This window comes from Methylobacterium sp. NPDC080182 (assembly GCF_050281105.1).
GTDB lineage: Bacteria > Pseudomonadota > Alphaproteobacteria > Rhizobiales > Beijerinckiaceae > Methylobacterium.
In genome coordinates this window covers 1-55,066 of the sequence record NZ_JBNNWO010000026.1, presented here as the reverse complement: position 1 = coordinate 55,066, position 55,066 = coordinate 1, and the positions used below count along the sequence as shown (strand labels likewise).

The 55,066-nt window shown below is 72.2% G+C and carries 50 protein-coding genes and 1 tRNA gene; 18 read left to right on the top strand and 33 right to left on the bottom strand.

Going from position 1 to position 55,066, the window contains the following annotated elements:
- Positions 1–126: 126 nt before the first annotated feature.
- From ychF to pth, 3 genes are read right to left on the bottom strand one after another with little or no spacing between them, the layout of a single operon-like run.
- Positions 127–1,224, bottom strand: coding sequence for a redox-regulated ATPase YchF (gene ychF / locus ACQKQD_RS30395; RefSeq protein ID WP_427510473.1), 1,098 nt, complete (start codon positions 1,222–1,224; stop codon positions 127–129).
- A 3-nt stretch (positions 1,225–1,227) separates the two neighbouring features.
- Positions 1,228–1,407, bottom strand: a complete 180-nt coding sequence (locus tag ACQKQD_RS30390; protein ID WP_056533559.1) for a hypothetical protein — start codon at positions 1,405–1,407, stop codon at positions 1,228–1,230.
- Between the two features lie 45 nt (positions 1,408–1,452).
- Positions 1,453–2,061: an aminoacyl-tRNA hydrolase gene (pth, locus tag ACQKQD_RS30385; RefSeq protein ID WP_091682753.1), complete on the bottom strand. Its 609-nt coding sequence runs from the start codon at positions 2,059–2,061 to the stop codon at positions 1,453–1,455.
- 295 nt (positions 2,062–2,356) lie between these two features.
- Here pth and ACQKQD_RS30380 point away from each other — a divergent pair, with 295 nt between their 5' ends.
- Positions 2,357–2,587: a hypothetical protein gene (locus tag ACQKQD_RS30380; protein WP_020094261.1), complete on the top strand. Its 231-nt coding sequence runs from the start codon at positions 2,357–2,359 to the stop codon at positions 2,585–2,587.
- Positions 2,588–2,640: 53 nt separating this feature from the next.
- Here ACQKQD_RS30380 and ACQKQD_RS30375 read toward each other — a convergent pair whose 3' ends face one another.
- The gene (locus ACQKQD_RS30375) at positions 2,641–4,866 is read right to left on the bottom strand and encodes an FUSC family protein (protein WP_427510472.1); all 2,226 of its coding nucleotides are present in this window, start codon (positions 4,864–4,866) and stop codon (positions 2,641–2,643) included.
- 199 nt (positions 4,867–5,065) lie between these two features.
- Between ACQKQD_RS30375 and ACQKQD_RS30370 the strand changes: the two genes are divergently transcribed.
- A tRNA-Arg gene (locus ACQKQD_RS30370) sits at positions 5,066–5,142 on the top strand.
- Positions 5,143–5,172: 30 nt separating this feature from the next.
- On the opposite strand, the gene ACQKQD_RS30365 is transcribed toward ACQKQD_RS30370, so the two are convergent.
- The gene (locus ACQKQD_RS30365) at positions 5,173–5,892 is read right to left on the bottom strand and encodes a helix-turn-helix transcriptional regulator (protein WP_427510471.1); all 720 of its coding nucleotides are present in this window, start codon (positions 5,890–5,892) and stop codon (positions 5,173–5,175) included.
- 96 nt (positions 5,893–5,988) lie between these two features.
- On the opposite strand from ACQKQD_RS30365, the gene ACQKQD_RS30360 reads away from it, so the two are divergent.
- Entirely contained in the window at positions 5,989–6,597 is a 609-nt protein-coding gene (locus ACQKQD_RS30360; protein ID WP_427510470.1) for a glutathione S-transferase family protein, read from the top strand.
- Between the two features lie 710 nt (positions 6,598–7,307).
- On the opposite strand, the gene ACQKQD_RS30355 is transcribed toward ACQKQD_RS30360, so the two are convergent.
- Positions 7,308–7,469: a YqaE/Pmp3 family membrane protein gene (locus ACQKQD_RS30355; protein ID WP_007567273.1), complete on the bottom strand. Its 162-nt coding sequence runs from the start codon at positions 7,467–7,469 to the stop codon at positions 7,308–7,310.
- Between the two features lie 84 nt (positions 7,470–7,553).
- Complete coding sequence (locus ACQKQD_RS30350) at positions 7,554–9,074, bottom strand: glucosamine inositolphosphorylceramide transferase family protein (RefSeq protein ID WP_427510469.1); 1,521 nt, start codon at positions 9,072–9,074, stop codon at positions 7,554–7,556.
- Positions 9,075–9,566: 492 nt separating this feature from the next.
- Between ACQKQD_RS30350 and ACQKQD_RS30345 the strand changes: the two genes are divergently transcribed.
- A complete protein-coding gene (locus ACQKQD_RS30345; RefSeq protein ID WP_427510468.1) occupies positions 9,567–10,400 on the top strand; it encodes an outer membrane protein in 834 nt (277 codons plus the stop codon).
- 539 nt (positions 10,401–10,939) lie between these two features.
- Here ACQKQD_RS30345 and ACQKQD_RS30340 read toward each other — a convergent pair.
- The gene (locus ACQKQD_RS30340) at positions 10,940–13,051 is read right to left on the bottom strand and encodes a putative bifunctional diguanylate cyclase/phosphodiesterase (RefSeq protein WP_427510467.1); all 2,112 of its coding nucleotides are present in this window, start codon (positions 13,049–13,051) and stop codon (positions 10,940–10,942) included.
- Between the two features lie 246 nt (positions 13,052–13,297).
- Between ACQKQD_RS30340 and ACQKQD_RS30335 the strand changes: the two genes are divergently transcribed.
- On the top strand, positions 13,298–13,654 hold the full coding sequence (locus ACQKQD_RS30335; RefSeq protein WP_056529812.1) for a VOC family protein: 357 nt from the start codon (positions 13,298–13,300) through the stop codon (positions 13,652–13,654).
- 39 nt (positions 13,655–13,693) lie between these two features.
- On the opposite strand, the gene ACQKQD_RS30330 is transcribed toward ACQKQD_RS30335, so the two are convergent.
- On the bottom strand, positions 13,694–13,990 hold the full coding sequence (locus ACQKQD_RS30330) for a hypothetical protein (protein WP_234081578.1): 297 nt from the start codon (positions 13,988–13,990) through the stop codon (positions 13,694–13,696).
- A 95-nt stretch (positions 13,991–14,085) separates the two neighbouring features.
- Here ACQKQD_RS30330 and ACQKQD_RS30325 point away from each other — a divergent pair, with 95 nt between their 5' ends.
- A complete protein-coding gene (locus tag ACQKQD_RS30325) occupies positions 14,086–14,520 on the top strand; it encodes a hypothetical protein (protein ID WP_427510466.1) in 435 nt (144 codons plus the stop codon).
- Positions 14,521–14,546: 26 nt separating this feature from the next.
- On the opposite strand, the gene ACQKQD_RS30320 is transcribed toward ACQKQD_RS30325, so the two are convergent.
- The 14 genes from ACQKQD_RS30320 to ACQKQD_RS30255 all read right to left on the bottom strand — a co-directional run bounded on the left by ACQKQD_RS30320 (position 14,547) and on the right by ACQKQD_RS30255 (position 27,032).
- Positions 14,547–15,239 carry a response regulator transcription factor gene (locus tag ACQKQD_RS30320; RefSeq protein WP_020096040.1) on the bottom strand — a complete coding sequence of 231 codons (693 nt, stop codon included), beginning with the start codon at positions 15,237–15,239 and terminating at the stop codon, positions 14,547–14,549.
- Entirely contained in the window at positions 15,236–15,769 is a 534-nt protein-coding gene (locus ACQKQD_RS30315) for an MxaH protein (RefSeq protein ID WP_234081580.1), read from the bottom strand. Before ACQKQD_RS30315 ends, ACQKQD_RS30320 begins: the two co-directional genes overlap by 4 nt.
- Positions 15,766–16,716, bottom strand: coding sequence for a cytochrome D1 domain-containing protein (locus ACQKQD_RS30310; protein WP_427510465.1), 951 nt, complete (start codon positions 16,714–16,716; stop codon positions 15,766–15,768). The genes ACQKQD_RS30315 and ACQKQD_RS30310 overlap by 4 nt, the downstream gene beginning before the upstream one ends.
- Before the next feature lie 8 nt (positions 16,717–16,724).
- Positions 16,725–17,279 carry an SRPBCC family protein gene (locus tag ACQKQD_RS30305; RefSeq protein WP_427510464.1) on the bottom strand — a complete coding sequence of 185 codons (555 nt, stop codon included), beginning with the start codon at positions 17,277–17,279 and terminating at the stop codon, positions 16,725–16,727.
- Positions 17,280–17,281: 2 nt separating this feature from the next.
- Complete coding sequence (locus ACQKQD_RS30300) at positions 17,282–18,385, bottom strand: vWA domain-containing protein (protein WP_427510463.1); 1,104 nt, start codon at positions 18,383–18,385, stop codon at positions 17,282–17,284.
- A complete protein-coding gene (locus ACQKQD_RS30295) occupies positions 18,382–19,011 on the bottom strand; it encodes a hypothetical protein (RefSeq protein ID WP_056529792.1) in 630 nt (209 codons plus the stop codon). Before ACQKQD_RS30295 ends, ACQKQD_RS30300 begins: the two co-directional genes overlap by 4 nt.
- Entirely contained in the window at positions 19,008–20,072 is a 1,065-nt protein-coding gene (locus tag ACQKQD_RS30290; RefSeq protein WP_427510462.1) for a vWA domain-containing protein, read from the bottom strand. The genes ACQKQD_RS30295 and ACQKQD_RS30290 overlap by 4 nt, the downstream gene beginning before the upstream one ends.
- A 4-nt stretch (positions 20,073–20,076) precedes the next feature.
- Complete coding sequence (locus ACQKQD_RS30285) at positions 20,077–21,057, bottom strand: nonribosomal peptide synthetase MxaA (RefSeq protein ID WP_427510461.1); 981 nt, start codon at positions 21,055–21,057, stop codon at positions 20,077–20,079.
- 2 nt (positions 21,058–21,059) lie between these two features.
- Positions 21,060–21,914 (bottom strand): DUF58 domain-containing protein, encoded by an 855-nt coding sequence (locus ACQKQD_RS30280; RefSeq protein ID WP_091928531.1) that lies wholly within the window; start codon positions 21,912–21,914, stop codon positions 21,060–21,062.
- Positions 21,911–22,942 (bottom strand): AAA family ATPase, encoded by a 1,032-nt coding sequence (locus tag ACQKQD_RS30275; RefSeq protein ID WP_427510460.1) that lies wholly within the window; start codon positions 22,940–22,942, stop codon positions 21,911–21,913. Before ACQKQD_RS30275 ends, ACQKQD_RS30280 begins: the two co-directional genes overlap by 4 nt.
- Before the next feature lie 102 nt (positions 22,943–23,044).
- Complete coding sequence (locus tag ACQKQD_RS30270; RefSeq protein WP_012321128.1) at positions 23,045–23,335, bottom strand: methanol dehydrogenase [cytochrome c] subunit; 291 nt, start codon at positions 23,333–23,335, stop codon at positions 23,045–23,047.
- 86 nt (positions 23,336–23,421) lie between these two features.
- Positions 23,422–24,009: a cytochrome c(L), periplasmic gene (gene moxG / locus ACQKQD_RS30265; RefSeq protein WP_020096029.1), complete on the bottom strand. Its 588-nt coding sequence runs from the start codon at positions 24,007–24,009 to the stop codon at positions 23,422–23,424.
- A 68-nt stretch (positions 24,010–24,077) separates the two neighbouring features.
- Positions 24,078–24,986, bottom strand: a complete 909-nt coding sequence (gene moxJ / locus ACQKQD_RS30260; protein ID WP_427510459.1) for a methanol oxidation system protein MoxJ — start codon at positions 24,984–24,986, stop codon at positions 24,078–24,080.
- Positions 24,987–25,148: 162 nt separating this feature from the next.
- Positions 25,149–27,032, bottom strand: coding sequence for a methanol/ethanol family PQQ-dependent dehydrogenase (locus ACQKQD_RS30255; RefSeq protein ID WP_427510458.1), 1,884 nt, complete (start codon positions 27,030–27,032; stop codon positions 25,149–25,151).
- 381 nt (positions 27,033–27,413) lie between these two features.
- On the opposite strand from ACQKQD_RS30255, the gene ACQKQD_RS30250 reads away from it, so the two are divergent.
- From ACQKQD_RS30250 to ACQKQD_RS30235, 4 genes are all read left to right on the top strand, one after another.
- Positions 27,414–28,277, top strand: a complete 864-nt coding sequence (locus tag ACQKQD_RS30250; RefSeq protein ID WP_427510457.1) for a S1 family peptidase — start codon at positions 27,414–27,416, stop codon at positions 28,275–28,277.
- Positions 28,278–28,446: 169 nt separating this feature from the next.
- Positions 28,447–29,904, top strand: a complete 1,458-nt coding sequence (locus tag ACQKQD_RS30245) for a cytochrome P450 (RefSeq protein WP_427510456.1) — start codon at positions 28,447–28,449, stop codon at positions 29,902–29,904.
- Positions 29,894–32,377, top strand: a complete 2,484-nt coding sequence (locus ACQKQD_RS30240) for a putative bifunctional diguanylate cyclase/phosphodiesterase (protein WP_427510455.1) — start codon at positions 29,894–29,896, stop codon at positions 32,375–32,377. Before ACQKQD_RS30245 ends, ACQKQD_RS30240 begins: the two co-directional genes overlap by 11 nt.
- An 88-nt stretch (positions 32,378–32,465) precedes the next feature.
- Positions 32,466–33,407 (top strand): hydroxyacid dehydrogenase, encoded by a 942-nt coding sequence (locus ACQKQD_RS30235; RefSeq protein WP_427510454.1) that lies wholly within the window; start codon positions 32,466–32,468, stop codon positions 33,405–33,407.
- Positions 33,408–33,490: 83 nt separating this feature from the next.
- Here the strand turns inward: ACQKQD_RS30235 and ACQKQD_RS30230 are convergent, their stop codons facing one another.
- Entirely contained in the window at positions 33,491–33,730 is a 240-nt protein-coding gene (locus ACQKQD_RS30230) for a hypothetical protein (RefSeq protein WP_020096021.1), read from the bottom strand.
- A gap of 112 nt (positions 33,731–33,842) precedes the next feature.
- Positions 33,843–34,436, bottom strand: coding sequence for an adenylate/guanylate cyclase domain-containing protein (locus ACQKQD_RS30225; protein WP_427510453.1), 594 nt, complete (start codon positions 34,434–34,436; stop codon positions 33,843–33,845).
- Between the two features lie 243 nt (positions 34,437–34,679).
- On the opposite strand from ACQKQD_RS30225, the gene ACQKQD_RS30220 reads away from it, so the two are divergent.
- Positions 34,680–35,906: a hypothetical protein gene (locus tag ACQKQD_RS30220; RefSeq protein WP_427510452.1), complete on the top strand. Its 1,227-nt coding sequence runs from the start codon at positions 34,680–34,682 to the stop codon at positions 35,904–35,906.
- 387 nt (positions 35,907–36,293) lie between these two features.
- Here ACQKQD_RS30220 and ACQKQD_RS30215 read toward each other — a convergent pair whose 3' ends face one another.
- The 6 genes from ACQKQD_RS30215 to ACQKQD_RS30190 form a co-directional block, all read right to left on the bottom strand.
- A complete protein-coding gene (locus ACQKQD_RS30215; protein ID WP_427510451.1) occupies positions 36,294–37,154 on the bottom strand; it encodes a CHASE3 domain-containing protein in 861 nt (286 codons plus the stop codon).
- 1 nt (position 37,155) lies between these two features.
- Positions 37,156–38,553, bottom strand: coding sequence for a TAXI family TRAP transporter solute-binding subunit (locus ACQKQD_RS30210; RefSeq protein WP_091928591.1), 1,398 nt, complete (start codon positions 38,551–38,553; stop codon positions 37,156–37,158).
- A gap of 12 nt (positions 38,554–38,565) precedes the next feature.
- Positions 38,566–39,486: a DMT family transporter gene (locus tag ACQKQD_RS30205; RefSeq protein ID WP_427510450.1), complete on the bottom strand. Its 921-nt coding sequence runs from the start codon at positions 39,484–39,486 to the stop codon at positions 38,566–38,568.
- Positions 39,487–39,517: 31 nt separating this feature from the next.
- The gene (locus ACQKQD_RS30200) at positions 39,518–40,786 is read right to left on the bottom strand and encodes an arsenic transporter (RefSeq protein ID WP_427510449.1); all 1,269 of its coding nucleotides are present in this window, start codon (positions 40,784–40,786) and stop codon (positions 39,518–39,520) included.
- A 67-nt stretch (positions 40,787–40,853) separates the two neighbouring features.
- The gene (locus ACQKQD_RS30195) at positions 40,854–42,077 is read right to left on the bottom strand and encodes a metallophosphoesterase family protein (protein ID WP_427510447.1); all 1,224 of its coding nucleotides are present in this window, start codon (positions 42,075–42,077) and stop codon (positions 40,854–40,856) included.
- 334 nt (positions 42,078–42,411) lie between these two features.
- Positions 42,412–42,654 (bottom strand): hypothetical protein, encoded by a 243-nt coding sequence (locus tag ACQKQD_RS30190; RefSeq protein ID WP_427510446.1) that lies wholly within the window; start codon positions 42,652–42,654, stop codon positions 42,412–42,414.
- A 498-nt stretch (positions 42,655–43,152) separates the two neighbouring features.
- Between ACQKQD_RS30190 and ACQKQD_RS30185 the strand changes: the two genes are divergently transcribed.
- The 6 genes from ACQKQD_RS30185 (at position 43,153) to ACQKQD_RS30160 (ending at position 49,955) form a co-directional block, all read left to right on the top strand.
- A complete protein-coding gene (locus tag ACQKQD_RS30185) occupies positions 43,153–43,980 on the top strand; it encodes a MetQ/NlpA family ABC transporter substrate-binding protein (protein ID WP_427510445.1) in 828 nt (275 codons plus the stop codon).
- Complete coding sequence (locus tag ACQKQD_RS30180) at positions 43,980–45,146, top strand: ATP-binding cassette domain-containing protein (protein WP_132369236.1); 1,167 nt, start codon at positions 43,980–43,982, stop codon at positions 45,144–45,146. The genes ACQKQD_RS30185 and ACQKQD_RS30180 overlap by 1 nt, the downstream gene beginning before the upstream one ends.
- Before the next feature lie 78 nt (positions 45,147–45,224).
- Complete coding sequence (locus ACQKQD_RS30175) at positions 45,225–45,878, top strand: methionine ABC transporter permease (protein ID WP_020096012.1); 654 nt, start codon at positions 45,225–45,227, stop codon at positions 45,876–45,878.
- Between the two features lie 207 nt (positions 45,879–46,085).
- Entirely contained in the window at positions 46,086–47,333 is a 1,248-nt protein-coding gene (locus tag ACQKQD_RS30170; protein WP_427510444.1) for an SfnB family sulfur acquisition oxidoreductase, read from the top strand.
- 10 nt (positions 47,334–47,343) lie between these two features.
- Complete coding sequence (locus ACQKQD_RS30165) at positions 47,344–48,582, top strand: SfnB family sulfur acquisition oxidoreductase (protein WP_427510443.1); 1,239 nt, start codon at positions 47,344–47,346, stop codon at positions 48,580–48,582.
- A complete protein-coding gene (locus ACQKQD_RS30160) occupies positions 48,582–49,955 on the top strand; it encodes an LLM class flavin-dependent oxidoreductase (RefSeq protein WP_427510442.1) in 1,374 nt (457 codons plus the stop codon). Before ACQKQD_RS30165 ends, ACQKQD_RS30160 begins: the two co-directional genes overlap by 1 nt.
- 13 nt (positions 49,956–49,968) lie before the next feature.
- Here ACQKQD_RS30160 and ACQKQD_RS30155 read toward each other — a convergent pair whose 3' ends face one another.
- Positions 49,969–51,156, bottom strand: a complete 1,188-nt coding sequence (locus ACQKQD_RS30155) for a transporter substrate-binding domain-containing protein (RefSeq protein ID WP_427510441.1) — start codon at positions 51,154–51,156, stop codon at positions 49,969–49,971.
- Between the two features lies 1 nt (position 51,157).
- Positions 51,158–52,213 carry a helix-turn-helix domain-containing protein gene (locus ACQKQD_RS30150; protein WP_427510440.1) on the bottom strand — a complete coding sequence of 352 codons (1,056 nt, stop codon included), beginning with the start codon at positions 52,211–52,213 and terminating at the stop codon, positions 51,158–51,160.
- Between the two features lie 379 nt (positions 52,214–52,592).
- On the opposite strand from ACQKQD_RS30150, the gene ACQKQD_RS30145 reads away from it, so the two are divergent.
- Positions 52,593–55,066 (top strand): S8 family serine peptidase (locus ACQKQD_RS30145; RefSeq protein ID WP_427510439.1); only part of this gene is annotated, 2,474 nt, incomplete at its 3' end.

The window sequence follows — 55,066 nt, the reverse complement described above, 5'->3', positions numbered from 1 at the left end:
GGGGCAGGCGATCGGGATCGCCGTCTTTGCGAGCGGAGCGAAGCGATCCAGGCGGCGCCGCGCTCACCGGGGTCGCGCTGCCCTGGGTCGCGTCGCTGCGCGCGCGATGACGGGGTGGGGCCGACCTCAGTTGGCGAAGCGGAAGTGCAGCACGTCGCCGTCCTGCACCACGTAATCCTTGCCTTCCAGCCGGAGCTTGCCGGCATCCCGGGCCCCGGACTCGCCGTTGAGCGCCGTGTAGTCCTTGAACGCGATGGTCTCGGCCCGGATGAAGCCCTTCTCGAAATCCGAGTGGATCACCCCGGCCGCCCCGGGGGCGCGGGTGCCCTTGGTGATCGTCCAGGCGCGGGCCTCCTTGGGGCCGACCGTGAAGTAGGTGACGAGGCCGAGCAGGTCGTAGCCGGCGCGGATCACCCGGTTCAGGCCCGGCTCGGCGAGGCCCACCGCCTCCAGGAACTCGGCCTGGTCGGCCTCCGGCATCACGGCGATCTCGCTCTCGATCTTGGCCGAGACCACCACCGCCACGGCGCCCTCCGCCTTGGCGCGGGCGAAGACCGCGTCCGAGTAGGCGTTGCCCTTGTCGGCATCGCCCTCGTCGACGTTGCAGACGTAGAGCACGGGCTTGGCGGTCATCAGGCCGAGCGACTGGAACAGCTTCTCCTCGTCGGGTTTGCGCTCCACGAGTCGGGCGGGCTTGCCCTCGCGCAGCAGCGGCAGGGCGCGGTTTACGAGGTCGAGGGTTTCCTTGGCCTCCTTGTCGGCGCCCTTGGCCTTCTTCTCCAGCGACTGGGCGCGGCGCTCCAGGCTGTCGAGGTCGGCGAGCATCAGCTCGGTCTCGATGGTCTCGATGTCGGCGGCCGGATCGACCTTGCCCTCCACGTGGGTGACGTCGCCGTCCGTGAAGCAGCGGACCACGTGGGCGATCGCGTCGACCTCGCGGATATTGGCCAGGAACTGGTTGCCCAGGCCCTCGCCCTTGGAGGCGCCGCGCACGAGGCCGGCGATGTCCACGAAGGTCAGCCGCGTCGGGATGATCTCCTTCGAGGAGGCGATCCGGGCGAGGTCATTCAGCCGCGGATCCGGCACCGCCACCTCGCCGACATTCGGCTCGATGGTGCAGAACGGGTAGTTCGCCGCCTGGGCGGCCGCCGTCTGCGTCAGCGCGTTGAAGAGGGTCGACTTGCCGACGTTCGGCAGGCCGACGATGCCGCATTTGAAGCCCATGGGTCAGTTCCGTCGCAGCGCGTCGTCGGGCGACGCGCGGAATGGGTTGATGAGAATCGGGCCCGCGAACACGACGCCGCGCGCCCCGTCCTCGGTCGAGCGCGCGGCACCGACGCGCCGGGCCGCGGCCGCCGGGAGGCAATCGAACCGCCGACAGCCGGGCGCGACGCGCACCGCCTTCATCGGACCCTCTCGCCCGCCCCGATATCCCGTCCCCGTGTGGGCGTGTCAATTTCTGGCGCCCAGCGTCTTCACGTCGTCCCAGCCGCGGCCGGCCATGGCGAGGTGGACCTTGTTCTGGAAGCTCGCGTCCTCGCCGGCGGCGAGCAGGGCGGCGTGGTCGGCCACCGCCCGGCAGAGATCCTCGACCCAGGGCAGCTCGGCCTTGCCGAAATCGTTGAGCACGTAGGCATGGACCAGCGCCTTGTCGCCGGGATGGCCGATGCCGAGCCGCACCCGGCGGTAATCGTTGCCGCACTGCGCGGTGATCGAGCGCAGGCCGTTATGGCCGGCATTGCCGCCGCCGAGCTTCACCCGGAGCTTGGCGGGCGCGAGGTCGAGCTCGTCGTGCAGCACGATCACGTCGGCCAGCGGGATCTTGTAGAAGCGCTGCGCCTCCGAGACCGCGCGGCCGGACTCGTTCATGAAGGTCGAGGGCTTCAGCAGGATCGCCCGCTCGGTGCCCAGCACAACCTCGGCGGCCTCGCCCTGGAACCGGTGGCGGAACGGGCTCGCCCGGTGCTGGCGGGCGATCGCGTCGACGGCGAGGAAGCCGATATTGTGGCGGTTGCCCGCGTAGCGCGCGCCCGGGTTTCCGAGGCCGACGATCAGCCGCATGGTCTGCATCCCTCTCAGGACGCGGTCTGTGCCACGCTTCGGCGCGGGACGCATCCCCGGCCGTGCCCGGACTCGTCGCGCGCCTTCCGGCCCGCGCCGCGTCTCCCCGTGCGCCAGCGCACGGCGGCGGTCGAACCTGGGGCAGAGTATCTCCGTTGAGAGGTCACATTCGGCCAAGCAAAGCCGGAGCGATCAAGACCGCCGCCCAGCGCATCGCGACGACGATCTTCCTCACTCGACACGGTTGACCGGATGACTTCCCGTCGAAGTCATACGAAGACACTCGGAGATCATCATGACCGTTCGCATGCTCGCCGCCGCCGCCCTGGTCGCCGCGGTCGCCACGCCCGCCCTCGCGCAGGGCCTGGACTCGAAGCACTCGCCCTACCCGGCCTCGGCCTATTCGGGCTGGGTCGGCAACGCTCCCGTCCTGTACCGGGACGCCGCCGGCCCGGCCCGGCCGGCCGCCTACCGCTACAGCGGCCCGCATGCCGGCGGCCCGGCCAACGCCCTGCCGCGGTTCTGACGGGAGGCCGTCCGTCAGGACGGCCGCGGGACCGGCCGCCGGGATGCCGTCCGTCAGGACGGTAGGATGGGCTGACCGGCATGCGCCTCGGTCCCGTCGCTCGAAGCCGGGGCCCCGCCATCGACCCCCGTCGCGGCCCGGATCTCCCCGGGCCGCAGGGTCCCGACCAGAAGATCGACCTGACTGACGAGGCGCACGAGCGACTGTCCGCGATCCAGCGCCGGCCGCTCGGGCATGGGCCTGTCGGCGCCCAGGGCCGCCAGCGTCGCGGTGATCCAGGCCCGCCAGGGCTCCGCCTCGGGGGCGGCCGCCTCCGGGGCGTGCCGCAGGACGATCAGCCGGGCGCTGATCCGGCGCAGAGTCGCGTCGGCCACCAGGGCGGATTCCACCTCCGGGTGGCTGCCGGCCCGGGGCTGCTGCAGGGCGCGGGAGAGCGCCGCCTCCAGATCGTTGAGGGCGAGGCCGGCCTCGCGGCTCTGCGCCGCGATCGCGGCCTCGCGGCCCTCGCCGGGCGGCGCGCGCAGCACCGCCTCGGCGAGCCCGGCCTGGGCCTTCAGCGCCCGGCGCAGCTCCTGCCGGACCTGATCGGGCTCCCAGATCGGCCAGAGCACGAGGCAGCTCGCCACCGCGATCACGCCGCCCAGCACCGTGAAGCCGCCCCGCATGGCGACGATTTCCCAGGAGCTGTGGCCGGGCTCCAGCAACTCGACGAGCAGCACCACGAGGGGCGTCAGGCAGGTGACGAAGAACCCGTACGAGATCTGGCGCGCCGCGAAGCCGACGATGCTGAGCACGAGGATGAGCCCGGCCTCCGCCAGCGGGCTCGTGGCGTAGTAGGCGAGCCCGGCCCCCACGAGGCCGCCCAGCACCGTGCCGCCGATCCGCTCCAGGGCCCGCTGCCACGTCGCCGCGTAGAAGGGCTGCATGGTGAGCACCACGGTCATCACCAGCCAGTGCGTGAAGGCGCCCGCGTAGGTCAGGGTGGCCGCGAGCGCCGGCGCCGCGACCGCGCTCGCCCGCAGGGCGTGCCGCAGGTTGGGCGAGGCCAGGGTGAAGTTCTGCGCCAGCGGCCCGACGTAGCGGGTCCAGCGGTCGAGGCTGCCGCCCTCCGTGATCGTGCCGCCGGGCCGGTAGCCCTCCGGCGTCGACAGCTTGGCGCCGAGCCGCACGCGCCCGGCGATCCGGTCGGCGAGGCGGGCCAGGGTCGGGTCCTCCGACAGGCCGTCGGCCACCCGGGCGATGGAGTGCTCCAGGCGGCCGAGGTCGAGGTTGACGTCGTCGCGGATCGCCCGGGCGATGGTCACCAGCAGGGGGCGCAGGCGCCGCAGGAAGACCTTGGCGAGCGCCCGGCGGCGCGCGTCGGGCCGGCTGTCGATCAACTCGCCCACGGCGATCAGCGCGGCGAAGATCTGCTCGGCGCTCTCCAGGCGCAGCAGGGCCTGGGCGGTGCGGTCCGAGACCCGCTCGCGGGAGCGGGCAAGGTCGAGGATCATGGTCCGCGCGGTCTCGATGCTCGCCCGCACGCCGCGGCGGTGGCCCCGCGCGTGGCCGTCGAAGGCGGCCGTGTCGGGCTCCGGCAGGGCGACGAGCCGCTCGAGGTCGCCGCAGAGCCGGGCTAGATTGTGCCAGACCTCCGCCACCGCCCGGTGGGCCGGGCGGTACGGGTGCAGCCGCCAGATGACCAGGGCCAGGAAGGTCGCCCAGAGACCGCCGGCCGCGAACATCGCCGCGGTGACGGCCGCCTGCGCGACGTCGAGCGGCCGGTCGAGGGCGATGCACAGCACCACCACGAGCACGTTGCCGGCCGACTGGGCCTGCACGCTCCAGACGCGCGCGTACGAGCAGGCGAAGATCAGCGCGCAGGCGACCGGGACGACCACCGGCAGGCCGAGGGGCTGGATCAGGCCGAGGCCGGCCCAGAGCAGGCCGCCGAGGAACGAGAAGGCGGTGAGGACGCGCAGGCGCGCCCGCATCGGGCCGCCGTTGTCGCAGAAGCAGGCGAGGTTGGCGGCGAGCGCCATGGTCAGCAGCGGCGACCACTGGATCCAGATGTTGAGGAGGATGACGACGCCGAACGCGAAGGCGGCGCGCACGCCCTCCACGAGCCGCACGTTCCGGAGGTCGAGGCCCGTGGGCAGGCGCCGCAGATCGCCGCCCGGCCGGCTCAGGCTGCCCCGGCCGGCGGCGAGGCGGCGGCGCCGGACATGTCCGGGGGGCGAGGCTGTGGGACTCGGCGCGGTCAAGCTCGGTCTCCCGACGGGGGCGCGGCGCCCCGGCATGAACCGCGCTCCGGCCTGACCGGATCCGCGGCGGCGCGCAACCCCGGCCCGCTCCCGGCGCCGGATCGCGAAGGCGCGTCCGGCGCATCGCCGCGGGGCAGTCTCTCCATCCTCGGCCCGATCCGGGACGCCGCGCCGGTCCTCGCCCCGCGCGCTTGACCCTCGGGCGAGCCCGTGGCTTCTGGGGCCGCCTGGCCCCGACTCCGTAGCTCAGCTGGATAGAGCAGCCGCCTTCTAAGCGGCAGGTCGTAGGTTCGAGCCCTACCGGGGTCGCCAGGTCATTCCGCGTGGCCCTGTCATCCGGCCCTACGGCGCGGCCGGCGCGGCGGGGTTCGCCGCCTCCTGCCGGTCCGGCAGGCTCCGCTTCCAGCGCGCCCGCAGGACGGCGGGCCGGAGGCCGTGCCGCTCCTCCAGGAACTCGGCGTCCGTGATCCGGTCCGTGCGGAAGTGCCGGAACGCCCCGCGCAGCTCGCACCAGCCGGCCACCATCCGGGCCTGATCGAAGAACCCGACGATCACCGGCCAGATCACGCGCCGGCTCGGATCGCCGCGGACGTCGCGGTACTGGATGCGGATCTTGCGGCCCTCGCGGATCCAGGCCCGCGCGCGGGCGACGTCGATCCCGTCCGCGGCCTGCGCGAAGGCCGTCGGCGTGCCGATCGACGGATAGGCGATGAGCGGGCGCAGGCGCTCGGGGACCACGGCGGTGATCTTGGCGATGAGATCGCGCGCCGCCTTGGCGAGGACCGGCTCGCCCCGTCCCGCGACCCACTGCGCGCCGAGGACGGCCGCCTCGATCTCGTCGGGCGTCAGCATCAGCGGCGGCATGTCGAACGCCTCGCCGAGCACGTAGCCGAGCCCGGCCTCGCCCTGGATCGGCACGCGCTGGCCGACGAGGTCGGCGACGTCGCGATAGACCGTGCGGACCGAGACCTCCAGCTCTCCGGCGATCTCGGCGGCCGTCACGGGGCGCGGCGAGCGGCGCAGGATCTGGATGATCTGAAACAGCCTGTCCGCGCGCCGCATCCACCGACTCCTGCTGACAGAATGCTGTCAGCAGGGCGTCCCTACAAGTCCTCCCGCCACGGCCATCCCGCGCGCCGTGCCGACAGGAACCGCGCCATGATCACCCTGTACCACGCCCCGCAATCGCGCTCCTCGCGCATCGTCTGGCTCTTGGAGGAGATGGGGGTTCCCTACACCATCGCGCCGGTCTCGATCTTCCGGCCGATGACGGGCGAGGGCGTGCCGGATGCCACCAACCCGCATCCCGACAAGCGCGTCCCGGCCGTCCTGCACGCGGGCGGTCTGGTCACCGAGTCCCAGGCGATCGTGCTCTACCTGGCGGAGACGTTCCCCGAAGCCGGCTTGGCGCCTGCGGTGGGCGTCCCCGAGCGCGGCGCGTACCTGACGTGGCTGGCCTGGTACGTCGCCGAGTTCGAGCCCGCGCTGTTCGCCGGCCTGACGGGTGAGCTCGCGGGATCGCCGCAGAAGCGCCGGAACCACGCGGCGGTGGTCGACCGCCTGGAAGCCGCCCTGGCGCGCGGCCCCTACGTGATGGGCGCGCGGTTCTCCGGCGCAGACATCCTGATCGGCAGCGCCCTGGGCTTCGGCCGCGCGGCCTTCCCGCCGAGCGCGGCCCTCGATGCCTATCTGGACCGCTGCCGGGCGCGCCCGGCCGCCCTGCGCGCCGCGGCGAAGGACGGCGCGTCGGGGCCGCAAGCCGCCTAACGCAGACGGGGCGCCGCTCCCGATTCCCGAGTGGTCGGAGCGGCCCGGACGCAATTGCGGGAACGCCGCCGCAACGGTTCCGAGCGGCTCCGGCGACCGCGGGTGTTCCGGGACACGCCGGGCCCGAAAGCTTGGGCGTACATCGGGATCACACCGCGAACACAGTCGCGAACCCGATGGAGACGACGATGACCTGGACCAACCGCATCGCCTTGGTGGCGAGCCTGATCGCCGGCGCGGTCGCGCTCGTGACCTACGCGCAGGCCCTCAGCCTGCCGGCCCATTTCGCGTGAGCGAGACGGCCCCGGCGGCACGCCCGCTGACCGTCGCCGCCTGAACGTGCGCCGAACCGTTCCGCGGTGCAGCGTGACTCTTCGCACCGCACGCAGCCGGCCGATCCGGCATCATCATTGCAGACGAACCGACCGGGTCCGGCTGAGGACCCGCCGCTTGATGAAAGGAGTGCACGACATGGTCCTGAAGGGCTTCTCCTACGCGATGATCGGCGCCTTCCTGGGCGGCCTCGCGATGACGGTGACCGGCTCGGCCGGGGTGCTGATGGGCTTCTGAGCTGCGGCGGCCCTCGGGGCCGCCCGGGCGACGGACTGCCCGAACGGACGGCGTGAGCGGCGGGGCGAGAGCCCCGCCGTTCCCGTATGCGGGGATCGGACCGCGCGGCGGAGCCGCCGATCCCGGCCGCTCCGCCCCGGTCAGGCCGCTTCCTTGCGGGTGACGACGAGCGCCCAGATCGTCGCCGGGATCCATCCGATGATCGTCAGGTGGAGGATGATGCAGAGGATGCCCTGGAACACCTTTCCGCGCAGGAACATGGCGAGCCACGGCGCGAGAAAGCAGATGAGGATCATGATCATGGGGGCAACGGGTCTCCGCGTTCGTGAGCGAACACGGATCGCGGCGGCTGGTTCCGGACGGCCGAGCTTCCGCCGCGGCCCGGCCTAGGCGTCGGACCGCGCGCTCAGATAAGCCCTGAGACGCGAGGCCCGACCGGAGCCGTCGATGCACTCGATCCCGCCGCCCGTGTTGAGCGTGTGGAGGCAGCTGCCGGGCCAGGCCGGGCCGGGCTCGATCCGGTCGAGGATGGTCTGGGCGAACCCCTCCGGGTCGAGCCGGTCGATGCGCGCCAGCGACAGGGCGCGGCCGTAACCGTGGGCGCAATCCTGGACCGGCCGGATCAGGACCCCGTCGCGCGCGACGATCCGGCCCGCGGGCCGGGCGAAGGACGGGTCGACCAGCACGGGATTGGCCGGATGCGGCGCGTACGGCCCCCGGAAGTCGGGCGCGGACCAGAGATACAGCGCGTCGTGGTGGCAGCCCGATCCGGGCGGGGCGCCGACGGGCACGTCCCGGACGGTGGCGAACATCCACCAGCGGCCGCCGTGCTCGAGGAGCGTCGCGTCGCTCGCGACCACGCCGGAGAGGAGCGTCGCCTCCTTCACCCAGCCGCCCGGATAGCGGGTCGCCCGGTAGAGATCGACCGTGCCGGCCGCGGAACTCTCCGGCACCATCCAGACGGAGCCCGCGCGCGCGAACACGAACGGGTAGGAGAGGTGGTGCGGCTCCTCCAACACCGGGACGGGCGGCCCCTCGGGTCCGTCCGGCCCGAAGCGGACCGCCGAGATGATCGCCTTACCGGTCGCGTGCGGGAACTCCTCCACGAAGACGTGGGTCGTCCCGTCGACCGCGAGGGGGAACGGGTCGGCGTAGAAGCGCCGCCCGTCGTCGGGCAGCACCTGCCAGCCCTCCGCGGGATGGCGGCCCAGCGCGACGAGGTCCGGCCCGCGGAGGGTCCGCCACCCGGTGCGCCAGTGTGGGGCGTGGTAGCACAGCCTGTACAGGCGGCCGACGAGGCTCCGGGCGACGAGCCGTGCCGGCCGGGACGCCAGGATCCGCGCCCGACGAGCGGGCGCGGCCGCAGCCGCGGCGGGCGTCGCCGCGAAGGCGCGGCCGTCCGACCGGGCCCGCAGGGCGGCGGCGACGAGCGTCGCCGTGCGCGACAGGGCATCCTCGAACGAGACGGCGATGGAACCCCGGTAGTCCGAGCCGAGGCGACCCGCGGCGACGACGGTGCCGCCTTCGAGGAGGTCGAGCTGCGGGACCCGGCCGGCGAGCAGGCTCGCGAGCAGGCCGGTCTCGCCGAGGCCGCCGTCGTAGGCCACGCGCCAGACCGGGCAGGAGGCGGCCGCGTCGCCGCACAGGTCGAGCACAAGGTCCGGGGTCGCGGGACAGGTCCAGGCCGCGAGATCGGCGGGCGGCACGGGCCGCGACCCGTTCGGCGCCAGCCGGAAGATCAGGGCCTCCAGGCGGAACAGCAGGTCGGCCTGTGCCGGCCACTCCTCCGGACCGGGCGCGGCGTCGACGCTCACCGCCGCGATGCCCGGCAGGCCGGACAGCCGGTCCAGCAGCGCGACGTGCCAGCGCCGCGGGTTCGCGCCGTCGAGGCGAACTCTCACATGCATGGCGCCCCGGTTCCCATCGCGCGGTCGTCGCGACGACGACTTTCGGGTCCATCTATTTCCCCGCTGGTAACAGGAGTCATAACTTCGGATCGAGGCCCGGGACGCGCGGGTGATCGGACCCTCGATCGGGATCCGCGGGATGAAAACCTGTCTCGCGGCGGCGGGGGCGTTCCGGCACCTTGCCGGGTCGCCCAGGCCGGTGTCGGGATCCCGCGGGAGCGATCGGGATCGCCGCCGCGCCGACCGGCACCGGGTGTGGCGTGCCCGTCACACCCGGTGCCAACCCGACATTTCGATGCAACCAAAACGCTGCCGCGTTGTTGTCGCGCTCACCCGCGTAATGCGCGCTGTATTTCCGCGCTTCGTCGCGTCTTGAAGGATGCTTTACTCTGGCATTTCGGGCCTTCGACAGGCGGTGTGACCTCAAAACTACAGCCATTTCCCCCGGTGATCGGTAGCCACACCGCCAGATCACACATCCGGGGAACCGACATGACCAAGCTCCTGGCCTCGCTGGCCGCCTTCACGGCCCTCACCGCCGCCGCCTCGGCCGCCGACCTGCCGCGCCGCGCCGCCCCGCCGCCGGTGTTCACCCCCGTCCCGGTCTTCACCTGGACCGGCGCCTACTTCGGTATCAACGCCGGCTACGCCTTCGACGCCAGCGACCGCAACACCGGCAACACCTTCGCCGTCCCCTTCCCCTACGCCGCCCCCGGCACCGTCGCCTCCTTCCGCAACCGCAGCCAGGACGGCTTCTCCGGCGGTGGCCAGATCGGCTACAACTGGCAGATCACCCCCGGCTCCGGCCTCGTGATCGGTGTCGAGGCCGACGCCCAGTACCTCGACTTCGGCCGTAACCGGAACAACGCCTTCGTCTCCGGCGCGCTGGCCCCCGGCTACTACGTCACCGACCCGCGCGGCCTCTCCAGCCTCGACTTCTTCGGCACCGTCCGCGGCCGCCTCGGCTACGCCTTCGACCGCACCCTCGTGTACGGCACCGGCGGCTTCGCCTACGGCTCCGGCAGCGCCGACCGCTCCTTCGGCGGCTACGCCGGCAACGACAGCTTCCGCACCGGCTGGGCCGTCGGCGGCGGCATCGAGTACGCCCTGCCCACCGACTCGTTCCTGAACTTCTTCCGCTCCTCGGCCGTGACGCTCAAGGTCGAAGGCCTGTACGTCAACCTCGACCGCAACACCCGCAACCAGGGCGCGTTCGTCATCAACGCCGCCAACAACTTCCCGGTCGTCTACAGCGGCATCGGTCGCCGCTCCGACGAGTTCGCCGTCGTCCGCGCCGGCCTGAACTACAAGTTCGGCTCCTACTGAGATCGACCAGCGACGGTCGGGGTGCGACGCTCGCACCCCGACCGTCGCACCCGACCCGAAACGCGAAGGGGCCGCTTCCCACAGGAGGCGGCCCCTTCGCCGTTCGGGCGGGCCGAACGCGGCCCGCCGTCCTCGCGAGCGCGGCGGCGCGGAAGCTCGACGGCCGGCCGACGATGCGGCCGGCTCGGGATCGAGCCTCAGCCGATCGCCCAGAAGAGCGGCAGGGCGCCCGCCAGGAACAGCGCGGAGGAGATGAGCACGGCGACGCGCTCGCGATGGCGGAGGATGAGGGCGTGGGGCTGGGCGAACATGGGATGGCGGAGCTGAGGGAGCCGGATCGGAGGTGCGCGGTCACGCTGGCATCCGAACCTTGACGGATCGGGGGCAGGTCGCGTCATCCACAGGCGGTCGTCGGCGGGTGTCGCGGCCGTGCCACAGAGGCCGGCGGCAGGGCCGCCGCTCGGCGCTCCGCACCGGTACCGCGACGGGCGTCCGGGCGTTCGGGCCGTCGCCGGATCGCCGGGGCGTCGCGGCGCGCCTCAGGCGACGGCCGAGTCGGGGCGGCCGGGCGGCACGAACGTTTCGGACGCGTCGATCTGCGCGGCGAACCGCTCGATCGGCTGCGGACTGCTGATCAGGTAGCCCTGGACCTCGTCGCAGGCCTCCGCGGCCAGGAAGCGCATCTGCGCCTCCGTCTCGACGCCCTCCGCCACGACGCTCATCCCGAGGCTGCGGCCGAGCCCCAGAACCGCCCGCACGATCACCGTCGCCTGCGGACTGACCTCGACATGGCCCACGAAGGACCGGTCGATCTTGATCTTGTCGAAGGGGAAGGCCTGCAGCGTCGCGAGGGACGAGTAGCCGGTGCCGAAATCGTCCATCGCGATGGACACGCCGAAGGCCTTCAGCCGGCGCAGGATGCCGAGCGCCCGCGCCATGTCGTTGATGATCAGGGTCTCGGTGATCTCGAGTTCGAGCCGCGTCGGCGCGAGGCCCGTCTCGGTCAGGATGGCCAGCACGCGCTCGGGCAGATCCGCCTGTTGGAACTGGCGCGGCGACAGGTTCACCGCCACCTTCAGCGGGTGCGCCCAGCGGGCCGCCTCGCGGCAGGCGGCCCGGAGCACCCACTCGCCGAGCGGCAGGATCAGCCCGCTCTCCTCCGCCAGGGGGATGAAGGCGTTCGGCGGCACGAGGCCGCGGGTCGGATGCTCCCAGCGCACGAGCGCCTCGAACCCGAGAAGCCGGCCGGTGGCGGTGCTCACCTGCGGTTGATAGTGCAGGATGAGCTCGTCGCCCTCGATCGCCTGGCGCAGGTCGCGCTCCAGATCGCGCCGGGCCGCCTCGGCCGCGTCCATCGCGGGCTCGAACACCCGGTGGGTGTTCCGCCCCTCGGTCTTCGCCCGGTACAGGGCGAGGTCGGCGCGGCGGACCAGCGTCTCGCTGTCGAAGCCGTGGCCGGGTGCCCGGGCGATGCCGACGCTCAGGCCCACCTTCAGCCGCCGCTTGCCGAAGGGGATCGGCGCCTGGACGGCCGCGATCAGGCGCGCCGCCAGGGCCTCCGCGCGGGCAGGGTCGTCCGCATCGGCCACCAGCACGGCGAACTCGTCGCCGCTGAAGCGCGCCACCATGTCGTCGGCCCGCAGCACCGCGCGGATGCGATGGGCCACCGCCCGGAGCAGGAAGTCCCCGGCCGCGTGGCCGAGGCTGTCGTTGACGGCCTTGAAGCGGTCGAGGTCGAGGCACAGCACCGCGCAGGTGCCGCCGTTCAGATGCAGGTCGGCGAGCCGGATCTCGAGCCGCTCGTAGAACAGGGCGCGGTTGGGCAGGTCGGTGAGGCCGTCGTGGCGCGCCATGTGGGCGACCTGCCCCTCGGCGGCCTTGCGGGCGCTGATGTCGATCTGGGTGCCGATGAAGCGCACCGCGCGGCCGTCGGCGGCGCGCGCCACCACCTTGCCGCGCGTCATCATCCAGGCCCAGGAGCCGTCCTTGCGGCGCATGCGATGCTCGGACATGTAGGTCGGCGCCCGCCCGCTCAGGTGCTCGATCAGCGCCCGCTCGGCCGCGCCCGCATCCTCCGGGTGGAGCAGGGCCCGCCACGTCCGCGCGTGGCTCGCCAGTTCGCCGGGCTCGTAGCCCAGGACCCCCCACCAGCGGTCGGAGGACCACGCCTCCCCGGTCGTGAGGTCGCAGTCCCAGAGCCCGTCGCTGCCCGCATCCTGCGCCAGGGCGAGGCGGGTCTCGCTGACCTGCAGCGTCTCCTCGGCCCGCTTGCGCGCGGTGATGTCCGTGAAGGTCCGCACCGCACCGCCGTCGGGCAGCGGCACGGTGCGGATCTCCAGCACGGTGCCGTCGGGGCGCTCGCGCTCGTAGGTGTGGGCGCGGCACTCCAGGCCGCCCGCGGCCACCCAGCGCTGCAGGGTCTCGCTCGCCTTCCCGAACTCGCCCCGCGCGATCTGGTATTGCCGCACCGCCTCGAAGGTCGGGCAGGACCGCATCAGGTCCGGCGGCAGGTCGAGCAGCGCGAGGGCGCGGGCATTACAGACCTGAACGACGCCGGCGGCGTCGATCATCATCAGTCCCTGATCCATCGTGTCGAGAACGGTGTCGAGGAGCTTCGCCTTCTCCCGCAGCGCGACCGTCCCACTGTTCATACCCGGGGATCCCAATCGTCCGCCTGGGCGAACATTCTGCTGGACGGTGCGAGGTCCCACCGGCGCGGACGGTACCATCGGGGAGCTTTCCGGATTCTTTCCGGAGGCCCGCTTTCAATCGCTGCGTGCACTTCCGGGCGGCGGACCGCGACGAGGCCGGGGCGCGGATTCCCGAGGCGCCGTCCCGGGCCTTGCCGGGCCGCCCGCGGAGCCCTCTGATAGGCGGCGCGCAGCGGGGACCGGGCCATGGCCGTGAGGCGGATCGTCACCAACATCCGGACCACGCAGGTCGAGGCGGCGCGGTCCTTCTACGCGGAGGTGCTCGGCCTGGAGGTGGTCATGGATCACGGCTGGATCCTGACCTTCGCGGCCCCCGGGATGTCGGCGACGCCCCAGATCAGCGTGGCCAGCGCGGGCGGCTCGGGCACGCCGGTTCCCGACATCTCGGTCGAGGTCGACGACCTGGCGGAGGTCCTCGCCCGCGTGAGGCGGGCCGGCCTGCCCGTGCTGTACGGCCCGGCCCGGGAGCCCTGGGGCGTGGAGCGGTTCTACGTCCGCGACCCGTTCGACCGGCTGGTCAACATCGTCGCCCATCTGGCGTGAGGCCGCGCGCGAGGCCCTCCGTGAGGCCGGGCCGGCCGCTCACTCGGCCTCGTCCCGGACCAGGGAGATGCAGGTCCGCACCATCTCCTCGAGCCGCAGGTCCTTGGTGTCCCCGATATTGGCGGTCTCCTCCAGACAGCGCATGAAGTACGCCGCGTCCAGCTTGGGCGACAGCGTGTGGAAGGCCCGGCCCATCCGGGTCGAGAAATCGATCTTGTCGGTCGCGCTCGCCCGCGGCCACAGCGAGGCCTTGTCGTCCACGGTCAGGCGGGCGGCCTTCGCCGGCAAAGTCGCGCAGGCCAGAGTCACTAAGACGATTATAAGCTTGGTCTGCATTGTAAATCTCCGATCCAGCGGCATAGAACTGCGCGACTCTTCGCAGCGGTGACGGTCGACGGACGCGCTGCTCCTGCGACTGGATGGGAGAAGCGATGCGCGCGATCCGTCTTTCCGGCCCGATCTCGGCCGGCCTCCTGGGTCTTCTGACGGCCCAGGCCCACGCTCAGGCGCAGCCCTCCGCGCATCCCATCCCGCAACACCCGATCCAGCCCCAGGGACAGCCCCCAATGCAGGCGCAGGACCCGGCGTCCGCCGATCCGCGGCGCAATCAGGCGGCGAAGCTCGCGGGGCTCGCCGGTTTCGTGAACCTCGAATGTCCCGGCCTGCGCAGCGATCCGGCGCGCCTCAAGCAGACCGTCGAGGCCCTGGGCGTCGACGCGGCGAGCCTGGAGACCGGCGACCTGCACCTGACCGCGACCCGCTACATCGCGGCCTACCAGAAGGACGTCGCGGCCAATTGCCGGAAGGCCGAGGCGACGTTCGGGCCGCAGGGATCGATCGTTCCCGGCCTGATCGTGCCGCGGTAGCCCCGGCCTGCTGACGGCGGTCGTCGTCACACCGGGCGCCCGTCCCGCGACAGGGCGATGCGCAGGAGGTCGGCTAGGCTGCCGGCGCCGAGCTTCTGCTTCATGCCCGAGACGACGGCCGACACGCTCCGGTGGCTCATCGACAGGCTGTCGGCGATGGCCTCGTTGGACTTGCCCGCCCCCAGCAGCGACAGCACCTGAACCTCCCGCGCGGTCAGGCGTGCCAGGGGCGATTCCAGGAGCCCGGCATTCAGCATGGCGATCTTGGTCGCGACCTCGTGCGGCAGGTAGCTGTGCCCGGCCGACACGGTCGCCAGCGCCTCGTGGAAGCGCGTCACCGCCGTGTCCTTCAGGACGAAGCCGTGCGCCCCGCCCTCGATGGCCCGGGCGACGATCACCGGATCGTCGTGCATGCTGAAGGCGAGGATCCGGGTCGCCGGCTCGAGGGCCCGCACCCGGCGGATCAGCGACAGGCCCGACAGCCCCTGGTCGCGGAAGCCCAGGTCGGTCACCACCAGCCCGGGCCGGTGGCGGTGGAAGGTGCGGTAGCCCGACACCACGTCCGCGGCCTCGTGGACCGCCCGGACGCCGGCATCCTCGGCGAGATGGCGGAAGCCGCGCCGCACGACCGGGTGGTCGTCGACGATCAGCACCGCGTCGAGAACCCGCGGGCCGTCCCGCCCCGCCGGACGGTCGGCCGAGGCCCGGGCGGCGCTCACGGCGTCCCCTCGCCGACCGGGTGCGGGCCGGCGAGGCGCGCCAGCGCGGCCGCGTGGTCGGCCCCCTGCATCCGGGCGTTGTAGTAGTGCTGGCACATCTCGCCGTAGAGGCTCTTGCGGCGGCCGCGCTCCGCCGCGATGCCGCCGAGACCGTCGAGGATCGCGCCGTAGCCCTCGCCGATGCCGGCCTCGGCCAGCATCTGGCCGAGCTGGACGGTGCGGTTGGCGATCATGCGCGGGTCCTCGATGAAGCCGTCGCGGGCTCCGGCCAGCGCCGTCGCCATCGCGCGCACGCGGGGATCGTCGGCCGGCAGGGCCTTGCCGGCCTCGCGGCCCGCGAGCCAGCGGGCCGGGTCGGTCCCGTCGGTCGGCGCGAGCCAAGCCGGCAGGGTGCCCTCGGCGGTGGTGGCCACCACCGCGCCGGCCTCGTCGGCGCGCGCGTCGGCGCGCTCGTCCGCCCCGCGGTCGCAGGCGCCGAGGGCCAGCAGGACCAGCCCGGACGCGATCCCGATGCGGCCGGCACGGCTCATCGCGCGGGCTCCCCCGCCAGGACCGTGCGCGGGCCCTCCGCCACCTTGATGCGCGCCGTCTCGCGCCACGTGGCGAGATCGATCACCGAGACGTCGTCCGAGAACCAGTTCGCCACGTAGGCAAGCGGACCGACCACCGCGATACCCTCGGGATAGGGGCCCACCGCCACGGTGGCGACGATCTCGAGCCGGGCCGCGTCGATCACCGTCACGGCGGCGGCGTGCTGGTTGGTGACCAAGATGCGGCTGCCGTCCCCGGTGACCGCCACGCCGTAGGGCATCCGGCCGGCCGGAACCGTGGCGCGGGCCCGCAGCGTCGCCGTGTCGATCACCGTGAGGTCGCCGCTGCGCACGTTGGCGACGTAGAGGCTCGCCTCGTCCGGCGCGAGCGCCAGGGCGAAGGGCGCCTCGCCGGTCGGGACCACGGCCACGCGGGCCATCGTCCCGGTGTCGATCACGCTGACCTGACGGCTCTCGCGGTCGGCGACGTAGAGCCGTCCGCGCCGGTCGAGGACGAGGTGGGCCGGGTCGCGGCCCACCGCCGCGGCGCCCTCGACGGCGCCGGTCGCCGCGGAGATCCGCAGGACGCGGTCGCCCGACCAGTCGCCGACGTACAGGTGGTCCCCGTCCGGGCTCGCCGCGAGGCCGAAGGCCTGGCCGGGGACGGGCAGGCGGCGGGGCAGCGCGCCGGGCGCGACGACGGTGACGGCGCGCCCGTCCGGGTGGGTCAGATAGAGGCGGCCGGCCCGGTCGGTCGCCGCCGTCACCGGCGCTGGTCCGAGCGGGATCCGCCCGGCCACTTTCCCGGCCTCGATCCGCGCCAGCTCGGCCCCCTGCTGGCTGACGACCCAGACCGAGTCGCCGGCCGCGGACGCGTCACTGGTCCCAGCGCCGGTCCCGGCCGCGACCGCGACCGCGAGCGTCGCGATCAGCCACAGGTGGCGCATGCGGGGCCTCAATGGGTCGTCCGGCCCTCGACGGCCGCCTTCAGGCCCTTGAGCCCGTCCGCGAAGTAGCGGTTCATCGCCGCGCGCCCGGCCTCGTCGCTGAGGTTCTCCGGCGGCTCGTTGCCGGTGTCGCCCCGGTAGAAGCGGCCGATCCACGACACCTTGGAGCCGGTCCCGTCCGGGGTCACGGTGAGCGTCGCCGAGTAGGACGAGACCGGGAGCGCCTTCAGGTCCGGGTCGGACATCCGGTACGAGTAGGTCCGGCCGTCAGCCAGCCACTCGTCCAGCCCCTCGACCAGGGTGCCGCCGGCCTTGAGGGTCACCCGGCGGGTCGTGCCCTCGACGTTGCCGCCACTGGCCTCGGCCTTGGCCACGTCCGGGTGCCAGCGCCCGATGCCGCCGAAATCGCCCACCACCTTCCAGACCGCCTCCGGGGGCGCCTGGATGGTGATCGACTGGTCGATCTTCTGCGGCGTCGGCCCGTGGGCCAGCGCCGCGCCGGCGAGGCCGACGACGGCGAGGGCCGGGGTGAGGGCCGGAAAGAGGGCGAGGGGCATCCGCATGGTCAGGTCCTGATCGCTCCGGTTGGAGCAGGGGTTGGAGCAGGGGTTGGAGCAGGGGTTGGAGCAGGGATTGGAGCAGAGTGGCCCGCGCGCCCGCGGAGCGCGCGAAGGGCGCGGGCGAGGGGCCCCGCCAGGAGGGCCAGGAGCGTCAGAGCCAGGGCCGCCGCCAGGAGGGCGGGCCGCGGGTCGAGGCGGCCGGGCAGCGGGCGCGGCGTCGCCGCGGCGCGCAGAGGGGCGGCGAGACCGCCCGGGCCGTCGAGATGGACGTAGCCGAGGCCGGTCTCGGCGGCGAGGCGCTTCAGGTAGGGCTCGCGGACCGACGAGAGGTGCTCGGTGCCGTGGGCGGCCTGGGCCCCGAAGGGGGCATTGCGCGGGTTGTAGCCCTCGCGGGATTCCGCGTCGGCCGGGGGCGGCCCGGAGCGGTTCTCCTGCTGGACGTCGCTCTCGCCGAGGAAGCCCGTCTCGCGCCCGCGATCGTCGAAGCGGGGGATCGGCGACAGGCCGTAGCCGCCCGCGCCGACGATCAGCCCGCGCACCGCGCCGGGCCTGCCGTCGAAGGTCGGGCCGCCGGAGGCGGGCAGCGGCGGCGTCTCCTGGCCGTCGGTGAGGAACAGGAGGTCGGCGTCGATCTCCCCCGCCATGGCGATCGACCGGAACAGGCCGGCCGCGATGCGGCTGTCCCCCTCCCAGGCCATGCGCGGGTCGAGGGCCGCGATGGCGCCGTCCAGCGGCGCGAAGTCGGCGCAGACCTCGACCGGCGTGAACAGCAGGAACGGCCGCCGGTCGGTGAACAGGCCGAGCGCCACCCGCGAGCCGCAGGGGAGGTCGGGCAGCGTCGCCCGCAGCGCCGCCTTGATGGTCTCGAGCCGGCTCACCGACCCGCCGGCGGCGGGATAGTCGCGCACCGCCATGCTGCCGGTGATGTCGACCACCGCCAGCACCGACACGCCGGTGCGGGTGACCGGGATCGGCGGGGCGACCAGGGCCGCCAGCGCCAGCGCGAGGGCGGCCGCCAGGGCGCGGAACCGCCCGTCGCGCAGGTTGCGGGCGACGAGGGTGGGCAGGACCGAGGGCAGGACGGGGGGAAGGGCGCGCCGCGGGCTCACGGGCCGCCCCGCGGCTGGCCGGGGATGTCGGTCCAGATCTTCTTCGGCTCGGCGCGCAGCTCGTCCCCGGTCTTGCGGTCGAATTCCGGGTAGTCGCGCACGAGGCGCGAGGCGACGTCGAGGTTGTACTTGGCGTCCCAGAACTCGGGCCGGGCCTGGAGGGCGCGGCGGTAATCCTGCCGCGCCAGCGTCACCTGGGGCGCGGCCTTGTCGAGGTCGCCCCGGCCGATCAGCGCGAAGGCCTGCCGCATCCGCGCGTTGCCGATGACGTACCGCGCCCGGGCCGCCTCCCGCACCGCGCCGGCGCGGTCGAGGGCGTCGAGGAGGGGCTCGGTCTCGCCGAGACGGTCCCTGGCGGCGAGGAATCCGATCCGCGCCGCCAGGAGGGCCGGCCGCGCATCCGGCTCGACCGGCCGGTCGCGGCCCGCCTCCAGGGCGGCGATCCGGTCGTCGTCGCGCGCGGCGCTCCAGCCCGAGACCGCGAACCACAGGGCGGCGGCCGCGAGGACCAGCGGCAGCGCGACCAGCAGGGCCGGCCGGACCCGGCGCCACGCTGCGGCCAAGCCGAGGCGGGGGCGGGCGGTGCGGCGCGGGGCCGGGCCGTCGAGGAGGGCGCCGGCGCTCATGCCGCCCTCCGCGCCGCCGCGCCCGCGGTCTCGGTCGCGGCCTCCGTCGCAGTCTCCGCATCCGCCGGTGCCGCCGCGAGGTCCACCTCCGCGAGCTTGGCCAGGACCAGCAGCGCGAGGCCCAGGGCAGCGAGCGCGGCGGCGAGCCCGGTCAGGTCCCGGCGCGGGCGCTCCTCGACGTAGGGGATCGGGTCCCGCTCCAGGGCCTCGATCTGCCGGATGGCGGCGGCCACCGCCTCGGCGCCCTCGGCCTCGAAGGCGCGGTAGGGCACGCCGAGGCTCTTGAAGAACAGGTCGAGATGGCGCTCCGGCGCGGCCTGGGGCGTGTCCTCGCCGGCCGGCCGGTCGGCGATGCCGGGCGATCCCTGGGTGCGCAGGAACAGCCAGTACAGGTTCGGCCGGATCCGCGCGACCGCGGCGCGCAGCTGGTCCTGGATGCGCGGGTCGATCACCGCCGCGCCGTCGGAGACCAGCAGGAGAACCCGCGAGGCGCCGACATCGATTCCGAACTGCGACAGGGCCATGCCGAGGCCCCGGCCGATATTGGTGTAGTCGAGGCCGGGCCGGTCGATGGCGGCGATCGCGGCCCGCACGGCGTCGTGGCGGTCGGTCATCGGCATGACCAGCATCGGCGCGGTGGAGAAGGCCGTCACGGCGAACAGATCGTGCGCCCGGGCGCCGACGAAATCGGCCAGCAGGCGCCGGGAGGCCGCGGCCTTCGATTCCTCGGCGCCGGAGGGCTGCCGGCCCGCGAAGGTCTCGTTCATGCTGCCCGAGCGGTCGATCAGCAGCGAGACCTGCGCGCCGATGCCGAGGCGCTCGATCCGCGCGCCCGTCCGGTAGGGGCCCGCCAGGGCCACGATCAGGCCGGCGATGGCCAGGACGCCGGCGAGCGTCAGCGCCCGGCCGAGCCAGGCCGAGAGGGGGTCGGCCGGGGCGGCGGCGACCGCCGGCACGGAGGTCCGGCGCAGGGCCGAGCGGGCCAGCGGCAGCAGCGCCAGCGGCAGCAGCCACAGGACCCAGGGATCGGTCGCGCCGAGGCGGGCGAGGAGATCGGTCACGGCCTCACGCGCTCCGCTCCGCCGCCGCGAGCCGCGTTAGGAGCGCCTCGGCCTCGGCGCGGGGCCAGGCCGCGCGCGCGGCCGGCAGCCGGCCGCCGAAGAAGGCGAGGCGCGAGGCCTCGAAGAAGCGCGCGAGCCCCGCCGCCTGGCCCCGGAAGGCCCCGTGCCGGCCGAGGAAGGCGCCGAGATCGTCGGCGAGCACCCGCCTCCCGTCGGTCAGGTCGAGGCCCCGGTGCAGGGCCAGCAGCGCCGCCCGGTAGGCCTGATCGGGCCCGGCCCCCGCCCGCTGCCGCCGGAGCGCGCGCAGAGCCGCCGCGAAGGGCCGGCCCCGCCGCTGCCGGAACGGTCCCCAGGCCCGATCGTGCGCCAGCGCCAGCGCGGCGAGGCCCGCGAGGGCGCCGAGACCCGCCGCCGCCGCGACGTCCGGCCCGGGATCGACCCGCCCGCTCCGGCCGTCCGGGCGCAGGTACTCGGCCGGATCCTCGCGCCGCTGCGGCTGCACCTCGCGCAGGGGCGAGACGCCGAGGCTCCAGCCCGGCACCTGGACGGCCGCGGTGGTGCGCCCGGTCGCCGCCTCGCTCGCCAGCGTCAGGGGGAAGCCCGGCACCTCCAGGGTGCGGGCGTCGAGGGCGGCGTAGAAGCTCTGGTAGGTGAGGCTCAGGCGCACCCGCCGGCCGCCGGCCGCCGGGGCCTCCTCGACCGCGACGGCGCGCAGGTCGAGCCAGTAGGTCACCGGACCGGGCCGGGGCAGGGTCGCGCGCTGCAGCCGGAAGTCGGGATCGGCGAGGATCTCCACCTGCGCCTCGATCAGGTCGCCCAGGAAGATCCCGAAGGGCCGGGGGCTGCGCACCTCGACGGAGCGCACCTGCGCGGCGGCCGGGCCGGCCGTCAGGGCGAGCGGCGCGGCCAGGATGCCGGCGCGGAGGCTGGCGAAGAGGCTGGCGGAGAGGCCGGCCGGCAGGAGGGCGGGACCGCGCGCGCCCATGCTCAGGTCGTCATCAGGTGGCGGGTCAGCGCCTGGGCGTCGAAGCGTCCGGCGAGCCGGAAGACCCGGCGCGCGAAGGGCGCGGCGGCGCGCTCCAGGGCGGCGACCCGGTCCCGCTCCCGGGCGATCCAGGCCCGGCGCAGGCTCGGGCGCAGCAGGACCACGCGGCGGCCGCCGCCCTCGAGGTCGTCGAGCTCGACGAGGCCGAAGGCCGGCAGCGCCTCCGCCTCGGCGGGGTCGGCGAGCAGGATCGGCACCGTGTCGTGCGGCGCCAGGGCGGCGAAGACCCGGGCGATCAGGCTCTCCGGCCAGCGGAAGTCGGAGGCGAGGAAGACGAGCTTCGGCCGCCCGGCGAGCCGCCGCGCGGCCTCGAGCATGCCGGCGCAGCCGCGTCCCGCGCGCGGCGCGCCCGCGACCCGCTCGGCCGCGGCGACGGCCGCGCCCCGGTGGCGGGTGGCGGGGAGGGTGAGGTCGTCGCGCAGGGTCTCGTCGCAGCCGATCAGGCCGAACCCGTCGCTGATCCGGGTCGCCGAGACGGCCAGGGCCCGGCAGAGATCGCCCGTGAGCCGCGCCCGGTCGGCCGTGCCGGAAAAGCCCATCGAGGCCGAGAGATCGACCAGGACCCAGGTCTCGACCGCGGTCCGCGCCTCGAAGCGGCGGACATGCACGCCCTCGAACGGGTCGCGCAGCGTCGCGCGCAGGTCGATGCGGCGGGCATCCGGCAGTTGCAGGAACGGCACCTGATCGCGGAACGGGCCGGCGCCGCCGGCGTCGCGCCCCCGGTGGAGGCCGGCCCGGCTGCCGCGCGGCCGCCAGCGCGGCAGGTAGACGATGTCGGCCGTGCGCGGGTCGCTCACGGCGCCGGCACCGTCTCGAACGCGGCCCGGCACAGGGCGGGCACGATCGCGCCGCGCTGCAGCTCGTGGACAGGCTCGAGGAAGACGCGGTGGGCCATCACCTCGGTGAAGACCGCCCGCACGTCCTCCGGCACCAGCCACTCGCGGCCCTCCAGCCACGCCCGCACCCGGGCGGCGCGCACCAGGAAGGCGACGCCGCGCGGCGAGGCGCCGCCCTGCACCAGGGTGGCGGTGTCGAGGCCCGGGAGCCGGATCCCGGCCTGCGCGGGGCGGACCAGCGCGTCCCAGAGGGCCACCACGTAGGCCTCGATCGACGGCTCCGCGCGGACGGCGTGCTGGATCGCGGCCGCGATGCCGCCGATCCGGGCGTGGTCGAGCACGCCCTCGGCGACCGCGCCGACGAGGGCGTCGGTGTCGTGGAAGCGCGGGTCGAAGACCAGGCTCCGGCGCACCGCCGCGTCCCGGGGCGCCTCCAGCCCGATCTCCATCAGGAAGCGGTCGCGGGCCGCGGCCGGGAGCTCGAAGGTCTCCTCCCGCTCGACGCGGTTGCGGTCGGCGAAGACCTGCAGGTTCGGGAACGCGTAGGTGCGGCCGAAGGCCTGGACGCTGCGCTCGGCCATCAGCCGGAGCAGCAGGGCGTGGACCTGCGGCCGCGCCCGGTTGATCTCGTTGAAGAAGAACACCGAGAGATCCTCGGCCCGGGCCAGGACCGGGCCGGGATCGACCCGCGGCCGGCCGTCGGGGCCGAGGTAGGTGTGGTAGATCAGGTCGGTCGGCATCATGTCGACCGTGCCCTCGACGCGCTCGTAGGCCCCGCCCAGCGCCCGGGCCACCGCCCGCAGCAGGGTGGTCTTGCCGACGCCGACATCGCCCTCGAGCATCACGTGGCCGCGGGCGAAGATCGCGATCGTCACGAGGCGGATCGCCCGCTCCTGGCCGACCACCGCCTTGGCGACCTCCGCCTCGAAGCGGGCCGCCGCCGCCCGCCAGTCGGTGAGCATCGTGTCTCCGGAACGGAGGGTGTTCATGAGGCGGTGCCTGCGCGTGTCGATGCGGCGTGCGCTGCCGAGCGTCGCTGTGGGCCGGCGCCGCGGCGCGGGCCGGCCCCAGGACGGTCGGATCGGTCGCGATCAGTTCGAAGAGATCTTGGCGACGTCGTACTCGAACTTGCCGGTCTTCTTGGCGTTCTCGATCCGCTTCCTGTTGCGCTCCTCCATCTGCTTGATGGATTCGGCCTGCTTGCTGACCTCCTTCGGGTCGTGCTTGGGATCGTACTTGGTCCCGGCGACCTTCTCGGGGAAGCCGGGCTTCGGCTGCCAGCAATTGCCCGGCGCCTTGCAGGTCTGACCGTCGTAGGCCAGCGCCGGCACCGCGAAGGCCGCCCCCGCGATCAGCATCGCCGCCGTGATCACTGTGCGCATCGTAGATTCCTCCGTCTCTTCCTGGGGCGGCCGGTCGGGCCGCCGGTTCGCCCCGTCTTGCGCGGGGCGCGACTTGCCGAGAACGGCTAGTCCAGCGGCTTGCACTGGCCGGGCACGTCCTTGGCAAAGGTCTCGCCCTCCTTGAAGGGCTTGTAGGTCTTCTTCTGCTCGTCGGTGAGCCACTCGGCATCCTTCACCGGGCCCGTGTAGAGATGACGGATCCAGGCGATGACCTGCAGCATCTCGTCGGGATTGAGATCCTCGTTGTGCGGTCCCATCATGCCGTTGGCGCCGCCCCAGAGGGTCGCGAACAGGCCGACATCGGTCGTGTTCGCCGGGTAGGTCCAGTAATCGTCGTTGAGGCCGGGCCCGACCTTGCCCTCGCCGAGATGGCCGTGGCAGCCGGAGCACGAGGTCAGGAACAGGCTCTCGCCGTTCCGCAGGCAGGACTTGTCGTCGATGTAGAGGTTCTTCCCGGTCTGGAAGAAGGTCTTGACCGCCTGCGTGTCCCGCCCGCCCGGCTTGCCCTCGGCCGTGTCCATCGCCTCGCCGGTGATGGTGTTGCGGAAGACGATGCCGGTCTGCGGGCCGGACTGGGGCTGCGCGCGGGCCGCGGCGGGCATCGCCACGGCGAGGGTGAGAAGGGCGACGCGGGCCGAACGTACGATGTGCATCTGTTGAGCGGGTCCTGATGTCCTGATCGATGGCCCGGACGCGCCGGGCCGGTCTCGGTGGGGCGGCCTCAGTTCGAGGCGACGACCGGCACACCGTCCTGCTTGAGGATCGCCGCGATGGCGGGCCGGGCCTTCTCGATCCCGGCGTCGAGGGCCTTGCGCAGGGCCTCGTCGTCCTTGCGCACGCCCATCGACTGGTCGAAGACCTGCGGGACCTTGCGGCCGTCGCTGCCGACCGTGTCGGCCGGGACCAGCGTCATGCGCAGGGGCGTCGGGGAATCCTTGACGTAGCGGGCCACGTCCGGGCCGAAGGCGACGCCGACATCGGCCTTGTCGTTGGCGACCTCGCTGACGATGCGGGCCGGGTCGATCTGGGTGTACTGGTTGCGCGGCGAGCGGAAGTTCACCAGCGAGTAGAGGTAGGCCATGTCCTCCTCGTAGCGGCCGATATCCTTGAGCATCGCCTCGCCGGGGGAGCCGAACGGCACCACCATGTGGTCGAGGGTCTTGAGCCGCGGGTCGGACCAGGACTTCACGTCGAGATCCTTGTCGGCGCGGGTGATGAAGACGTAGCCGCTCCGGTAGTACGGCTTGGTGGTCAGCACCCGCGGGTCGTCGCTGTCGAGGCCGACGACCACGTCGCAGGTCCGCTTCTCCAGGCCGTCGCGGACGAGGTAGATCGCGGGCTTCTCGAGCCAGACGAAGATGGGCTTCTTCCCCATCGCCTCGGCGACGGCGACCGCGACGCGGTTCTCGAGCCCGGAGCCGTCCTTCATCGAGAGGGGCGGCTGCTTCTCGGAGGCGCAGATCCGCAGGGTCGCGGGGTCGGCCGGCGGGGCGGCCGGGGCCTTGCCGGGATCCGACTGGATGGCCTGGGCCTCGGATTCCTGGGCCACCACCGGCCCGGCGGCCAGGGTGGCGAGCGTCAGGACGGCGGCGAAGCGGGCCGCCAGGATGCGTGCGCGCGGGCGCGGCATGGACGTTGATCCCTGTTGTCGAAGCGTTTCTTGATGGCGTGTCCGGATGGCGTGTCCGGAGGGACAGGCGGGGCGCCAGAGGGCCCCGCCTGTCGGGATCTGATCCCAGAACCCCGCCGGCCGAGGGGCCGACGGGATGCAGGCGGCGGTTACTGGGGGCCCTTACTTGGCGGCGTGCTGCGCGTACTCGCCGACGTTCGGGTCGTCGTACGGGCTCTTGCCGTCCAGCGAGAACACCATCACGCCGCCGCCCATCTGGGTGTAGTTGGCGAGCTTCTTGAAGGCGCCCACCGCGCCGAGACCGGCGGTCGGGTCGGCGAGGTCGAACACCAGGCCCACGCCCGGCCAGCCGCCGACGCCGTAGTAGATGGCGACGTACTGCGTGCCCTTGTGGGTGTAGGTGATCGGGTAGCCGATGGCGCCCGACGGGAGCTTGAACTTCCAGAGGAGGTCGCCGTTGTCGGAGTCGCGCGCCTTGATGAAGCCGTCCAGCGTCCCGTAGAGGACGAGGTCGCCGGCGGTGGCGGTGGTGCCGCCCCAGACCGCGAAGCGCTCCATCTTCTCCCAGTTGAACTTGCCGGTGATGGCGTTGTAGCTCTTGATCTGGCCGAGGCCCTCGTAGTTCTGCCGGTCACCCTTCGGGCCCGGATACATGTTCAGCGTCGCACCGACGAAGAACTGACCCGCGCGGTAGGGCAGCATGAAGGGCTCCCAATCCATGCAGATGTGGTTGATGCCCATGTAGAAGGCTTGCCGCTTCGGGTCGTAGGAATCGTGGCCCTGGTTGTGGTAGCCCATCGCCGAGGGGCAGATGTCCTTGGCGAGGTGGTCCATCCGGGTGCCGTATTCCGGATCGCGCACCGGCGTGCCGGTCTTCAGATCCACCGACTTGAACACGTTGACGGTGTCGTCGATCTTGTTGGCCGAGACCAGCGTGCCGTCCGTCCGGTCGAGGGTGTAGACGATGCCGTTGCGGTCCGGGTGGGTGAGGAGCTTCCTCATCTTCCCGTCCTTGTCCTTCTGGTCGGACAGCATCATCACGTTGACGCCGGCATAGTCCCACTCGTCGTGGGGCGTCTTCTGGTAGCCGAACTTCGCCTCGCCGGTGTCGGCGTCGCGGCCGAAGATCGTCATCGTCCACTTGTTGTCGCCGGGACGCATGGTCTCGTTCCACGGCGCCGGGTTGCCGGTGCCGAAGTAGATCAGGTTGGTGCCCGGATCGTAGGCGTACCAGCCCCAGTTGGTGCCGCCGCCGATCTTCCAGGCGTCGCCCTCCCAGGTCGAGGTGCCGAGGCCCTTCTGGCCGTAATGGGCGTTGTGGATGTTGAAGTCCTTGGCGAGCAGCAGGTCCTCGTCCGGGCCGGTGGCGTAGGCGCGCCAGACCTGCGCGCCGGTCTTGACATCGTAGGCGGTGAGGTAGCCGCGCACGCCGAGCTCGGCGCCCGAGGAGCCGATGATCACCTTGTCCTTCACCACGTAGGGGGCGATCGTGAGGGTCGAGCCGACCTTGATGTCGGAGTTCTCGACCTTCCACACCGTCTCGCCGGTCTGGGCGTTGAGGGCGGCGACGTTGCCGTCGAGCTGGGTCTTGAGGATCAGCGCCGGGGTCTTGCCGTCGCCGGGCCAGTAGGCGAGGCCGCGGTTCACGAGATCGCAGCAGGCCACCGAGCGCGCGGCCGGGTTCTGCTTGGGCTTGTCCTGCCAGAGGATCTTGCCCGGATCGTCGAGGCCGAGGGCGAAGGTGTTGTTGGGGAACGAGGTGTGGATGTACATGACGCCGTCGACGACGAGCGGCGCGCCCTCGTGGCCGTTGAGCAGGCCGGTGGAGAACGTCCAGGACGGCTTGAGCTGCTTGACGTTGCTCTTGTTGATCTGCGTCAGGTCGCTGTAATTGTTCGAGTCGTAGTTCTTACCGGGCATCACCCAGTTCTCGTCGCTCTTCGATTTCTCGACGAGCTTGTCGTTGGCCTGCGCCACGCCCGCCATGGCGACCGGCGCGAGCGCCATGATCGCCAATGCCGAGACGGAATTCCGGAGCCTGATCATCCTGCGTCTCCTCGCCGGACTGCCACGCCGTTTGGCCTCGCAGTCATCGTGGTGTTGATTCGATGGCGACACGACTTTCACCGACAAATCCGCCTCCAGCGTCGCGATAACCGGGCCATTTCCAGTATTCGCTGAGCTTATGAAAGACTTATTATCGTTGTGCGCCACTTGATTATTCGCACGGCTTGTAATGCGTGTCTTTGCAAAACGAAACATTTCTTTTCGGGATGATTTGGCAACTGAACACCGGAGATCTGGTAAGATCACGGAGACCTTGACCGAGAGCCGACCGCTATCCCAGACAGGTGGGCCAGACAGGTGGGAACGATACGCGGGCGTGCGGGCCCGGAGCCGTCCGCCGACCCGTCCCGGGAGGACGCCATGGGTCATGTCACGGGCTGCGCGGCCCGCTCTCCGGCGCTGGCCGCCTGCTGGGCGGCTCTCGCCCTGGCGCCTGCGGCTCTGGCAACCGCGACCTTGGCGCCTGCGGCCCTGGCGGCCGGGACCGGCGGGGAACGCCGTCTCGCGGCGCTCTACCAGCAGGACGGGCGGCGCGAGCTGACGGGGGCCGACCTGGAGCGCTTTCCCGGCGCGGGCGTCCTGTGGTGCCGGCGCCCGGACGGGATTCCCCAGAAGGCCGCCGCCGCGTGGCTGATCGGGAGCCGGTCCCTCGTGCTGATGAACGCGCACAATTTCCGCAATCGACAACTGGAGGTTACTCGAAACGTCGCCGACTGCTACTTTCAGATAGCAGGTCGGAACTACGCCTTCGTGCCCGAGATCCTGGAACTCGGCGTCGAGCCCGAGGCGCGGCGCCTGCACATCACCGACGACTGGGCGCTGCTGCGCCTCGCCGAGCCGGCCGAGGCGCGGCCGCAGCCGATCCCGGACCCGCCCACCCTTCCGACCGGCGACCTGACGCTCCCGGTGACGATGGTCTCACCGGCCGGGCACGAGAACTACCGGGGGCAGAGCAGCCGGGAATCCTGCGCCGTCCGGCGGATCGATCCGCCGAGCGAGGGCGCGATCCGCCGCGCCCGCCACGATTGCAACGACGGCTACGGCGGATCGGGCTCGGGCCTGTTCGACGCGGAGGGCCATCTCATCGCGATGCAGAGCGCGTCGCTCTCGATGAACCAGCGCCACGCCTTCGACATCGAGTTCCACTACGGCTCGGCCCTGCTGATCGAGGGCCGGCTCCACGAGGCCCTCGAGGCTCAGGCCCGCGCGACCCGGGACCGCTAGGGCGGGCCGCCCCCCGGGTGTCCGCGGCGCCTCCCCGGGAATCCGGTAAGCTCCCGGTAAGCAAGGCGGCGGTTTCCGCCCCGGCGCCGGGGGAAGCGCTCGACGGCGCCGCGGCGGCAAGCCAAAACTTAACGTTGAACCTCGAATCTGGTCCCGCGAGGGAGCCGGTATGCCCGCTGTCGGAACGTTCAGGGTCTGCGCGCCGGGACGGCCGCCGTTCGCGGCGGCCGTGGCAGAGGGCGTGGCCGAGGCGGTCGCGCTGCCATCCGTGCTCGTCACGATGCTGGGCAGCCTGATCGAGGCCTGGCCCCGGCAGATCTACACACAACCCCTGGTGACCACCCGCTTCCTCGGCCAGCGGACCACCTACGTCTGCGATCCCGGTCACATCCGCGGCCTGATGGTCGACCAGGCCGAGGCGCTGGAGCGGGAGCCGTTCATGCTCCGGGCGCTGGCCCCGGCCCTCGGGGCGGGGGTCCTCACCGCGGACGGGGACCACTGGCGGCGTCAGCGCAGGACCGCGACCCCGATGTTCCGCCCGGACCGGGTCCGGAGCTTCGTGCCGGCCATGGCCCGGGCCGCCGCGGCGACGCGGGCGCGCTGGCGCGACGCCGATCCCGCCGGGAGCGAGCGGGACATCCTGCGCGAGATGATGCGCACGACGTTCGACGTCATCGTCGCCACGATGGTGTCGGGCGATCCCCACCTGGAGGTCGGGCCCTTCGGGGCCGCGATGGACGCCTATCTCGGCCAGACCAGCTGGAAGATCGCCCTGGAGATGCTGCGGGCGCCGGCCTGGGTCCCGCATCCGGGGTCCCGGGCCGGGGCGGAGGCGGTGCGCTACCTGCGCGGCGAGGTCGCCCGCACGATCGCGCGCCGCCGGGCCCGCGGCGAGCCCGGCTCCGACCTCCTCGGCCTCCTGCTGCAGGCGCGGGACCCGGAGACCGGCGCGCCGCTCACGGAGGCGAGCCTCGTCGACAACCTGCTGACCTTCGTGTCCGCCGGCCACGAGACCACCGCCCTGGCGCTGGCCTGGACCTTCCGGGTCCTGGCCGAGCACCCGGAGGTGGAGGAGCGCGTCGTCGCCGAGATGGCGCGCCTCGGCGCCGATCCCGAGTCCGATCCCGGTTCCGTGGACCGGCTCCCCTACACGCGTCAGGTGCTCCTCGAGGTGATGCGCCTCTATCCGCCGGCCCCGCTGATCGTGCGGCGGACGCGGGCCCCGGTCCGGCTCGGGGACACGGTCGTGCCGGCCGGGCAGTCGGTCCACGTGCCGGTCTACGCCCTGCACCGGCACGCGCTGCTCTGGGACAGGCCGGAGGCGTTCGACCCGGGCCGCTTCGCGCCGGAGCGGGCCGCCGCGCGCGACCGCTACGCCTACCTGCCGTTCGGCGCCGGCCCGCGGGTCTGCATCGGCATGGGCCTCGCCCTGACCGAGTGCCTCGTCGTCCTGGCGACGCTGCTGCCCGCCTTCCGCCTCCGGCCGGTGACGGCGGAGATGCCGGCGGCGCAGTTCCGCGTGACCCTGCGGCCCAGGGGCGGCCTGACCATGAGGGTCGCGCCCCGCCACGGGACCGGGCAGGGGGCCGGGCACGGGGCCGAGCAGGGGGCGGCCCATGCCGCCTGAGATGTCGCCCGAGGTGTCGCCCGAGATCTCCGCGGGCGCGACCGGGCCGGGCGCGCGGCGGGGGACCTGGCCGGACCGCCGGCCGGGATCGCTGCTCGGCCGCCTCTTCGGTCCCGACGCCGACGACGCGCTGCCGAGCCGCTACCGCCTGCAGGTGCGGGCGGGGCTCCTCGACGAGACGCTGAAGCTCGCCACCTACTCGGCGGTGACGCACCTGATCATCGCGCTGGCCGTCGCGTACTTCTTCTGGGGTTCGGCCTCACACACCTACCTCCTCGGCCTGCTCGCCGTGGTCGCGGTGCTGATCACGGCGGCGACCTACGCGACCTGGCTCTACTGGCGCACCCACGGCGACACCGCCTCGGCGCACACCGTCCGGTGGGGCTGCCGGATCTCCGCCGGCCTCGCCTTCGCCCTGGGCCTCGCCTGGGCGACCCTGCCGGTCGTGCTGTTCGCCCCCTCCGGCGGCGACGCGCGGCTGCTCGTCGTCGCCATCGTGGCCGGCCTGATCTCGGACGCCTACGTGGTCGGCCCGCTCCTATCGGTCTCGTACCTGTTCGCGGTCCCGGTCATCGTCGGCAGCTTCGTCGGGCTGGCCCGGTCCGGGGAGCCGGTCGCGCTCAGCATCGGCTTCCTGCTCGCCGTCTACGCGATCTTCGTGGTGACGAGCGTGAGCCGCATGAGCCGCCTGTCGCGCCAGCGCATCCTCGACCGCGTGCGGGTCGAGGACCAGAGCGAGACGATTGGGCTGCTGCTCAACGCCTTCGAGGCGAATGCCAGCGACTGGCTGTGGGAGACGGACGGGACCGGACGGTTCCAGCACGTCTCCACTCGGATGGCGGACGTGCTGGCCTGCCCGGTGCAGAGCCTCCAGCACGCCTCGTTCCCGGCGCTGCTCGCCGGCCGGGCGGAGGCGCCCCCCGAGGCCGACCAGAGCGCCGACCTCGTGGACCGTCTCCGGCGGGGCGTCGCCTTCCACCAGCACCTGATCGCCGTCGACACGCCGGCCGGCCGGCGCTGGCTCCGGCTGAGCGGCAAGCCGTTCCTCGACCAGAAGGGGCGCTTCGCGGGGTTCCGGGGCGTCGGCTCCGACGTGACCGAGGCCCGCCGGGCGGAGGCGCACATCGCCTATCTGGCCACCCGGGACCCGATGACCGGCCTGTCGAACCGGGTCATGTTCCACGACGTCGCGTCCGAGGCCTGCGCGGCCGCCGCGCAGAACGCGCCGCAGAACGCGCAACCGGCCCCGGACACGACGGTCAGCCTGCTCTACCTCGACCTCGACGGCTTCAAGACCGTCAACGACAGCATCGGCCACGCCGCGGGCGACGCCCTGCTGGGGCAGGTCGCCGATCGCCTGCGCGCCCTGCTCCCGGCCGACGCGCAGGCGTTCCGTCTCGGGGGCGACGAGTTCGCGATCCTGCAGCGCGGCCGGGACGGCGCGGCCGCGCAGGCCCTGGCCGAGGCCACGATCGCGACCCTGCGCGAGCCCTACCTCATCGACGGCGTCCGGGCGGAGATCGGCGTCAGCGTCGGGATCGCCTGCGCCCCCGCGGACGCGACCGAGCCCGAGGACCTGCTCCGGAAGGCGGATCTCGCGCTCTACAGCGCCAAGCAGGGCGGCAAGGGGCGCTGGCGGGGCTTCGACCGCGACCTGGACGTGCGCGTCCAGCGCCGGCACGAACTCGACGAGGCGATGCGCCAGGCCCTCGCCGACGGCGAGATGGCGCTGCACTACCAGCCTTTGGTCAGCCTGCAGGACGGCCAAGTGGTCGGCTGCGAGGCGCTGCTCCGCTGGACCCGGCCCGGTCTCGGCCCCGTCTCGCCCGCCGAGCTGATCCCGATCGCCGAGGGAACGGGCTTCATCCTCGCGATCGGGCGCTGGGCCCTGCGGCGGGCCTGCGCGGAGGCGCTGACCTGGCCGGTGCGCCTGCGCGTCGCCGTCAACATCTCGTCGGTCCATTTCCGCCGGCCCGACTTCTTCGCCGACGTCGCGGCGGTGCTGGGCGAGACCGGCCTCGCGGCGGACCGCCTGGAGATCGAGATCACCGAGTCGATCTTCCTGGCCAACACGCCGCACGTGCTGGACAATCTCCGCTCCCTGCGGGCGCTCGGCGTGCGGATCGCCCTCGACGATTTCGGGACGGGCTACTCCTCGCTGAGCTACCTGACGCAGTTCCCGGTCGACAAGATCAAGATCGACCGCGCCTTCGTGCGCGACCTGAGCAGCCGCCCCGAATGCCTGACGGTGATCGAGGCGATCATGGTCATCGCCCGCGACCTGCGCATCGACGTCACCGTGGAGGGCGTCGAGACCGAGCAGCAGGCCGAGCTGCTCCGGCTGCGGCGCTGCAACAGCGCGCAGGGCTTCCTGTACAGCCCGGCCCGGCCGCCCGAGGAGATCCCCGGCCTGATCGAGAGCCTGCCCCGGCGGGCGCTCCCGACCGAGCGGGCGGTCCGCGCGGTCGCCTGAGGGCGGGCGAACCCGGATCCGGGTTGCCACGCGGGCCGGAACGGCTCTAGCGGGAGACGACCACGCGGAACCGGGACACAGGCGCGCCATGCCCAAGGTCGTCATCAGCGAGTTCATGGACGAGGCCGCGATCGCGGCCGAGCTCGCCGGCCTCGACGTGCAGTACGATCCGGGTCTCGTCGACCGGCCCGGGGACCTCGCCGCCGCCGTGGCCCGGGCCGACGCCCTGATCGTGCGCAACCGGACCCAGGTCCGCGGCCCCCTGCTCGACGCCGCCCGCGACCTCAAGGTCGTCGGCCGCCTCGGCGTCGGCCTCGACAACATCGACGTCCCGGCCTGCCGGGACCGGGGCATCGCGGTCTACCCGGCCACCGGCGCCAACGACGGCGCGGTCGCCGAGTACGTGGTCGCCACCGCGCTGCTGCTCCTGCGCGGCGCCTACGGGGCCACGGCCCGCGTGGCGGCCGGCACGTGGCCGCGCAACGCCCTGATGGGCCGCGAGATCGCCGGCAAGCGCCTCGGCCTCGTCGGCTTCGGGTCGATCGCCCGCGAGACTGCCCGGAGGGCGGCGGCCCTCGGCATGACGGTCGCCGCCCACGACCCCTTCGTGGCCGCGGGCGACCCGGCCTGGAACCCGGCCACCGGCCCCGTGCAGAGCCAGGCGCTCGACGCCCTGATCGCCCAGAGCGACGTGCTCTCGCTGCACGTGCCGCTCACCGATCAGACCCGCGGGTTGATCGACGCGGCGGTGCTGGCCCGGATGCCTGCGGGCGCGATCCTGATCAACGCGGCCCGCGGCGGGGTGGTGGACGAGGCCGCCGTGGCGCAAGCCCTGCGGTCCGGCCATCTCGGCGGCGCGGCGCTGGACGTGTTCGACCGCGAGCCCCTCGACGCGGCGGCGGGCGCCGTCTTCGCGGACGTGCCGAACCTGATCCTCACGCCGCACATCGCCGGGGTGACGCAGGAATCGAACGTGCGCGTCTCCGCCGTCACGGCCCAGGCCGTCCGCCGCCACTTCACGAGGGACTGAACCGGGAGGGCCCGCGCGCGGCTGAACATCGACGGCAACCTGCGCGCCGCGCGGGTCGCCTTCGACGGGCTCGACCGGGAGGCTCAGCGCAGGGCGAGCACCTGGGCAGCGTGCGAGGCGACGGCCTGCACGGCCGGGAGATCGTAGGCGTAGACGCGGCCGGCCAGGATCGCGAGCGCCAGCGTCCAGAACACCGCACCGCCGACGCGCCGCGCCGTGCGGTCGCCGGTCGAGGTGGCCGGGCAGGCGCCGGCGACGCCGTCGGCGACGGGCTCGCCGAACGGATCGAAGGCCGGCGACTGGTTTTCAGAGGCGCTGCGCATGGTGCCGAATGTCGCGCTCGGCAGGTCCGTTCGCAATGGACACGTCTTTCGAATTTCGCTGCGCGCGGAGATGCTTGTTCTCCATTCGATCCCCGCGACAGACAGGTTCTTCTCAGAGGGCCGGTTCGACCGCCGGGAACGCGATATCTTCTTCCCGCCGGGGGCCGGGACCGCCCGCTCCCGGGGCGGTGGGCGTGTGGTAGGCCATGCGCTCGCGGCGCCCCCGCAGGGGCTCGCGACTGACTTCGCGCCACGCCTCGGCCGGCGCCCCCGCGGCCCGCCGCGCGGCCTCCGAGACCAGGATCGGGACGCCGTGGAGCTTGGTCGCCTGCTCGAGGCGGGCGGCGACGTTGACGGCGTCGCCCAGCACGGTGAACTCGTAGCGCGCCTCCTCGCCGATGATCCCGCAGAACACCTCGCCGTAATGGACGCCGACACCGATGCGCACGGCCTGCGCGGGTGCGGCCCTGTCGGTCCAGCGGGCGATCACCGCGACGAGGTCCTGCGCGAAGGCGAGGGCGCGGGCCGCGTCGTCGGGCCGGGGCTCGGGCAGACCGAACACCACCAGGGCGCCGTCGCCGATGAACTTGTCGACCACGCCGCCCCGCAGGCGGGCGAGGCGCGTCACCCGCCGCCGGAAGGCGGACAGGAACTCGGAGAGCCGGTGCGGATCCAGGCTCTCGGCCAGGGTGGTCGAGCCGCGCATGTGTCAGATTATACTATCATGACACCGGCACCGCTCGATCGAGCGCATCACCGCCCGGCTTGGATCAGAGGGATTAAGGCTGTGGGAGCCCCGAGGCGCACCGGTACGGCAGAGGGGAAAGAACCCGAACCCTTGAAACGGCGCCACGCTGATGGCGGCGAAGATTTGGTCACGATCCATGCCAGCCGCGCCAAAAATCGTCGGCATTTCCCGGATGACATCGAGAGTTGATTTGAGGCGCCGATGTTGTTTCTAGCAATAACTTTGATCCCATTGACTCTTCAGTTACTGCACTTTATGACTAGCGTCCAAACTAAATCCGATATTAGACGACGAATACTGGAGCTTTACGTAATAATTGGCGGCCTGTCAGAAAAAGGTCAGTTTTTTGAAGCACTCGTTAAACTTCGGAAAACAATGAAAAACTCAAGGGGATGGTACTTAATATTTTATTCAAGCGTGTCGTTCGCGTGTTTTGTGTCAAAAATTCCAGAACTGATCGTCAAATCAAGAAATGAATTGGAGAAAAACCTTATATTACTATCCGATTTCGTTATCGATACGCATTATAGCGTCACATTTGATCTTGGAATGTCGACAGATGGGCCAAATTTTTTCTACAATGACGATGGGAAAAGTTGTGTCGCGCGAAAGAGCGCCTTGAATTTCGTCGATAGCAAACCCGGCCACAAAGAGAAAATCGCAGCCGCTATTCGGTCCTTCTCCGATGCTCAGATCAAGTGGGTCTTCGCTTTGAGCGAAATAATATCGGACACCTTCACCTTCCTCACCGTTGGGATTGCGATCGTCATATCGATGAGGGTGACGCTATTTGTGCTATCGCGGCTTGCCAACTCGGGACTGTGGCTGGTCATCTCCGTATTTCTATCGCTCGCAGTAGCTCTGCTTTCGCCGTTCATTTTGATCGAACTATCGACGTACATAGCGGTAACTTCGATTGTAACCTTCAGGAGCGGATTGCCGGATTTCTTTGGTATCGACACACCGACAGTTCTCAACCTAGCTATCGCGCACGCGTCCACAATGACGCTCGCTCTACTCAACCCCGAAAGTATATTCGCCGTTGTTTTGCAGAAAGCGCTACCAGACAGTTGGATGGTGGCAACCATTTTCAATAGCCTGATGTCACCTATGACAATATCAATTTCATGGGACCGACTTGGATCTTTCGCTCAGGACCTGATCCGCTTCAACAATTTTGATTTTGAGGCAACTGGCCTAGAAGGAATACGGAACTGGGGCGTCGGCACTGACTTAGCCTTCTCGCTTTCTTATCTGATTTTGTCGTTTATGCTCGCGTCGGCCAATAATAGAGAGTCCGTGCGCGATTATATGTTAGACGAACTCCAGGAAATCGACAGTTCCACCGGCGGGCCGATTTTATCCATTGCTGCCAAAACGAGGATCTTGATGGCGGCAATCCTAGCTCTGTTTGTGAAGAAGAGCTGAAAGCACCACTAGGTCAAACAGATGCAACCCGATGAACGAGGCAAGCCCCGCAGCGGGCATCCCACCTAGCATCCCACCTGCCTTTCAGGTGGGATGGATCTAAGTGCCTACCTCACCTCAGAGAATGCCAGGAAATCACTTCCTAAAGCCGATCAGCGCCAATCATCCCACCTAGACCGGGCTCCTTGCCGAGCCTACAGAGGAGGGGGCACAGCACTGCGCAGAAGTGCCGCAGCGGTGTGCCATTTGAACTTGCGGCTGCTCTGAGGTGCGGGCGCTTGCCCTGCTTTAGCTTAAGCCGCTGATGCTACGATCGGAATTCCCGCCAAATCCCACGAAATCCGATCCAATCCCGCGTCACGCCGCAGTGCCATCCGAACATGCACTTCACAGCATGTCGACGAACACGATGGCGGCCTGCTGGCGGCGGCCGGCCTTCAGGCTCCCGTCGCCGTCGGCGAGCCGCAGGACCAGCTCCTGCGGCAGGAACCGCGACAGCCGGTTGCGCCGGGTCGCCTCCCGCAGGGCCGACACGGCGAACAGCACGAACAGCACTGCCAGGGCCCCGACCATGACCCAGATGGCCAGGGCGATCCGCGACACCGTCGCCTGCCGCCGCTCCATCCGCCGCGCCTCGTGCGCCTCCATGCGGCGCACCCGGTCGCGGATCGCGTCCATCACCTGCTTGCCGCGCCCGTCCGCCACGGAAGCGCGGGCCGCCGCGCCGTCGCCGGCGCGCATGAGGGCGACGCTGGCGCCGAGCTCGTCGAGCTTCCGGCGGATCAACCCGGCCAGGGTGTCGAGGTCACCCCGCTGGTCGGGATCGTCCTGGACGAGGTCGCGCAGGAGATCGAGCTGCTGGTCGACGTTCAGCCGCCCCTCGGTGAAGGGCAGCAGGAAGGCCTCGTCGCCGGTGAGCAGGTAGCCGCGCTGGCCGGTCTCGGCGTCCTGCACCGCCGACAGGACCCGGGCGAGGCGCCCGTCCACCGCCACGGTGTGGCGCACGGCGTCGACGCCGCGCTGCTGGTACACGAAGGCGCCGAGCGCGATGGCGGTCATCACCAGGATCGTGGCGAACCCCACCGTCATCCAGGTCACGGTGCGCGAGCGCAGGGATCGCTGCACCCGCGCCCCCACGCGCGCGCCGACACGCGCCCTGACCGAGGCGGCGTCCGGCGCGGCGTCGCTCCGGTCCGATTCTGTTGCGGTGGCGGGCACGGTGGCGGGCGCGGGCGCTGGGACGGACATGTCAGGCCCCGGCCGCGCCGTGCAGCCGGACGGGCCGCCCGGCCCGCGCGCCGTCCTCGGCCGCCCGCGCCCGGCAATCCGCGATGGTCGCCCGCGCCGTGTCGATCGCGACGGACGCCGCCGACATGGTGCGGGTGTCCGGCTCCCGCTCGCGGGCGTAGCGGACGACGTCCATGGCCAGCGCGTCGACCTCGACGGTGAGCGCCTCGATCGCCGCCGGGTCGCGCAGCGCCCGGGCCTGCCCGGCGATCTCCAGGAGCCGGTCCAGGAGCTCGTCGATGCGCTCGCGGCGCAGGCTGGCGAGGCGCTGCCGGATCCAGGCCAGCACCGAGACGAGGCCGCCCACCAGCGCGCCGAGGAGGTAGAGCGTGTCGCCGTAGCGCTCGATGAAGCCGTGCTGGTCGCGCTCGTAATAGTCGATCGCCCCCGGATGGATCGGGATGCGGGCGCTGGTGGCCGCCACGGTCGTGTCGTAGGCCGGGGCCTGGACGTACTCGGCGGCGTCCGTCGCCAGGGCGGCGGCGCCGCGCTTCTCGAAGAGCTGCTGGGTCACGTCGGCCGCCACGACCCGGCTCAGGGAGGCCCGGGCCATCAGCCGGTACGAGGCGCCCACCGTCTTCACGTCGTCGGCCGGCAGCTTCGGGCGGCCGCCGAACAGGCCGCCCGGGACGGTGACCGCCTGGAGCCGCGGGAAGCGCTCGATCACCGCGCCGTCATCCTCCACGGCGACGAACGCCACCTTGCCGCCGCGGGCGACGCCCTGCACGGCCGAGACCAGGGCCAGCGCCTTCGGCGCCGAGGGCGCGATGATGCTGACGAAGGCGTCGATCCGCCTCTCGCGGAAGGCGCCGGCCACCGCCTCCTGGTCGACCGGGACCAGCAGGACCGTCGAGTCCCGGGCCGGGCCGGCGGCCTCCTCCAGGGTGAGCCCGTAATAGCCGAGGAGGTTCCGGAGCAGCCAGAGATCGGCGTCCCGGTGCGCCGCGATGCCGAGCCGCTTGCCGGCGAGCTTCGGGAAGCTCGTGATCCCGGCCTGCTCGGGCGAGGCGATGACCATCGCTTGGTCGCGCAGGATCGCCAGGGTGAGGCCGTTCGTCGGCAGCAGCACGTCGGGGCGGACCACCGCGAGGTCGGCGCGCCCGTCCTGCAGGGCGGCGGCGCTCTCGCGCACGTCGTCGAAGGACAGGATCTTCAGCCGGACATTCTCGTGCGCGGCCTCGAGCGCGTCCGCGTAGGCCTTGATCAGGCCGGGCTCGGTCCCGTCCCGGGGAGCGACCGCGATGGTGAGCACCGTCGCCTGGAGCAGGTACCACGCCGCGACCCCGCCCGCGCCCAGGAGGGCGGCCCCGGCCAGGAGCAGGGTCTCCCGGCGCAGGATCCAGGCGGGGAGGGTCCACATCGCCCCGGCCACTCAGAACAGCGAGATCAGCACGATGCCGCCGACCATCAGGGCGGCGCCGATCAGGCGCGGCGGGCCGGCCTTGACCCGCTTCATGCCGAACCAGCCGAAATGATCGAGCGCCACCGAGGTCAGGAGGTTGGCGGTGATGAGCAGGCCGTTGAAGGCGCCGGCCCCGACCTTGTCGACGAAGAGCAGTCCGGCGAAGACCGCGACCGCCCCGGTGAGGCCGGCGAGGGGCATCCACCAGCGGACGCCCGCGACGTCGTCGCGGGCCGGCAGCGGCGACGGCCGCAGCAGGAACATCAGCGCGAACACGAACACGACCGGCACGAACGACACCGTCGCGGCGAGCCAGGGATTCTCCAGGGCCCCGCGGAGCTGCGCGTTCCAGACCACGCCGATCGCCATCAGGGCGCCGGCCACGAGGATGAACGGGTAGAGCAGCTTGCCGCCGACCCCCGAGCCGCCGCCGTCGCTCTTGCCGCCCGAGCGCGCGATGAAGGTGACGCCCACCGCCATCAGCAGGCCGCCGAGCCAGGGCATCGGCTTGAAGCCCGCCGCCTGCAGGCCGAACAGGCCGAGCGCGTCCATCGCCAGGGAGGTGAGGATGTTGGCGGTGAGCGTCAGGCCGTTGAACGGCCCGGCGCCGACCTTGTCGATGAAGGCGAGCCCGCCGAACACCGCGACCGCGCCGGCGAGGCCTCCGAGGGGCGCGTACCAGGGCATCTTGCCCAGGGAGTCGAGGCTCGGCAGCGGCGTCGGCATCGTGAGGAACAGGGTCGTGAACACGAAGACGATCGGCAGGAACGACACCGTCGCGGCGAGCCACGGATTGACCATGCGGCCGCGCAGCTGCGCGTTCATGGCGTTGCCGATCGCCTGCAGCGCGCCCGCCACCAGGATGAAGGGATAGAGGAGGGCAGCCGTCACGCGCGCGGACCTTCGGGTTTGCGGGGAAGGGTCAGACGAGGAGCAGGCCGGCGAGCGCCAGCGCGAGGGCCGGCGGCATCACCAGCAGGCCGAGCTTGAGGAAGGTCCAGGCGCCGACATCCTGGCCCTCGCGGCGGATGGCGGTGAGCCAGAGGATCGTCGCGAGCGAACCGGTCACCGACAGGTTCGGCCCGAGATCGACGCCGATCAGGATCGCGCCCGCCACCTTCTCGGGCACGTGGGCGGTCTGGACGGCGGCGCCCGCGATCAGCCCGGCCGGCAGGTTGTTGACGAGGTTGCACAGCACCGCGACGAGGCCGCCCGCTCCCCAGGCGGTGGCCTCCGGGGCGGCGTGGGCGTAGCCCTTGAGGAGGTCCGCCAGCATCGCCAGGACGCCGGTCTTCTCCAGGGCCTCCACCAGGACGAACAGCCCGGCCACCAGCGGCAGCACGCTCCACGACACGTCCTTGGCCACCTCGACGAGGCCGCCGCGCTTGAGCAGCAGCACGACGATCGTGGTGGCGAGCCCGGCCACGAAGGTCGGCAGGCCGAGATCGAGGCCGAGCGCGGAAGCCGCGATCAGCACGCCGCCGGTCGCCACGATGCCGATCCCCGCCACGAGGCCGGTGCGGGAGAGCGGCTGTGCCTCGACGTCGGTGGCGACCTCCTGCCCGCGCAGGGTCTTCGCCTGTGTCAGCCGCAGCACCGCGTAGGTCGTCGCGATGGCCAGCAGCGAGGGCAGGGCGAACAGGCCGAGCCAGCGCACCAGCGGCGGCATGTGCTCGGCGAAGACCACGAGGTTGGCCGGGTTCGAGATCGGCAGCACGAAGCTCGCCGCGTTGGCGATGAAGGCGCAGATGAACAGGTAGGGGAGGGGGTTCTCCACCTTGGCGGCCTTGGTGGCCGCGTAGACGGCGGGTGTCAGCACCACCGCGCAGGCGTCGTTGGACAGGAACACCGTGACGACGGTGCCGACGAGGTACACGAGGGTGAACAGCCGGGTCGCCGAGCCCTTGGCGGCGCGCACGGCGATCGAGGCGAGCCAGTCGAACAGGCCCTCCTTCCGGGCCACCTCCGACATCAGCATCATGCCGACGAGGAACAGGTAGACGTCGGTCCCCTTCAGCACGCCGTCCCAGGCGGTGGCGGGGGCGAGCAGGCCGAGGGCCACGAGGGCGCCGGCCCCGAGCACGGCCCAGATCGCCTCCGGCCACGCGAACGGCCGCAGGATGACGCCGAGGGTCGCGAGGGCGGCGATCGTCCAGGTCGCGATGTTGGGGGTCAGCGTCAGCGCGCCCATCGGTTGCGGTGGTCCTCTGGTGGGGTGGATCGTGCGGCGCGGTGTGCCGCGATTCGGGCGGGACCGGCTACCAGTGCCGGCCGTTGCGGTTCGGCCCGAGCTGGTCGCCCCGGAGCCCCTTCTCGGGCCAGGCCGGCAGGCGGAACGCGTCGCTGCCGGGCCGCTCGTGCGCGGGCGGCGGCACGAAGCTCCGGTCCACGGGCTCGATCACCTCGGTGTCGGTGTGGCCGGTGCCGTCCGCGACCGTGACGGCGAGGCGGCGCGCGCCGTCCCGCCAGGGGATGCGGGCGTGGACCGTCCGGGGGCCGTCCGGCACCATCGGGTGGGCCGGGCCGCCATCGACGCGCAGGTGACAGCGCCACGTGTCCTGCGGCCGGTCCGACAGCACGAGGGCGCGCACCGAGACCGTGCCGTCGGCGGCGTCGAGGGGCGCCGTGGCGAGGCGCCGGTCGGCGGGGCTCGTGACCATCACGAAGGGCAGCGCCCGGTCGAGGGGCTTGAACCGCCAGCTCGCGACCGGCCCGTCGATCGCCGCGACCGCGTAGCCGACCGAGCCGTCCTCGTTCTGGCCGACCGAGCGGGCCGCGGCGTAGAGGGTGCGCCCGTCCGGGGCGAGCTCGTTGTAGTGGGTGTGGCCCATCTCGACGAGGCGGACGCCGTAGTGGCGGATCAGGCCGGCGAGCGCCGCCCGCTCGTCGGGCACGCAGAGGTCGTCCGGGTAGGTGTGGGCGAAGACCGCGCAGGGCTGGCCCTCCCGCTCGGCCCGGGCCAGCTCCTCGCCGAGCCACGCGAGCTGGTGGGGGCCGAGGCGGAAATCGAGGCCGAAGCCCTTCTGGCCGTAGCCGGGGCTGACCATGTCGAGGAACAGGCAGCGCACGCCCGCCCAGGTCTCGGCGAAGTAGTAGTGCGTCACGGAGACGGGGTCGCGCGGGCGCGGCAGGTCGTGGCGCCGCGCCGCGTGGCCGCCGCCGCGCGGGCTGCCCGCGACCGCGGCGAACAGGGCGTCGAAATCCGCCATCGTGCCGTGCTGGCGGTCGTGGTCGCCGGCGATCAGGCGCACCGGCAGGTCCGGGTGCCGGTCCAGGGCCTCGCGCAGGACCGCGTACTGCTCCGCCCGCCCGTCCTCGGCGAGGTCGCCGGGGATGTAGACGAAGTCGAGGAGACCGTGTCGGTGCAGCCCCGCCACCTCGGCGAGCATCGCCCGCAGGTCGGCGGCGTGGGGGTCGGAGCCCCGCTCGAGATGCAGGTCGCCGATATGCGCGAAGGCGAACACGCCGTGGCTCGCCGTCATGGCGCGCCCGCGCGCCGTCTGTGGTTTCCCTGAGCCATCGTGCCCCCCGGACAGGCCCGTCCGCCCCGGCCGGGAGATCGGCCGCGGTGGTCGCGACCGGCCCGACGTTTCGGAGCCGGCGGGGTTCCGGCCCGGGGGGGAGACGCGCGCCGGTGGGGCCCTACATTTTCGTGAGCGCGGGCCCGATCCGTGCCCTGCGCCGCGAAGTGTCGTGAAAACAGACACTCGCTGTCCTCTCAGCCGACAGATCCGGACGATGTCGGCCCAAGGTCAGCCCGGGGTCAGCCCGGGGTCAGCCAATGACTCCGCCGGCCGGCGGGCCTGTCGGCGCGCCTCAGTGCACGCGCCGGAACAGATCCGGCAGGTAGCGTTCCAGGGTCTCGTGTCCCTCGAACTGCACGTCCACGGTGGCGGCCGCGCCCCACGGGCGGTGGAGCCCCACGACCCGGCCGCGGGCATGGCGCCAGATCCCGAGGATCTCGGCGAGGTCGAGCCGGTCGAAGACCACCTCGTCGCCCGGGGCGAGGACCGGCGCGGCGACGCCGGACCAGGCCTCGGGGACCGGGCGGCGGGGCATCTCCGCGACCCGGGAAGGCTCATCCCCCGGATCGAGGATGGGGGAGAAGGTTTCGTTCGCGGAGTGCTCGCGGAAGAGCATGATCTTCACTAAGCCGTTGCGATGACTGGATAATCGCAGGTTCAATCCGATCCGACAAGGCTTGTTCCGGCGCTCCCCCCGCCGGACCGACCTGTATTCGGCGCCCGGTCCCCGCGACCGGACCGCCCGCGGGACCGCGCGCGGGGACGGAGCGGGGCCGGAGAGGAGCCCCGCGGGGACGCAGCATGCGCCTCTCCGGTTCAGGGGTATCGGGAGATCGTTCGTGTCGTCGAACGACGATCTTTGGAATTTCGGGGCGGGCCGCGCTGATCTAAACCTGACGCGAGACAATCATCCACGTGAGACGGCGCCTGTCGACTTGATGGATCGTGTCCGCATGCCTTCGGATGCGGAGCGAACCATCGCGGCCCGGCAGCCGGACTTGCCCCCGTCCATCCCGATCAGAGTTCCCGCCCGATGAAGTTCCTGCGTCTCCTCGCCGTCGCGGCGCTCAGCCTCGGGGCCCTTCCGGCCGGGCTCAGCCTCGGGGCCGTGCCGGCCGGGGCGGAGACCCTCCGGGTCGGCGTCGTGCCCGGGGCCTACGGCGACGCCGTCACGGTCGCGGCCCGGGAGGCCAAGGCCGAGGGCCTCGACGTCAAGGTGGTCGAGTTCAGCGACTGGACGACGCCCAACGTCGCCCTCGACGCCGGCGACATCGACGTGAACTTCTTCCAGCACCGCCCCTTCATGGAGAACGCCGCCAAGCAGAAGGGCTACGCGTTCGACATCGTCGGGCTCGGGATCCTGTCCAATATCGGCCTGTACTCCCTGAAGCATAAGAGCTTCGACCAGATCCCGGCGGGCGGCACGGTGGCGATCGCCAACGACCCGGTGAACCAGGGCCGCGGCCTGCTGCTCCTCCAGAAGGCCGGGCTGATCACGCTGAAGGACGGTGTCGGCTTCCTCGGCACCCTCGACGACATCGTCGAGAACCCGAAGACGCTGCGGTTCACCGAGGTCGAGGGGCCGCAGCTCGCGCGGATCACCGGCGACGTCGACCTCGCCCTGGGCTACCCGCACTTCATCGTGGCGGCCGGCAGTTTCGACCCGACCAGCGGATTGATCTATTCCGGTATCGAGGACCGGCGCTTCGCCGTGAGCTTCGTCACCAAGGCCGCCCGCAAGGAGGACCCCGTGATCCGGAAATTCGTGACGCTCTTCCAGAACTCGGAGGCCGTGAAACAGCAGATCCGCAAGTCCTTCGCCAACAGCGACAAGCTGTACCTGCTGGCTTGGCAGAACTGATGGTCGGCCTGATCTTCGACAGCCTGCGCGATCCGGGCACGCCGGCCGCGGCCGGGCGGACGGGCCCGGGCGCCGCGACCGCCGCCCGGGCCCCGGCCGCCGCGCCCGGCAGCGAGGCCGGCCGGGAGACCGGAACGGTGCGGTTCGAGTCCGTCTCGAAGACCTACCGCTCGGCCGCCGGACCGGTGCAGGCGCTCGACCGGGTGGACCTCGCGATCCCCGCCGGGGCGATCTTCGGCATCATCGGCCGCTCGGGGGCGGGCAAGTCGAGCCTCCTGCGCACGGTCAACCGGCTGGAGGCGCCGAGTTCGGGCCGGGTCCTGGTCGACGGCGCCCCGATCGACGCCCTCGACACCGACGGGCTCGTCGCCCTGCGCCGGCGCATCGGCATGATCTTCCAGCACTTCAACCTGCTGGCGGCCAAGACCGTCCGGCAGAACGTGGCGCTGCCGCTCACGGTCGCGGGCGTCCCGCGGCACGCGATCGGCCCGCGGGTCGCGGAGGCCCTGCGCCTCGTCGGCCTGGAGGACAAGGCCGACACCTACCCGTCGCGGCTCTCCGGGGGCCAGAAGCAGCGGGTCGGCATCGCCCGGGCGCTCGTGAGCGATCCGGAGATCCTGCTCTGCGACGAGGCGACCTCCGCCCTCGACCCGGAGACGACGCTGGCGATCCTCGACCTGCTGCGCGACATCAACCGGCGGCTCGGGATCACCATCATCCTGATCACCCACGAGATGAGCGTGATCCGCGAGATCTGCAGCGACGTGGTGGTCCTGGAGGGCGGCCGGGTCGTCGAGACCGGGCCGGTCTGGCGCGTGTTCGGGGCGCCCGAGCACCCGACCACCCGGGCGCTGCTCGAACCCCTGACCCGCGGCCTGCCGCCGGATCTGGCGGCCCGGCTGCAGCCGCGGCCCGCGCCGGGCGGCTGGGCGATCCTGCGGATCACCTGCTCGGGCCGGGCCGCGCCCGACCTCTCGGGCCTCGCGGGGGCCGGGGCGCCGGTGCGCCTGCTCCAGGCGGGCATCGAGCGGATCCAGGGCCACGCGGTCGGCCGGATGCTGGTGGCCGTCCCGGCCGAGGATCCGGGCGCGGAGGCGCGGCTGCGGACGCTCGGCGGCGACGTGGAGCGGGTCGGCTACGTCCCCGCCGACCCGGCGGAGGGGTGAGACGATGCGGGACCGCTCCTCCCCCGATACCCCGACCGCTGCACCGCCGCCCCTGCACCCCGAACCCGGAGGCCCGCCATGTCGCCGCAGATGATCGAACGCCTCTGGCAGGCCTTCCTCGACACCGCGCTCATGGTCGGAGTCTCGGCCGGGATCGCCGTGGTCGCCGGCATTCCCCTGGCGCTGTTCCTCGTCACCTCCGGGCCCGGCGGCATCTTCGCGGCGCCGACGGCCCACCGGGTGGTCGGGACCGTGGTCAACGGCTTCCGGGCCGTGCCCTTCATCGTGCTGCTGGTGGCGCTGATCCCGTTCACCCGGCTGGTGGCCGGCACCACGATCGGCGTCTGGGCGGCGATCGTGCCGCTCTCGGTGAGCGCGACCCCGTTCTTCGCCCGGATCGCCGAGGTCTCGCTGCGGGAGGTGGATGCGGGCCTGATCGAGGCCGCCCAGTCCATCGGCTGCCGGCGCCGGCACATCCTCGCCCACGTGCTCCTGCCCGAGGCGCTGCCGGGCATCGTGGCCGGCTTCACCATCACGGTGGTGGCGATGATCGGCGCCTCCGCGATGGCCGGCGCGGTGGGCGCGGGCGGGCTCGGGGACGTCGCCATCCGGTACGGCTACCAGCGCTTCGACACCACCGTGATGGTGGTGGTGATCGCGATCCTGATCGCCCTCGTGTGCGCGGTCCAGTTCGCGGGCGACACCGCGGTGCGGCGGCTCCGGGCCCGCTGAGCGAAACCGTCCGATCTGGGCGATCCGACCGGGAGCCTGCAGCCATGGATCGTCCCCGGTCGACGACCTCGACATCGCCGTCCGCGCGCGCGGAGCGAAGCGATCCAGGCAGCGCCGCGTCTTCCGACCGCGCGCGGCCCCGGGGCGCTTCGCAGCGCTCGCGATGACGGCGGGACGTCCCAACCCGAGCGGTCAACCGGAAACCGTATGAGCCTGCACCTGGACGATCCCGTCACCGACCCGGTCGAAGATCGGCTGCCGCCGCCGCCGCCGGCGCCGCCGCACCGGATCCGCTCGGACGCCGAGGCGATCGCGGCCGCGCGGGCCGTGGCCCGGATCTTCGCGGCGGGCGCGGCCGAGCGCGACCGCGACCGGCGCCTGCCCTGGGCGGAGATCGCGGCCTTCACGGAGAGCGGGCTCGGCGGCATCACGGTGCCGCGCGAACACGGCGGCGCCGGGGTCTCGCACGCGACGCTCGCGGAGGTCTTCGCGATCCTCGCCGCCGCCGACGGCTCGGCGGCGCAGATCCCCCAGAACCAGTTCGGCGTCCTGGCGCTGGTCGCGGCCGCCGCCAGCCCCGCCCAGCAGGCGCGGATCTACCGGGACGTGCTCGCCGGCCACCGGATCGGCAATGCCGGCCCCGCCCGCAACGGCAAGGCGATCACCGGCGTGGACACGCGGCTGACCGCCGGGCCGGAGGGCCCGCGGCTCAGCGGCACGCGCTTCTACTCCACGGGCGCGCTCTTCGCCCACTGGATCCCGACGCGCGCGGTCGGCCCCGACGGCGGGCCGCTCCTGGTCTTCGTGCGCCGGGACGCCCCCGGCGTGCGGGTGGTGGACGACTGGCAGGGCTTCGGCCAGCGCACCACGGCGAGCGGCAGCGTGATCTTCGCGCAGGCCCCGGTCGAGGCGGAGCTGACGATCGACCTCGCGCCCCTCGCCGGGCGCCCGGGCCTGTTCGGGCCGGTCTCGCAGCTGATCCACGCGGCGATCGACGCCGGGCTCGCCCGGGGCGCGGCCGCCGCCGCCCTCGACTTCCTGCGCACCCGGACCCGGCCCTATCCCTTCACCGCCGAGACCGTCGCGGAGGATCCCCACATCCTCGGCGAGGTCGGGCGGCTCACCGTCGACCTGCACGCCGCCGAGGAGGTCCTGGCCCGGGCCGGACGGGCGCTCGACCGGATCGCCGCGGCCCCCGTCACCGCTGAGAGCGCGGCCGAGGCTTCGGTGGCGGTGGCGCAGGCCAAGATCCTCACCACCGAGGCGGCCCTGGAGGCCTCCGAGCGGCTGCTCGAGCTCGCCGGCGCCTCGGCGACCCGCGACGGGTACAATCTCGGCCGGTACTGGCGCGACGCCCGGGTCCACACCCTGCACGACCCCGTGCGGTGGAAGTACCATCTCCTCGGGAACCACGCCCTGAACGGCGTGCTGCCCGCCCGGCACCAGTGGAACTGAGGACCGGGCGATGCCGCTCCAGCCCCACGAGACCGCCTTCACGCAGGCACCCGCGCCGCCGCGCCCGGTGCCGGTCCTTCCGGACGCCGCCGCGGCGCTCGCCGTCGCCGAGCGGCTGGCGGAGGCCTTCGCCGAGGCCGCCGCCGAGCGCGACCTGGAGCGCCGCCTGCCGGTCGCCGAGATCGCGCGCTTCACCGAATCCGGCCTCTGGGCGATCACGGTGCCGAGGGAATACGGCGGCCCCGGCCTCGACAGCGCCACGGTCGCCCAGGTGATCGCCCGGATCGCCGCGGCTGACGGCTCCCTCGGCCAGATCCCGCAGAACCATTTCTACGCCCTGGAGGTGCTCCGCAACGGCGGCACCGAGGCCCAGAAGCGCGCCCTCTACGGCCGCGTCCTGGCGGGCGAGCGCTTCGGCAACGCGCTCGCCGAGACCGGCGCGCGCGACCACACCCGCCGCCCCCGCCTCGTGCGCGACCCGGCCGGCTGGACTGTCGAGGGCCGCAAAGACTACTGCACCGGCTCGCTCTACGCCCACCGCATCCCCACCTTGGCCAATGCCGAGGAGGACGGCCGGGCGGTCGCCTACCTCGTCTTCGTCCCCCGGGACGCGCCGGGCGTGACCCTGGTCGACGACTGGGACGGGTTCGGGCAGCGGCTCACCGGCTCGGGCTCGGTCCTGTTCGACCGCGTCGCCGTGGAGCCCGACTGGGTGGTGCCGTTCCAGGCCTCGCTGGAGCGGCCCACCGCCCTCGGCCCCTTCGCGCAGATCCTGCACGCCGGGATCGATCTCGGCATCGGCGCGGGCGCCTTCGCGGCGACGCTGCCCTTCGTGCGCGACCGCGCCCGGCCGTGGATCGATTCCGGGGTCGCGCGGGCGAGCGAGGATCCCCTGACCCTCCACGCGCTGGGCGACGTCCAGGTGCGCCTCGCGGCGGCCGACGCCCTGCTGGCGCGGGCCGGCCGCTTCGTCGACGCCGCGCAGGAAGCCCCCGACGCCGACAGCGTCGCGGCGGCCTCCGTGGCGGTGGCGGAGGCCCGGGCGGCGAGCCACCGGGCCGGGCTGCTCGCCGCCAACAAGCTCCTCGAACTCGGCGGCACCTCCGCCACCGACCGGGCCGAGGCGCTCGACCGTTACTGGCGCAACGTCCGCACCCACACCCTGCACGATCCGGTGCGCTGGAAGTACCACTGGATCGGCGCCTACCACCTCGACGGCCGGCAGCCGCCCCGGCACGGAGCGCTCTGATGGCCGCCGCGACGAAGCAGATCCTGCTGAACGCCTTCAACATGACCTGCGCGGGCCACATCAACCACGGGCTCTGGACTCACCCGCGCGACCGCTCGGCCGATTACAACACGCTGTCCTACTGGACCGAGCAGGCGAGGCTCCTGGAGCGCGGCCTGTTCGACGGCCTGTTCATCGCCGACATCATCGGCGTCTACGACGTCTACGGCGGCGGCATCGACGTGACCGCCCGGGAGGCCGTGCAGCTCCCGGTCAACGACCCGACCGTGATGATCTCCGCCATGGCGGCGGTGACCGAGCATCTCGGCTTCGGGGTGACGATCAACGTCCACCAGGAGGCGCCCTACACCTTCGCCCGGCGCCTCTCGACCCTCGACCACCTGACGGGCGGCCGGATCGGCTGGAACGTCGTCACCGGCTACCTCGACAGCGCCCACCGCGCCCAGAGCGGCGGCGCGTTGCCGGCGCACGACCGGCGCTACGACTACGCCGACGAGTATCTGGAGGTGCTCTACCGGCTCTGGGAGGGCAGCTGGGACGACGCGGCCGTGCGCCGCGACCGGGCGGGCCGGGTGTTCAGCGATCCCGCCCATATCCGCAAGGTCGTCCACCGGGGCGAGTTCTTCGCGGTCGAGGGCTACCACCTGTCGGAGCCGTCGCGCCAGCGCACGCCGGTGCTCTACCAGGCCGGCGCCTCGGGCCGCGGCCGCGCCTTCGCGGGCCGCCACGCCGAGTGCGTGTTCATCTCGGCCCGCGACCCGGCCGCCGCCCGCGAATCCGTCCGCGCCATCCGGGCCGAGGCGGTCGCGGCCGGCCGGGAACCCGACGACGTGAAGGTGTTCGTCGGCCTCGCGGTGATCCCCGGGCGGACCAGGGCGGAGGCCGAGGCCAAGCGGGACGAGTACCTGTCCTACGCGAGCCCGGAGGCGGGCCTCGCGCATTTCTCCGCCTCCACGGGGATCGACTTCGCCCGCTACGGCCTCGACGAGCCGATCCCCTACGCGCCGGGCAACGCCATCCAGTCGGCCACCGCGGCGGCGGCCAGGCGCGGGCTGACGAAGCGCGACCTCCTCGCCGAATTGCAGCTCGGCGGCCGCTACGCGGTCCTCACCGGCGACGCCGTGACGATCGCCGACGAACTCCAGGCCTGGATCACGGAGGGCGAGGTCGACGGGTTCAACCTCAGCCGGATCGTCGTGCCGGAGAGTTTCTCGGACTTCATCGACCTCGTGATCCCGGAACTGCAGGATCGCGGCCTCTACAAGACCGCCTACGCCGAGGGCTCGCTGCGGGCGAAGCTGTTCGGCCAGGGGGACCGGCTGCCCGCGCGCCACCCGGCCGAGGCCTATCGCGGCGCGCCTCGGCGGCCCTGATCAGCGACCTTGATCAGCGCCCCTGGGACTCGCCGCTCTCGGAGCCGAACCAGCGACCGTAGATCTCGTCGTAGCGGCCGTCCTCGCGCAGGCCCAGCAGGGCCTGGTTGACGCGCTTGCGCCGGGGGTCGTTGGCCGGGAACAGGATGCCGTAGGATTGCCGGTTGAACGCGGTGCCGACCAGGCGCAGGGCCTCGTGGCCGGGCCGGGTCGCGTAGTAGCTGAGCGCGGGGGCATCGTAGACCACTGCCGCGACCGTGCCGGCCTGCAGCGCCGCGCAGGCCTCCTCCAGGGTCGCGAAGCCCACCGGCGTGGCGAAATGGTCCGCCAGGTAGGCGACCGAGGTGGTGTTGGCGACCGTGCCCACCCGCTTGCCCGGCAGGTCCTGCGGGCCGTTGATCGCGCCGCGCAGGCGCTCCACGGTCGCCGTGCTGGTCAGGCCCGCGGTGAACCACGCCACCAGGGCGATGCAGGTGAACAGCCAGAGCACCGTGACGGCCCGCGCCAGCGGGCTGCGCGGCATCTCCTCCGCCTGGGCGGCGAGGCTGCTCAGGGCCCACCAGACGACGTGGGCGAAGCCGCGCGCCGGTCCCGAGCGCGCCGCCATGCCGCCGGGGTGGCGCCGCTCGAGCCACCAGACCAGGGCCGCCACCGCCAGGATCAGGGCGGCGAGCCCCAGCAGGACCTGCAGGAAGGCGGCGTCGCTCAGGAGCGCCCGGAGAGCCCGCGCGGTGGCCGAGCCGGTCGCGTCCGGCTCCGCCCGGACGGCGATGCGCAGGCCGGTCTCCAGCATCGTGACGGAGAAGTCGAAACGCCGCTCGCGCTCCGCGGTGATCGACACCGCCGCGATGGCGAGGTCCGCGCGCCCGTCCGAGGCCGCCGCGAACAGCGCCGGCAGGTCGTCGACGCGCACGTACGCCGTCCGGACGCCGAGATCCCGCGCGAGGGCGTTCCAGAGATCGATGCTGAACCCGCGCAGCCGGCCGTCCTCGTCCATGACCAGGGGCGGCACTGGATGCGTCGCGACCCGCCACGTCTCGGGCTCGCCGGTGCGGAGGGCGGGCGCCGCCTCCCGGGTTTCGGCCTGGACGGGGCCCGGGGCGAGCGGCGCGGCGGCCGCGCAGCACAGGGAGAGGCACAGGCAGAGGGACAGGACGCCCGCGGCGCCGGCGCGCCGCCGGCCGGCGGACCGGCGCGGCACGTCAGAGGCTCTCGATCCAGTTGCGCAGGACGGCGCCGGGCGCGGGTTCGGGGCCGGTCTCCAAGCGCTGGGACGCGTCGCTCGGGATGAAGCCGAACCGGCGCTTGAACGCCCGCCGGAAGGTCCGCTCGTCCGAGAAGCCGACCGCGAAGGCGACCTGCGAGATGCGCAGGGGTCTGGGGGCATCGTCGCGCACGAGCATCCGCATCGCCGCCATGAGGCGGCGGTCGCGGATATACGCCACGATGCCGTTGGGGGCGAACAGCCGGTACAGGGTCGAGCGCGACAGGCCGAGCCGGGTCGCGATCAGGGCGGGCGTCAGCTTCGGGTTGCCGAGTTCCGCCTCGACGAGGCGGCGGACCCGGATCCGGATGTCCTGGTGCTGGGAGGGGCGCCCCTCCTCCTGCCCGCGCAGCCAGCTGGCGCAGAGCTGGGTGATCGCCGCCGAGGCCGCCAGGGCCTCGCGGCGGTCGAGGAGGTCGCCGCAGGCGACGACGTTGGCGACGAAATTATGGACCAGCCGCCCGAACGGGTCGCCGTCGTGGTCGAGGGGGCGCCCGTGCAGGGCGTCGGGGTGGCAGCCCTGCTTCTCCAGCAGGGCGCGGGGGATCACGACGTTCGTGGCGTCGACCGCGCCCGCCACGATGCGCACGGGCTGGGCGAGGTCGAAGACGATGCACTGCACCTCGTTCACGGGGCCGGTGCCCTGATCGGTCTCCACGCGGCTCTGCCCCCGCCGGTAGAATTGCAGCAGGATGTGGTCGAGGCCCTGCTGGCCGATCATCTCCCGCGTCCGCACGAGGGTGTGGGCCGGCGCCACCACGTCGCCGACCAGCAGGTCGCCGAGATGGTAGCTGCGCATCGCGATCGGGACGGTCAGGTCGGTCTCCGGGCGGAAGCTCACGTCGAAGATGGGCGCGAGATGGTCCTGCCACGCCCGCCCCAGCGCCGCGGGATCCCCGGGCGGCTCGAACCGCAGGCAGGCGACCTCGCCGCCCGGAGCCTCGCCCCCGGCCGGCGCCGCGTCCGGGTCCTGGTTTCTCTCCTCGGAAGACATACGTAGAGCCTGACACCTGCTGTTCGCGCGACCGATGAAGAACGAGGGCCTGCCCCAAGGTGACGCGTGGCAACGCGGTCCGGTCGTCCCGCACGTTAGCCGCGCCCACCCGGACAGTCTTCCTGTCTCCCGCCGACCCGGGCGGCTGTACACTGTCGTTTGCCGGGGCGAAGTGCGATTCGACGCGGGCGCCGCCCGACCGGACCGCCCCCGGTGCAACGTCCGATCAACGTGACCCGCGAGCCGGCGGTGTGGTTCCATCCGTCCCAGAAAGGGGGATCCCCGTTTCAGGACGTCGCGCGCGGCGCCGGGTGTGGCCGCGATGTGATAGTCCGTTAAAGCCGCATTTTCTAATCCCCGTGCAAAGCTTGCGGCAGGCATGACGGGGGTCAGTCCAGTGGTCCAACAGTATAGCGACGTAGAGCGCGTGACCGGATCCTGTGATCCGAGCCGGGGCGCGGGCGTCGGAACCCGGCGTCGCGGCCCCGTACGGCTCGGATTGCTGGTCGGCAGCTCGCTCGCGACGCTCGCGCTGGCTCTGGGACCTGTGGCGGCGCAGACCGTGCCGGCGCGCTCGCCCTCGACACTGGGACTGACCAAGCAGGATTTTGAAACACGCGAGTACTGGAATGACTGGGGCCTCGGGGCGATCAACGCCTCGACTGCGTATGCTCGCGGGTTCACCGGGCTTGGGGTTTTAGTCGCCGTCATCGACACCGGTATAGATGCGACACATCCGGAATTCAGGAATTTGACGAATCCAGGCGGTTCGCGAATCTCGCCTGCCTCAGCCGATTTCTACGAGTGGTATCCGCAAACGCCTACTCCATTCACTATGCCCTCCGTCGTGGACAGAGACGGCCATGGTACCCACGTCGCCGGAACCATCGCCGCAGCACGCGACGGCGATCCCGCGGGCATGATGGGCGTCGCCTTCGAGAGCAGAATTCTTGCCTTGCGCGCTATCGTTGGAACTGATGACAGTCAAACATACAATCGGCCGAGGATGCAGCTGGGCGGAGACACCGCAGCTGCAATCGAATATGCAGCACAGAACGGCGCCCGCATCATAAACGGCAGCTATGGGTACTCTTTTAAAGACTCAAATTTATATCAGAAGTACAGCTACGAAGCTATGAGCGCGGAGCACCAAGCATTAAAGGAAGCTTCGAGCAGAGATGTGTTATCTATTTTCGCAGCAGGGAACAATCACGTCAGCGGAAACCTATACAATTGGGCAAACGCTTCAAGTGCATCTTTAATTCCCTACATCCGTCCAGAGAATGCCAATTCCGGCGTTTATCGCTTGTACGATATCAATGGTATCGAGCAAAAACAGGTCGATTTCTCCGATGTTTCGGGATATATCGTCGCCGTTGTAAATGTTGATGAATACAATAGGCCAAATTGGTCGAGCAACTTGTGCGGAGCCGCAGCAGCTTGGTGCATTTCTGCGCCTGGGACAAATATTTATTCTACTTGGCCGCTAAATATGGCCCCAGCCGATCAGATGACGGCCGGCTATTACTCGATCAGCGGTACGTCGATGGCCGCGCCGCACGTAGCGGGTGCCGCCGCTGTCCTGCGTCAGGCGTTCCCGTTCCTGACGGCGCCGCAGATCGCCCAGACCATGTTCACCACCGCCACCCATCTCGGTGACGGTCCGGCCAACGCCCCGAACGCCACCTTCGGCTGGGGCCTGCTCAACCTCGGCAAGGCCATCGACGGCCCGGGCCAGTTCACCTCCGACTGGACGGTCAACACCACTTACAACGGACAGGCCTATTACGGCCGCTTCGCCAACGCCATCTCCGGCGTCGGCGGCCTGACCAAGGTCGGGCTCGGCACCCTCGAACTCGCCGGCACCAACACCTATGCCGGACCGACCACCGTCGCCGGCGGCACCCTGTTCCTGTCCGCCAGCGGCAGCCTGACCTCACCGGTCTCCGTCCAGAGTGCGGGCACCTATCTCAATGCCGGCTGGACCCAGGGCAGCGTCAGCAATGCCGGCCTCCTGATCAACACCGGCACCATCTCTGGAGGTGCGACCAATGCCGGCACGGCGCTCAGCAGCGGCGTGATCGCCGGCGGCGTGGCCAACAGCGGCACGCTGTCCAACAGCGGCACCGTCGCGGGCGGCCTGACCAACACCGGCACGGCCCTCAACACCGGCACCATCGGCGGCGGCGCGGCCAACAGCGGCAGCCTGGTCAACGCCGGCACCCTCGCGGGCGGACTAAGCAACACCGGCACCGCCCTCAACACCGGCGCCATCGGCGGTGGCGTCATCAGCAGCGGCATCCTGAGCAACAGCGGCGCCATCGGCGGCGGCGTCGCCAACACCGGCCTCCTCGCCACCAGCGGCACGATCAGCGGCGGCCTGACCAATGCCGGCACCGTGCTCGCCAGCGCTGGCCGCATCGACGGCGCCATCGCCAACAATGCCGGCCTGCTCGCCGTCGCCGGATCCGTGGCCGGCACCGGCCCCTTCGCCAACGCCGCCGGCGCGACGCTCGCCGTCACGGGCGGCGGCAGCTACAGCCTCGCCGGCCCCCTCGCCAATGCCGGCCTCGTCGCCGTCGCCCAGAGCGCCAGCCTCACCGCCTCCGGCGGCCTCAGCAACGCCGGCCTCGTCGCCAGCGACGGTACCCTCACCGCCGACCTGACCAACACCGGCGTCGCCCGCCTGTCCGGGCAGTTCAACGGCACGCTCACCAACACCGGCCTCGTGCAGATCACCGGCCCGCTCGCCGGGCTCACCGGCCTGACCAACACCGGCGCCCTCGACCTCGGCGGCACCGCCCTCACGCTCACCGACCTCGCCGGCCCGGCCTCCGCCGTCCTGGGCAACGG

What these genes read in the sequence shown, in the direction of transcription:
- ychF (WP_427510473.1), bottom strand. Translation starts at nt 1,224, where the DNA reads ATGGGCTTCAAATGCGGCATCGTCGGCCTGCCGAACGTCGGCAAGTCG.
- ACQKQD_RS30390 (WP_056533559.1), bottom strand. Translation starts at nt 1,407, where the DNA reads ATGAAGGCGGTGCGCGTCGCGCCCGGCTGTCGGCGGTTCGATTGCCTC.
- pth (WP_091682753.1), bottom strand. Translation starts at nt 2,061, where the DNA reads ATGCGGCTGATCGTCGGCCTCGGAAACCCGGGCGCGCGCTACGCGGGC.
- ACQKQD_RS30380 (WP_020094261.1), top strand. Translation starts at nt 2,357, where the DNA reads ATGACCGTTCGCATGCTCGCCGCCGCCGCCCTGGTCGCCGCGGTCGCC.
- ACQKQD_RS30375 (WP_427510472.1), bottom strand. Translation starts at nt 4,866, where the DNA reads ATGCCGGGGCGCCGCGCCCCCGTCGGGAGACCGAGCTTGACCGCGCCG.
- ACQKQD_RS30365 (WP_427510471.1), bottom strand. Translation starts at nt 5,892, where the DNA reads ATGCGGCGCGCGGACAGGCTGTTTCAGATCATCCAGATCCTGCGCCGC.
- ACQKQD_RS30360 (WP_427510470.1), top strand. Translation starts at nt 5,989, where the DNA reads ATGATCACCCTGTACCACGCCCCGCAATCGCGCTCCTCGCGCATCGTC.
- ACQKQD_RS30355 (WP_007567273.1), bottom strand. Translation starts at nt 7,469, where the DNA reads ATGATCATGATCCTCATCTGCTTTCTCGCGCCGTGGCTCGCCATGTTC.
- ACQKQD_RS30350 (WP_427510469.1), bottom strand. Translation starts at nt 9,074, where the DNA reads ATGCATGTGAGAGTTCGCCTCGACGGCGCGAACCCGCGGCGCTGGCAC.
- ACQKQD_RS30345 (WP_427510468.1), top strand. Translation starts at nt 9,567, where the DNA reads ATGACCAAGCTCCTGGCCTCGCTGGCCGCCTTCACGGCCCTCACCGCC.
- ACQKQD_RS30340 (WP_427510467.1), bottom strand. Translation starts at nt 13,051, where the DNA reads ATGAACAGTGGGACGGTCGCGCTGCGGGAGAAGGCGAAGCTCCTCGAC.
- ACQKQD_RS30335 (WP_056529812.1), top strand. Translation starts at nt 13,298, where the DNA reads ATGGCCGTGAGGCGGATCGTCACCAACATCCGGACCACGCAGGTCGAG.
- ACQKQD_RS30330 (WP_234081578.1), bottom strand. Translation starts at nt 13,990, where the DNA reads ATGCAGACCAAGCTTATAATCGTCTTAGTGACTCTGGCCTGCGCGACT.
- ACQKQD_RS30325 (WP_427510466.1), top strand. Translation starts at nt 14,086, where the DNA reads ATGCGCGCGATCCGTCTTTCCGGCCCGATCTCGGCCGGCCTCCTGGGT.
- ACQKQD_RS30315 (WP_234081580.1), bottom strand. Translation starts at nt 15,769, where the DNA reads ATGAGCCGTGCCGGCCGCATCGGGATCGCGTCCGGGCTGGTCCTGCTG.
- ACQKQD_RS30310 (WP_427510465.1), bottom strand. Translation starts at nt 16,716, where the DNA reads ATGCGCCACCTGTGGCTGATCGCGACGCTCGCGGTCGCGGTCGCGGCC.
- ACQKQD_RS30305 (WP_427510464.1), bottom strand. Translation starts at nt 17,279, where the DNA reads ATGCGGATGCCCCTCGCCCTCTTTCCGGCCCTCACCCCGGCCCTCGCC.
- ACQKQD_RS30295 (WP_056529792.1), bottom strand. Translation starts at nt 19,011, where the DNA reads ATGAGCGCCGGCGCCCTCCTCGACGGCCCGGCCCCGCGCCGCACCGCC.
- ACQKQD_RS30285 (WP_427510461.1), bottom strand. Translation starts at nt 21,057, where the DNA reads ATGGGCGCGCGCGGTCCCGCCCTCCTGCCGGCCGGCCTCTCCGCCAGC.
- ACQKQD_RS30275 (WP_427510460.1), bottom strand. Translation starts at nt 22,942, where the DNA reads ATGAACACCCTCCGTTCCGGAGACACGATGCTCACCGACTGGCGGGCG.
- ACQKQD_RS30270 (WP_012321128.1), bottom strand. Translation starts at nt 23,335, where the DNA reads ATGCGCACAGTGATCACGGCGGCGATGCTGATCGCGGGGGCGGCCTTC.
- moxG (WP_020096029.1), bottom strand. Translation starts at nt 24,009, where the DNA reads ATGCACATCGTACGTTCGGCCCGCGTCGCCCTTCTCACCCTCGCCGTG.
- moxJ (WP_427510459.1), bottom strand. Translation starts at nt 24,986, where the DNA reads ATGCCGCGCCCGCGCGCACGCATCCTGGCGGCCCGCTTCGCCGCCGTC.
- ACQKQD_RS30255 (WP_427510458.1), bottom strand. Translation starts at nt 27,032, where the DNA reads ATGATCAGGCTCCGGAATTCCGTCTCGGCATTGGCGATCATGGCGCTC.
- ACQKQD_RS30250 (WP_427510457.1), top strand. Translation starts at nt 27,414, where the DNA reads ATGGGTCATGTCACGGGCTGCGCGGCCCGCTCTCCGGCGCTGGCCGCC.
- ACQKQD_RS30245 (WP_427510456.1), top strand. Translation starts at nt 28,447, where the DNA reads ATGCCCGCTGTCGGAACGTTCAGGGTCTGCGCGCCGGGACGGCCGCCG.
- ACQKQD_RS30240 (WP_427510455.1), top strand. Translation starts at nt 29,894, where the DNA reads ATGCCGCCTGAGATGTCGCCCGAGGTGTCGCCCGAGATCTCCGCGGGC.
- ACQKQD_RS30235 (WP_427510454.1), top strand. Translation starts at nt 32,466, where the DNA reads ATGCCCAAGGTCGTCATCAGCGAGTTCATGGACGAGGCCGCGATCGCG.
- ACQKQD_RS30230 (WP_020096021.1), bottom strand. Translation starts at nt 33,730, where the DNA reads ATGCGCAGCGCCTCTGAAAACCAGTCGCCGGCCTTCGATCCGTTCGGC.
- ACQKQD_RS30225 (WP_427510453.1), bottom strand. Translation starts at nt 34,436, where the DNA reads ATGCGCGGCTCGACCACCCTGGCCGAGAGCCTGGATCCGCACCGGCTC.
- ACQKQD_RS30220 (WP_427510452.1), top strand. Translation starts at nt 34,680, where the DNA reads ATGTTGTTTCTAGCAATAACTTTGATCCCATTGACTCTTCAGTTACTG.
- ACQKQD_RS30215 (WP_427510451.1), bottom strand. Translation starts at nt 37,154, where the DNA reads ATGTCCGTCCCAGCGCCCGCGCCCGCCACCGTGCCCGCCACCGCAACA.
- ACQKQD_RS30210 (WP_091928591.1), bottom strand. Translation starts at nt 38,553, where the DNA reads ATGTGGACCCTCCCCGCCTGGATCCTGCGCCGGGAGACCCTGCTCCTG.
- ACQKQD_RS30200 (WP_427510449.1), bottom strand. Translation starts at nt 40,786, where the DNA reads ATGGGCGCGCTGACGCTGACCCCCAACATCGCGACCTGGACGATCGCC.
- ACQKQD_RS30195 (WP_427510447.1), bottom strand. Translation starts at nt 42,077, where the DNA reads ATGACGGCGAGCCACGGCGTGTTCGCCTTCGCGCATATCGGCGACCTG.
- ACQKQD_RS30190 (WP_427510446.1), bottom strand. Translation starts at nt 42,654, where the DNA reads ATGCCCCGCCGCCCGGTCCCCGAGGCCTGGTCCGGCGTCGCCGCGCCG.
- ACQKQD_RS30185 (WP_427510445.1), top strand. Translation starts at nt 43,153, where the DNA reads ATGAAGTTCCTGCGTCTCCTCGCCGTCGCGGCGCTCAGCCTCGGGGCC.
- ACQKQD_RS30180 (WP_132369236.1), top strand. Translation starts at nt 43,980, where the DNA reads ATGGTCGGCCTGATCTTCGACAGCCTGCGCGATCCGGGCACGCCGGCC.
- ACQKQD_RS30175 (WP_020096012.1), top strand. Translation starts at nt 45,225, where the DNA reads ATGTCGCCGCAGATGATCGAACGCCTCTGGCAGGCCTTCCTCGACACC.
- ACQKQD_RS30170 (WP_427510444.1), top strand. Translation starts at nt 46,086, where the DNA reads ATGAGCCTGCACCTGGACGATCCCGTCACCGACCCGGTCGAAGATCGG.
- ACQKQD_RS30165 (WP_427510443.1), top strand. Translation starts at nt 47,344, where the DNA reads ATGCCGCTCCAGCCCCACGAGACCGCCTTCACGCAGGCACCCGCGCCG.
- ACQKQD_RS30160 (WP_427510442.1), top strand. Translation starts at nt 48,582, where the DNA reads ATGGCCGCCGCGACGAAGCAGATCCTGCTGAACGCCTTCAACATGACC.
- ACQKQD_RS30150 (WP_427510440.1), bottom strand. Translation starts at nt 52,213, where the DNA reads ATGTCTTCCGAGGAGAGAAACCAGGACCCGGACGCGGCGCCGGCCGGG.